The organism is Cellulomonas sp. PSBB021 (genome assembly GCF_002240455.1).
Lineage (GTDB): Bacteria > Actinomycetota > Actinomycetes > Actinomycetales > Cellulomonadaceae > Cellulomonas > Cellulomonas uda.
In genome coordinates this window covers 1033471-1089806 of the sequence record NZ_CP021430.1, presented here as the reverse complement: position 1 = coordinate 1089806, position 56336 = coordinate 1033471, and the positions used below count along the sequence as shown (strand labels likewise).

The 56336-nt window shown below is 74.3% G+C and carries 56 protein-coding genes, 1 tRNA gene, 1 pseudogene and 1 riboswitch (2 of these 59 only partly in view); of the genes and pseudogenes, 36 read left to right on the top strand and 22 right to left on the bottom strand.

Features of this window, described 5'->3' with window-relative positions; translation table 11 throughout:
* From zwf to tkt, 3 genes are all read right to left on the bottom strand, one after another.
* A protein-coding gene (zwf, locus tag CBP52_RS04920) for a glucose-6-phosphate dehydrogenase (protein ID WP_094180057.1) crosses the window boundary here: on the bottom strand, positions 1-366 show its start. Its footprint begins 1176 nt before the window's first position; 366 of the gene's 1542 nt are visible here — the first part of the coding sequence; it begins with the start codon at positions 364-366; the stop codon falls past the left edge of the window.
* Complete coding sequence (gene tal, locus CBP52_RS04915; protein WP_094180056.1) at positions 363-1493, bottom strand: transaldolase; 1131 nt, start codon at positions 1491-1493, stop codon at positions 363-365. The genes zwf and tal overlap by 4 nt, the downstream gene beginning before the upstream one ends.
* A 120-nt stretch (positions 1494-1613) precedes the next feature.
* Complete coding sequence (gene tkt, locus CBP52_RS04910) at positions 1614-3782, bottom strand: transketolase (protein WP_094180055.1); 2169 nt, start codon at positions 3780-3782, stop codon at positions 1614-1616.
* A gap of 660 nt (positions 3783-4442) precedes the next feature.
* Here tkt and CBP52_RS04905 point away from each other — a divergent pair.
* The 14 genes from CBP52_RS04905 (at position 4443) to CBP52_RS04840 (ending at position 16253) form a co-directional block, all read left to right on the top strand.
* Complete coding sequence (locus tag CBP52_RS04905) at positions 4443-5333, top strand: heme o synthase (protein WP_094182168.1); 891 nt, start codon at positions 4443-4445, stop codon at positions 5331-5333.
* A gap of 13 nt (positions 5334-5346) precedes the next feature.
* Entirely contained in the window at positions 5347-6309 is a 963-nt protein-coding gene (locus CBP52_RS04900; RefSeq protein ID WP_094180054.1) for a site-specific tyrosine recombinase XerD, read from the top strand.
* 148 nt (positions 6310-6457) lie between these two features.
* Positions 6458-7324, top strand: coding sequence for a ParA family protein (locus tag CBP52_RS04895; RefSeq protein ID WP_369826336.1), 867 nt, complete (start codon positions 6458-6460; stop codon positions 7322-7324).
* Entirely contained in the window at positions 7308-8279 is a 972-nt protein-coding gene (locus tag CBP52_RS04890) for a ScpA family protein (RefSeq protein WP_369826300.1), read from the top strand. Before CBP52_RS04895 ends, CBP52_RS04890 begins: the two co-directional genes overlap by 17 nt.
* Positions 8276-8929 carry an SMC-Scp complex subunit ScpB gene (gene scpB / locus CBP52_RS04885; protein ID WP_094180053.1) on the top strand — a complete coding sequence of 218 codons (654 nt, stop codon included), beginning with the start codon at positions 8276-8278 and terminating at the stop codon, positions 8927-8929. Before CBP52_RS04890 ends, scpB begins: the two co-directional genes overlap by 4 nt.
* On the top strand, positions 8926-9855 hold the full coding sequence (locus CBP52_RS04880) for a pseudouridine synthase (protein ID WP_094180052.1): 930 nt from the start codon (positions 8926-8928) through the stop codon (positions 9853-9855). Before scpB ends, CBP52_RS04880 begins: the two co-directional genes overlap by 4 nt.
* Positions 9852-10961 carry a prephenate dehydrogenase gene (locus tag CBP52_RS04875; protein ID WP_094180051.1) on the top strand — a complete coding sequence of 370 codons (1110 nt, stop codon included), beginning with the start codon at positions 9852-9854 and terminating at the stop codon, positions 10959-10961. The genes CBP52_RS04880 and CBP52_RS04875 overlap by 4 nt, the downstream gene beginning before the upstream one ends.
* Entirely contained in the window at positions 10943-11665 is a 723-nt protein-coding gene (gene cmk / locus CBP52_RS04870; protein WP_094180050.1) for a (d)CMP kinase, read from the top strand. The genes CBP52_RS04875 and cmk overlap by 19 nt, the downstream gene beginning before the upstream one ends.
* A complete protein-coding gene (locus tag CBP52_RS04865) occupies positions 11662-12348 on the top strand; it encodes a 1-acyl-sn-glycerol-3-phosphate acyltransferase (RefSeq protein ID WP_094180049.1) in 687 nt (228 codons plus the stop codon). Before cmk ends, CBP52_RS04865 begins: the two co-directional genes overlap by 4 nt.
* A gap of 82 nt (positions 12349-12430) precedes the next feature.
* Positions 12431-13915 (top strand): ribosome biogenesis GTPase Der, encoded by a 1485-nt coding sequence (der, locus tag CBP52_RS04860; protein ID WP_369826299.1) that lies wholly within the window; start codon positions 12431-12433, stop codon positions 13913-13915.
* The gene (locus CBP52_RS04855) at positions 13912-15048 is read left to right on the top strand and encodes a hypothetical protein (protein ID WP_198303529.1); all 1137 of its coding nucleotides are present in this window, start codon (positions 13912-13914) and stop codon (positions 15046-15048) included. Before der ends, CBP52_RS04855 begins: the two co-directional genes overlap by 4 nt.
* Before the next feature lie 28 nt (positions 15049-15076).
* Positions 15077-15150 (top strand) — tRNA-Pro (locus CBP52_RS04850).
* Between the two features lie 134 nt (positions 15151-15284).
* Complete coding sequence (locus CBP52_RS04845; RefSeq protein WP_094180048.1) at positions 15285-15797, top strand: metallophosphoesterase; 513 nt, start codon at positions 15285-15287, stop codon at positions 15795-15797.
* 45 nt (positions 15798-15842) lie between these two features.
* Complete coding sequence (locus CBP52_RS04840) at positions 15843-16253, top strand: hypothetical protein (protein WP_094182165.1); 411 nt, start codon at positions 15843-15845, stop codon at positions 16251-16253.
* Positions 16254-16292: 39 nt separating this feature from the next.
* On the opposite strand, the gene CBP52_RS04835 is transcribed toward CBP52_RS04840, so the two are convergent.
* On the bottom strand, positions 16293-17222 hold the full coding sequence (locus CBP52_RS04835; protein WP_094180047.1) for a VOC family protein: 930 nt from the start codon (positions 17220-17222) through the stop codon (positions 16293-16295).
* A gap of 165 nt (positions 17223-17387) precedes the next feature.
* On the opposite strand from CBP52_RS04835, the gene CBP52_RS04830 reads away from it, so the two are divergent.
* The gene (locus tag CBP52_RS04830; RefSeq protein WP_094180046.1) at positions 17388-19655 is read left to right on the top strand and encodes a glycoside hydrolase family 3 C-terminal domain-containing protein; all 2268 of its coding nucleotides are present in this window, start codon (positions 17388-17390) and stop codon (positions 19653-19655) included.
* On the opposite strand, the gene CBP52_RS04825 is transcribed toward CBP52_RS04830, so the two are convergent.
* Positions 19652-20272 (bottom strand): TetR/AcrR family transcriptional regulator, encoded by a 621-nt coding sequence (locus CBP52_RS04825; RefSeq protein ID WP_232514661.1) that lies wholly within the window; start codon positions 20270-20272, stop codon positions 19652-19654. The two genes, CBP52_RS04830 and CBP52_RS04825, sit on opposite strands and share 4 nt — an antisense overlap.
* Before the next feature lie 103 nt (positions 20273-20375).
* On the opposite strand from CBP52_RS04825, the gene CBP52_RS04820 reads away from it, so the two are divergent.
* Entirely contained in the window at positions 20376-20720 is a 345-nt protein-coding gene (locus CBP52_RS04820; RefSeq protein WP_232514660.1) for a hypothetical protein, read from the top strand.
* Between the two features lie 31 nt (positions 20721-20751).
* On the opposite strand, the gene CBP52_RS04815 is transcribed toward CBP52_RS04820, so the two are convergent.
* The 4 genes from CBP52_RS04815 to CBP52_RS04800 form a co-directional block, all read right to left on the bottom strand.
* Entirely contained in the window at positions 20752-21066 is a 315-nt protein-coding gene (locus tag CBP52_RS04815; protein WP_094180045.1) for a multidrug efflux SMR transporter, read from the bottom strand.
* A gap of 10 nt (positions 21067-21076) precedes the next feature.
* Positions 21077-21141: riboswitch (guanidine-III (ykkC-III) riboswitch) on the bottom strand.
* A 54-nt stretch (positions 21142-21195) separates the two neighbouring features.
* Entirely contained in the window at positions 21196-22782 is a 1587-nt protein-coding gene (locus tag CBP52_RS04810; protein WP_094180044.1) for a triacylglycerol lipase, read from the bottom strand.
* 79 nt (positions 22783-22861) lie between these two features.
* Positions 22862-23656, bottom strand: coding sequence for a universal stress protein (locus CBP52_RS04805; protein WP_198303528.1), 795 nt, complete (start codon positions 23654-23656; stop codon positions 22862-22864).
* 104 nt (positions 23657-23760) lie between these two features.
* Entirely contained in the window at positions 23761-24246 is a 486-nt protein-coding gene (locus tag CBP52_RS04800; protein ID WP_094182162.1) for a YbaK/EbsC family protein, read from the bottom strand.
* 129 nt (positions 24247-24375) lie between these two features.
* On the opposite strand from CBP52_RS04800, the gene CBP52_RS04795 reads away from it, so the two are divergent.
* Genes CBP52_RS04795 through CBP52_RS04785 form a run of 3 tightly spaced genes read left to right on the top strand, consistent with a single transcriptional unit; the run spans position 24376 to position 25903 of the window.
* The gene (locus tag CBP52_RS04795) at positions 24376-24894 is read left to right on the top strand and encodes an RNA polymerase sigma factor (RefSeq protein ID WP_094182161.1); all 519 of its coding nucleotides are present in this window, start codon (positions 24376-24378) and stop codon (positions 24892-24894) included.
* Entirely contained in the window at positions 24891-25520 is a 630-nt protein-coding gene (locus tag CBP52_RS04790; RefSeq protein ID WP_094180042.1) for a methylated-DNA--[protein]-cysteine S-methyltransferase, read from the top strand. The genes CBP52_RS04795 and CBP52_RS04790 overlap by 4 nt, the downstream gene beginning before the upstream one ends.
* 32 nt (positions 25521-25552) lie before the next feature.
* Positions 25553-25903 carry a DUF2277 domain-containing protein gene (locus CBP52_RS04785; protein ID WP_094180041.1) on the top strand — a complete coding sequence of 117 codons (351 nt, stop codon included), beginning with the start codon at positions 25553-25555 and terminating at the stop codon, positions 25901-25903.
* Positions 25904-25934: 31 nt separating this feature from the next.
* On the opposite strand, the gene CBP52_RS04780 is transcribed toward CBP52_RS04785, so the two are convergent.
* Together CBP52_RS04780 and mqo are read right to left on the bottom strand one after the other, a co-directional pair.
* Positions 25935-26231, bottom strand: coding sequence for a hypothetical protein (locus CBP52_RS04780; protein WP_369826296.1), 297 nt, complete (start codon positions 26229-26231; stop codon positions 25935-25937).
* Positions 26228-27741: pseudogene (gene mqo, locus CBP52_RS04775) on the bottom strand (malate dehydrogenase (quinone)). Before mqo ends, CBP52_RS04780 begins: the two are co-directional and overlap by 4 nt.
* A 171-nt stretch (positions 27742-27912) precedes the next feature.
* Here mqo and CBP52_RS04770 point away from each other — a divergent pair.
* Positions 27913-28119 carry a hypothetical protein gene (locus CBP52_RS04770; RefSeq protein ID WP_094180038.1) on the top strand — a complete coding sequence of 69 codons (207 nt, stop codon included), beginning with the start codon at positions 27913-27915 and terminating at the stop codon, positions 28117-28119.
* A 73-nt stretch (positions 28120-28192) separates the two neighbouring features.
* Here the strand turns inward: CBP52_RS04770 and CBP52_RS04765 are convergent, their stop codons facing one another.
* The 4 genes from CBP52_RS04765 to ligD (CBP52_RS04750) form a co-directional block, all read right to left on the bottom strand.
* Positions 28193-29374, bottom strand: coding sequence for an App1 family protein (locus CBP52_RS04765; protein ID WP_094180037.1), 1182 nt, complete (start codon positions 29372-29374; stop codon positions 28193-28195).
* Positions 29371-29955, bottom strand: coding sequence for a Dps family protein (locus CBP52_RS04760; RefSeq protein ID WP_094180036.1), 585 nt, complete (start codon positions 29953-29955; stop codon positions 29371-29373). Before CBP52_RS04760 ends, CBP52_RS04765 begins: the two co-directional genes overlap by 4 nt.
* Before the next feature lie 179 nt (positions 29956-30134).
* Entirely contained in the window at positions 30135-31040 is a 906-nt protein-coding gene (gene ligD, locus CBP52_RS04755) for a non-homologous end-joining DNA ligase (protein WP_094180035.1), read from the bottom strand.
* A complete protein-coding gene (gene ligD, locus CBP52_RS04750) occupies positions 31037-31960 on the bottom strand; it encodes a non-homologous end-joining DNA ligase (RefSeq protein WP_094182160.1) in 924 nt (307 codons plus the stop codon). Before ligD (CBP52_RS04750) ends, ligD (CBP52_RS04755) begins: the two co-directional genes overlap by 4 nt.
* Positions 31961-32167: 207 nt before the next feature.
* On the opposite strand from ligD (CBP52_RS04750), the gene CBP52_RS04745 reads away from it, so the two are divergent.
* From CBP52_RS04745 to CBP52_RS04735, 3 genes are all read left to right on the top strand, one after another.
* Entirely contained in the window at positions 32168-33091 is a 924-nt protein-coding gene (locus CBP52_RS04745; protein WP_094180034.1) for a Ku protein, read from the top strand.
* A complete protein-coding gene (locus CBP52_RS04740; RefSeq protein ID WP_304441734.1) occupies positions 33088-34176 on the top strand; it encodes a PHP domain-containing protein in 1089 nt (362 codons plus the stop codon). The genes CBP52_RS04745 and CBP52_RS04740 overlap by 4 nt, the downstream gene beginning before the upstream one ends.
* A 114-nt stretch (positions 34177-34290) precedes the next feature.
* Positions 34291-34572 carry an HU family DNA-binding protein gene (locus CBP52_RS04735; RefSeq protein WP_094180033.1) on the top strand — a complete coding sequence of 94 codons (282 nt, stop codon included), beginning with the start codon at positions 34291-34293 and terminating at the stop codon, positions 34570-34572.
* A 67-nt stretch (positions 34573-34639) separates the two neighbouring features.
* Here CBP52_RS04735 and CBP52_RS04730 read toward each other — a convergent pair whose 3' ends face one another.
* Complete coding sequence (locus CBP52_RS04730; protein WP_094182158.1) at positions 34640-35110, bottom strand: DUF6328 family protein; 471 nt, start codon at positions 35108-35110, stop codon at positions 34640-34642.
* 141 nt (positions 35111-35251) lie between these two features.
* Between CBP52_RS04730 and CBP52_RS04725 the strand changes: the two genes are divergently transcribed.
* Positions 35252-36340: a low specificity L-threonine aldolase gene (locus CBP52_RS04725; RefSeq protein ID WP_094180032.1), complete on the top strand. Its 1089-nt coding sequence runs from the start codon at positions 35252-35254 to the stop codon at positions 36338-36340.
* Between the two features lie 154 nt (positions 36341-36494).
* On the opposite strand, the gene CBP52_RS04720 is transcribed toward CBP52_RS04725, so the two are convergent.
* The 3 genes from CBP52_RS04720 to CBP52_RS04710 all read right to left on the bottom strand — a co-directional run bounded on the left by CBP52_RS04720 (position 36495) and on the right by CBP52_RS04710 (position 41769).
* A complete protein-coding gene (locus tag CBP52_RS04720; protein ID WP_094180031.1) occupies positions 36495-38291 on the bottom strand; it encodes a cellulase family glycosylhydrolase in 1797 nt (598 codons plus the stop codon).
* A 117-nt stretch (positions 38292-38408) separates the two neighbouring features.
* Positions 38409-40526 (bottom strand): glycoside hydrolase family 6 protein, encoded by a 2118-nt coding sequence (locus tag CBP52_RS04715; protein WP_094182157.1) that lies wholly within the window; start codon positions 40524-40526, stop codon positions 38409-38411.
* Between the two features lie 253 nt (positions 40527-40779).
* Entirely contained in the window at positions 40780-41769 is a 990-nt protein-coding gene (locus CBP52_RS04710; protein WP_232514659.1) for a LacI family DNA-binding transcriptional regulator, read from the bottom strand.
* Between the two features lie 201 nt (positions 41770-41970).
* Here CBP52_RS04710 and CBP52_RS04705 point away from each other — a divergent pair, with 201 nt between their 5' ends.
* Positions 41971-44589 (top strand): substrate-binding domain-containing protein, encoded by a 2619-nt coding sequence (locus tag CBP52_RS04705; RefSeq protein WP_232514658.1) that lies wholly within the window; start codon positions 41971-41973, stop codon positions 44587-44589.
* 116 nt (positions 44590-44705) lie between these two features.
* On the opposite strand, the gene CBP52_RS04700 is transcribed toward CBP52_RS04705, so the two are convergent.
* Both CBP52_RS04700 and CBP52_RS04695 read right to left on the bottom strand, forming a co-directional pair.
* Entirely contained in the window at positions 44706-46559 is a 1854-nt protein-coding gene (locus CBP52_RS04700; protein WP_094180029.1) for a DEAD/DEAH box helicase, read from the bottom strand.
* Positions 46560-46829: 270 nt separating this feature from the next.
* Positions 46830-47240 (bottom strand): CoA-binding protein, encoded by a 411-nt coding sequence (locus tag CBP52_RS04695; RefSeq protein ID WP_369826295.1) that lies wholly within the window; start codon positions 47238-47240, stop codon positions 46830-46832.
* A 95-nt stretch (positions 47241-47335) separates the two neighbouring features.
* Between CBP52_RS04695 and CBP52_RS04690 the strand changes: the two genes are divergently transcribed.
* The 8 genes from CBP52_RS04690 (at position 47336) to CBP52_RS04655 (ending at position 53570) form a co-directional block, all read left to right on the top strand.
* Complete coding sequence (locus CBP52_RS04690) at positions 47336-47965, top strand: CDP-alcohol phosphatidyltransferase family protein (protein WP_232514657.1); 630 nt, start codon at positions 47336-47338, stop codon at positions 47963-47965.
* On the top strand, positions 47962-49080 hold the full coding sequence (locus CBP52_RS04685) for a DUF881 domain-containing protein (RefSeq protein WP_232514656.1): 1119 nt from the start codon (positions 47962-47964) through the stop codon (positions 49078-49080). Before CBP52_RS04690 ends, CBP52_RS04685 begins: the two co-directional genes overlap by 4 nt.
* On the top strand, positions 49077-49409 hold the full coding sequence (locus CBP52_RS04680; protein ID WP_094180027.1) for a small basic family protein: 333 nt from the start codon (positions 49077-49079) through the stop codon (positions 49407-49409). The genes CBP52_RS04685 and CBP52_RS04680 overlap by 4 nt, the downstream gene beginning before the upstream one ends.
* Before the next feature lie 2 nt (positions 49410-49411).
* Positions 49412-50812, top strand: a complete 1401-nt coding sequence (locus CBP52_RS04675; RefSeq protein WP_094180026.1) for a DUF881 domain-containing protein — start codon at positions 49412-49414, stop codon at positions 50810-50812.
* Between the two features lie 125 nt (positions 50813-50937).
* Complete coding sequence (locus CBP52_RS04670) at positions 50938-51390, top strand: FHA domain-containing protein (RefSeq protein WP_094180025.1); 453 nt, start codon at positions 50938-50940, stop codon at positions 51388-51390.
* 166 nt (positions 51391-51556) lie between these two features.
* The gene (locus CBP52_RS04665; RefSeq protein WP_232514755.1) at positions 51557-52240 is read left to right on the top strand and encodes a MerR family transcriptional regulator; all 684 of its coding nucleotides are present in this window, start codon (positions 51557-51559) and stop codon (positions 52238-52240) included.
* 90 nt (positions 52241-52330) lie between these two features.
* A complete protein-coding gene (locus tag CBP52_RS04660) occupies positions 52331-52834 on the top strand; it encodes a bifunctional nuclease family protein (RefSeq protein WP_094180024.1) in 504 nt (167 codons plus the stop codon).
* 148 nt (positions 52835-52982) lie between these two features.
* On the top strand, positions 52983-53570 hold the full coding sequence (locus CBP52_RS04655) for a MerR family transcriptional regulator (RefSeq protein WP_094180023.1): 588 nt from the start codon (positions 52983-52985) through the stop codon (positions 53568-53570).
* Between the two features lie 108 nt (positions 53571-53678).
* Here the strand turns inward: CBP52_RS04655 and CBP52_RS04650 are convergent, their stop codons facing one another.
* Positions 53679-54443 (bottom strand): ParA family protein, encoded by a 765-nt coding sequence (locus CBP52_RS04650; RefSeq protein ID WP_094180022.1) that lies wholly within the window; start codon positions 54441-54443, stop codon positions 53679-53681.
* A gap of 125 nt (positions 54444-54568) precedes the next feature.
* On the opposite strand from CBP52_RS04650, the gene CBP52_RS04645 reads away from it, so the two are divergent.
* The 3 genes in view from CBP52_RS04645 to CBP52_RS04635 are tightly spaced (at most 60 nt apart) and all read left to right on the top strand, a layout consistent with a single transcriptional unit that may run on beyond the window.
* Positions 54569-55378, top strand: coding sequence for an MBL fold metallo-hydrolase (locus tag CBP52_RS04645; RefSeq protein ID WP_094180021.1), 810 nt, complete (start codon positions 54569-54571; stop codon positions 55376-55378).
* A gap of 28 nt (positions 55379-55406) precedes the next feature.
* On the top strand, positions 55407-55901 hold the full coding sequence (locus tag CBP52_RS04640) for a GNAT family N-acetyltransferase (RefSeq protein WP_094182152.1): 495 nt from the start codon (positions 55407-55409) through the stop codon (positions 55899-55901).
* A 60-nt stretch (positions 55902-55961) separates the two neighbouring features.
* A protein-coding gene (locus CBP52_RS04635) for a ferric reductase-like transmembrane domain-containing protein (protein ID WP_094180020.1) crosses the window boundary here: on the top strand, positions 55962-56336 show its beginning. Its footprint extends 1008 nt past the window's final position; 375 of the gene's 1383 nt are visible here — the first part of the coding sequence; it begins with the start codon at positions 55962-55964; its stop codon lies off the right edge, out of view.

Sequence of the window (56336 nt, the reverse complement as noted above, 5' to 3'; positions counted from 1 at the left end):
GGTCCGCAGACGGTCGAACGCGGCGGCGTCGTCGAACGTGCCCTGCACGAACCGGATGCCCTCGGAGAGCTGGCGCCACGTCGCCTCACGGAACGGGGTGCGCGCGTGCTCCTTGACCGAGTCGTGCACGATCTGCGCGAAGTCCTGCGTCTCCCAGTCGCGGCGGGCGAAGCCCGTGAGCGCGAACCCCGGGGGGAGCAGGCCACGGTTCGTCAGGTCGTACACCGCCGGCATGAGCTTCTTGCGCGCCAGGTCGCCCGTGACGCCGAAGATCACGAGGCCGCACGGGCCCGCGATGCGCGGCAGGCGGCGGTCGCGCGGGTCGCGCAGGGGGTTCGTCCCCTGCGCGACCTTCGCCAGGCTCACGAGGCGTCCGCCGCGCGGTCGGCAGCCTGGCCGAGACCCTCGGCGACCTTCGCGAGGAGCTGTTCCCAGCTCGCCTCGAACTTGGCGACACCCTCGACCTCGAGCTCGTGCGCGACGTCGTCGATGTCGATGCCGAGCGCGACGAGCCGGTCGAGCAGCGCGGCCGCGTCGGCCTGCGTGCCGGTCACGGTGTCGTGGCCGTCGCCGCCGTGGTCGGCCACGGCGTCCAGCGTCTTCTCCGGCATGGTGTTGACGACGCCCGCGACCACGAGCTCGTCGACGTACAGCGTGTCGGGGTAGGCCGGGTCCTTGACGCCGGTCGACGCCCACAGCGGGCGCTGCGGGTGCGCGCCGGCCGCGGCGAGCGCCTGCCACCGGTCGGACGCGACGACCTCCTCGTAGATGCCGTAGGCGAGCCGCGCGTTCGCGATCGCCGCCTTGCCGCGCAGCTCGGCGGCCTCGGGGGTGCCGAGCGCGTCGAGGCGCGGGTCCACCGCGGCGTCGACGCGCGAGACGAAGAACGACGCGACCGAGGCGACCGGCGCGAGGTCGTGCCCGTTCGCGCGCGCCCGCTCGAGCCCGTCCTGGAACGCGTCGAGGACCGCGGCGTAGCGCTGCAGCGAGAAGATCAGCGTGACGTTGACGCTGATGCCCTCGGCGAGCACGGCGGTGATCGCCGGCAGCCCCTCGAGCGTGGCGGGGATCTTGATGAAGACGTTCGGCCGGTCCACGGCGGCCCACAGCGCCTTCGCGGACGCGACCGTGGCCGCGGTGTCGTGCGCGAGCCGGGGGTCGACCTCGATCGAGACGCGCCCGTCCTGGCCGCCGGTTGCGTCGTGCACCGGGCGCAGCACGTCGGCCGCGGCCCGCACGTCGTCCGTGGTGATCGCGAAGACGGCCTGGTCGACGTCCGCGCCCTGCGCGGCGAGCGCACGCAGCTGCTCGTCGTACGCGTCGCCCTGGCTGATCGCGGCGGCGAAGATCGTGGGGTTCGTCGTCACGCCCACCACGCCGCGCTCGACGAGAGCGGCGAGGTTGCCGGACCGCAGGCGCTCGCGCGACAGGTCGTCGAGCCAGACGGCGACTCCCGCCCCGGTGAGCCGTGCGAGGGGTCCGCTCGGTGCCATGGTCGTTCCTTCCCTCATGCAGCCGGACGGCTGCGCGCGGCTGAGCCGCGAGGCCTCTCGGTCATCCTGACCGGGCGGGCGGCGGGGCGCCTGCTGGAGGGCGCCCCGCCGTCGCTCGGGTCAGCCCTGCTGGTCGCCCGTGCCGGTGGCCGTCGGGGTCGCCGCGGTCGCCGACGGCGCCGCGTCGCCCCGCGCCGCGGCGATGGACTCGTGCGCCGCCGCGACCACGGCCTCGCTCGTGATGCCGAACTCGCGGTACAGCGTCTGGTAGTCCGCCGAGGCACCGAAGTGCTCGAGCGACACCGTGCGGCCCGCGTCGCCGACGATCTTGTGCCACGACAGCGCGATGCCCGCCTCGACCGAGACGCGGGCGCGGACGGCCGACGGCAGCACCGACTCGCGGTACTCGTCGTCCTGCGCCGCGAACCACTCGAGCGACGGTGCCGAGACGACGCGCGTCGGGACGCCGGCGGCCTCGAGGACCTCGCGCGCCTCGACCGCGAGCTGCACCTCGGAGCCCGTGCCGATCAGGATCACCTCGGGGGAGCCGGTGCTCGCCTCGAGCAGGACGTACGCGCCCTTGGCGACGCCTTCGGCGCCGGCGAAGCCCTCCTCGCCGCGCGGGAACGTCGGGACGTTCTGGCGCGTGAGGATGAGGCCGACCGGGCCGTCGCGGTGCTCGAGCACGGCCTTCCATGCCTGCGCTGTCTCGTTCGCGTCCGCCGGGCGGACCACGGCGAGGCCGGGGATCGCGCGCAGCGCGGTGAGGTGCTCGACCGGCTGGTGCGTCGGGCCGTCCTCGCCGAGGCCGATGGAGTCGTGCGTCCACACGTACACCGACGGCACGCCCATGAGCGCCGCGAGGCGCACGGAACCGCGCATGTAGTCCGCGAACTGCAGGAACGTGCCGCCGTACGCGCGCGTCAGGCCGTGCAGCGTGATGCCGGACAGGATCGCGCCCATGCCGTGCTCACGGATGCCGAAGTGCAGCGTGCGGCCGCCCTCGTCGCCCGCGAACTCGTGGGTCGAGCGCTTGGCCGGGATGAAGGACGGCTGGCCCTTCATCGTCGTGTTGTTCGAGCCCGCGAGGTCGGCCGAGCCGCCCCACAGCTCGGGCAGCGCGTCGGCGACGGCCGACAGCACCTCACCCGACGCGGCGCGGGTCGCGACGGCCTTGCCCGCCGGGAACACGGGCAGCGAGGACTCCCAGTCCGCGGGCAGCTCGTGGGCGACCAGGCGGTCCAGGAGCGCCTTGCGCTCGGGGTTGGCGGCGGCCCACGCGTCGAACGACTCCTGCCACGCGGCGCGCGCCTGCGCCGCCCGGTCCGCGAGCGAGCGCGTGTGCGCGAGCACGTCGTCGGCGACCTCGAACGTCTGGTCGGGGTCGAAGCCGAGCAGCTCCTTGAGGCCGCGGATGGAGTCCGAGCCGAGCTTCGAGCCGTGCGACGAGTGGTCGTCGGTCTTGCCCGGCGTCGGCCACGCGATGAGCGTGCGGATGCCGATGAACGATGGCTTGTCGGTGACGGCCTTGGCCGCCTCGATCGCCGCGTGCAGCGCGTCGACGTCCTCGCGGTACTCGCCGCCGGCGGTCCAGTCGACGAACTGGACGTGCCAGCCGTACGCCTCGTAGCGCGCCAGGACGTCCTCGGTGAACGCGATCTGCGTGTCGCCCTCGATCGAGATGTGGTTGTCGTCCCACAGCACGACGAGGTTGCCGAGCTCCTGCGTGCCCGCGATGGACGACGCCTCGCTGGTCACGCCCTCCTGCAGGTCGCCGTCGGACGCGATCACGTACGTGAAGTGGTCGAACGGGCTCGTGCCCGGCGCGGCGTCCGGGTCGAGGAGGTGGCGCTCGCGCCGCTGCGCCATCGCGAAGCCGACCGCCGACGCGAGACCCTGGCCGAGCGGGCCGGTGGTGATCTCGACGCCCGCCGTGTGCTTGTACTCGGGGTGGCCGGGCGTCTTCGAGCCCCAGGTGCGCAGCGCCTGCAGGTCCTCGAGCTCGAGGCCGAACCCGCCGAGGTAGAGCTGGATGTACTGGGTCAGGCACGAGTGGCCCGCCGACAGCACGAACCGGTCCCGGCCCAGCCAGTGGGTGTCCTTCGGGTCGTGCCGCAGCACGTTCTGGTAGAGCAGGTACGCCACGGGGGCGAGGCTGATCGCCGTCCCCGGGTGGCCGTTGCCCACCTTCTCGACGGCGTCAGCGGCCAGGACGCGCACCGTGTCCACGGCCTTCACGTCCAGGTCGGTCCAGCCGACCGTCTGCGCCAGGGGAGCCTTCGCGTTCACCGCACCTCATTCCCACCCGGGGGAGCCGGGTGACGTTTCCGACTTGCGTGCTTGCTCGCCGCGCGCGTCCCGGGCTGGTCCCGGGTCGCGTCCTCGTCCGTGGCTGGCCCGGTGCCGTCCTCGTCGTCGGTCCGTCCGCGGGGGACGGGCCGGGGCGTGACGGAACTCCCGGACGGACTTCGGCTCGCCGCTCGAGCCTATAGCGCACGCGCGCGGGGGTCGCGGTCGTGACCAGTCTCCGGCCACTCTCACAGCCCCGTGGGAGTGCCTGTGCGACGAGCGACCCATCTCACACGACGCGCGGCCCCCGTCCGAGGGGCTTTCGTCCTGCCCCGGGGCGTAGCATGGCGAGGCGACGTCAGATCCCCGACACCCCGACCGGCACGACGCGCGCGCGGACCCGACGACGGGCCGTGCCGCCCGGCCGGCACGACACGAACGGAACCGTCCCGCGTGCGCCTCACGAGCCCCTCGTCCGTCGACGACCGGTCGGTCGACGCCGCGTCCCTGACGGGCGCGCGCGGCGCGCACGGCACGACGACGCCCGGGGCGACGGTTCCCGGCGCGACGGCGCGCGGCGGCCGCCCCGGTCCCCGTGCCGAGGACCGGCCCGAGGGTGGCGCCGATGGTGAGGCGACCGCGGCGCGGCGCCGCGGCCCGCTGGGTCGCGTCGGTGCGGTCGTCGGCCCGTACGTGACGTTGACCAAGCCGCGCGTCGTCGAGCTGCTGCTGGTCACGACGATCCCCACGATGATCCTCGCGCAGGGCGGCTGGCCGAGCCTCGGGCTCGTCGTCGCGACGCTCGTCGGCGGTGCGGCCGCGGCGGGGTCCGCCAACGTCCTCAACTGCTACATCGACCGTGACATCGACCAGGTCATGAACCGGACCCGTCGTCGTCCGACGGCGACGGGCGAGATCAGCCCCGCCGCGGCGCTCACGTTCGGGCTCGTGCTCGGCGTGGTCAGCCTGGTGTGGCTGTGGCTGCTGGTGAACCCGGTGTCGTCGATGCTCACCGCGGGCGCGATCCTCATCTACGTCGTCGGCTACACGATGATCCTCAAGCGCCGCACGCCGCAGAACATCGTGTGGGGTGGCGCGGCCGGGTGCATGCCGGTGCTGATCGGCTGGTCGGCCGTCACCGGTGGCGTGGGCTGGCCGGCGGTGCTGCTGTTCGGTGTGATCTTCTTCTGGACGCCGCCGCACTACTGGCCGCTGTCGATGAAGTTCCGCAAGGACTACGCGGCCGCCGGCGTGCCGATGCTGCCCGTCGTCGCGAAGGACGCGAAGGTCGCGCGCGAGATGATCGGCTACACGCTCGCGATGATCGGGTGCTCGCTGCTGCTGGTCCCCGCCGCGGGCATGACCTGGGTGTACGCGGTCGTCGCGACGGCGCTGGGCGTCTGGTTCCTCGTCTCGTGCATCGGTCTGCTGCGGCGCGCGCAGGACCCGGCGCGCGGCAAGCTGCGCGCGATGAGCGTCTTCCACGCCTCGATCACCTACCTCACCCTCCTGTCGGTCGCGGTGTCGGTCGACGTGTTCCTGCCCCTGTGACGTCGGGCGCGCGGTGGCGGACGACGTCTCGCGCTCGCCGCTCGCGCGCGCGCTCGAGGACTACCTCGCGCACCTGACCGTGGAGCGCGGGCTGTCCCGCAACACCACGTCGGCGTACCGCCGCGACCTCGGCCGGTACGTCGCGTACCTCGAGTCCCGTGGCCGCGCGACGCCCGACGACGTCGTCGAGCAGGACGTCGAGGACTTCCTGGCGGCCCTGCGGACGGGCGCCGACGGGGGCAGCGCGCTGTCCGCCTCGTCGGCCGCGCGTGCCGTGGTCGCGGTGCGCGGCTGGCACCGGTTCTGGGTGCGGGACGGCGTCACGACGAGCGACGCGGCCCGTGCCGTGCGCCCGCCCGCGCAGCCGCGCCGCCTGCCCAAGGCCATCACGGTCGAGGAGGTGGGGCGGCTGATCGACGCCGCAGGGCTCGGCGACGGGCCGACCGCGCTGCGCGACCGCGCGCTGCTCGAGCTGCTGTACGCGACGGGCGCGCGGATCTCCGAGGCGGTGGGGCTGGACGTCGACGACGTGGACGCCACCCCCGGCCGCGCGTCTGTCCGCCTGTTCGGCAAGGGCGCCAAGGAGCGGGTGGTCCCGCTCGGGTCGTTCGCGCTCGAGGCCGTGGAGGCGTACCTCGTGCGCGGTCGGCCCGTGCTCGCCGCGCACGGGCGCGGGACGCCCGCCGTGTTCCTCAACACCCGGGGCGCACGGCTCTCCCGGCAGTCGGCGTGGGCGGCGTTGCGCACGGCCGCCGAGCGCGCGGGGCTCGTCGGCGCGGACGGCACCGCCGCGCACCTGTCGCCGCACACGCTGCGGCACTCGTTCGCGACGCACCTGCTGCAGGGTGGTGCGGACGTGCGCGTGGTGCAGGAGCTGCTGGGGCACGCGTCCGTCACGACGACGCAGATCTACACGCTGGTGACGCCGGACACGCTGCGCGAGGTGTACCAGCTCAGCCACCCTCGGGCGCGCTGAGAGGTGGCACCGGGACGTCGTGCGGGACGCCACCTCGGACGGTGCCTCGGACGGCACGTCGGACGGCATGTCGAACGGCATGTCGAACGGCATGTCGAACGGCGCGGTACCGACGCCGGGGGGCGTCGCCTCCGGTAGGTTGTCCGTCGTGGTGACCAGCGAGACGACGCAGGACCAGGTCGACGCCGTCGGGCGTCCGCTCCCGCACTTCCCGGAGCCGGCGGCGCTCGCCTCGCACGGACCTGCCCGCGTCATCGCGATGTGCAACCAGAAGGGCGGCGTCGGCAAGACGACGACCACCATCAACCTGGCCGCGGCGCTCGCCGAGTACGGCCGACGCGTGCTCATCGTCGACTTCGACCCGCAGGGCGCGGCGTCGGTCGGCCTCGGCGTGAGCCCGCACGAGCTCGACCTCACGGTCTACAACCTGCTCATGGAGCGTGACGCGCAGGTCGCGGACGTCCTGCGGCACACCGCGACCCCCGGGCTCGACCTGCTGCCCGCGAACATCGACCTGTCGGCCGCCGAGGTCCAGCTCGTCGGCGAGGTGGCCCGCGAGTCGGTCCTCTCGCGTGCGCTGCGCCCGGTGCTGGACGACTACGACGTCGTGCTCATCGACTGCCAGCCCTCGCTGGGCCTGCTCACGGTCAACGCCCTGACCGCCGCGCACGGCGTGCTCATCCCGCTCGAGTGCGAGTTCTTCGCGCTGCGCGGCGTGGCCCTGCTCATCGAGACGATCGAGAAGGTGCGCGACCGGCTCAACCCCCGCCTCGAGGTCGACGGCATCCTCGCCACGATGTACGACTCCCGCACGCTGCACGCCCGCGAGGTCGTCGCACGCGTCCACGAGGCGTTCGGCGACACGCTGCTGCAGACGGTCATCGGGCGCACGGTGAAGTTCCCCGACGCGACCGTGGCCGCCGAGCCGATCACGACGTACGCACCCACGCACTCGGGCGCCGCGGCCTACCGGCAGCTCGCGCGCGAGCTCGTCGCCCGTGGCGACGCCGCCTGAGGCCGCGCCCGGCGGCGACGCGGACACCCGCACGACCGAGGAGCGGTTGCCGGGGCCCGGCACCGCGGCGGAGGGCTCTCCCGCCGGCACCGCCGGCTTCGAGGTGCACCTCGACAACTTCAGCGGTCCGTTCGACCTGCTGCTGGGGCTCATCGCGAAGCACAAGCTCGACATCACGGAGGTCGCGCTCGCGCGCGTGACGGACGAGTTCATCGCGTACATCCGGGCGGCGGAGGCGGCGTGGGACCTCAACCGCGCCTCGGAGTTCCTGGTGGTCGCGGCGACCCTGCTCGACCTCAAGGCCGCGCGGCTGCTGCCGTCGGCCGACGTCGAGGACGCGGAGGACCTCGAGCTGCTCGAGGCGCGTGACCTGCTGTTCGCACGGCTGCTGCAGTACCGCGCGTACAAGCAGGTCGCCGCGGACCTGGCGCACCGGTGGGCCACCGAGGGCCGGCGGTTCCCGCGTACGGTCGCGCTCGAGCCGCACCTCGCCGCGCTGCTGCCGGAGCTCGTGTGGCAGGTCGGTCCGGACCAGCTCGCGGCCCTCGCCGCGAAGGCCCTGACACCGCAGCCGCCGCCGCCCGGCGTGGACATCAGCCACCTGCACGCGCCGCCCGTCTCGGTGCGCGAGCAGGCCGCGGTGCTCGTCGACCGCCTGCGGCACAACGGTTCGGCCTCGTTCCGTGCGCTCGTGGCGGACGCGGGGTCGACGATCGTCGTGGTCACCCGCTTCCTCGCGCTGCTGGAGCTGTTCCGTGAGGGTGCCGTGGGCTTCGACCAGGTGAGCCCGCTCGGCGAGCTGACCGTCCGGTGGACCGGGGCGGCCGAGGGCGACGTCACGGTGTCCGACGACTTCGACCAGGAGGACGGTCCGGCACCGACCGCGGGCGACGGCCCGCCCGACGGACCCGATACGCACGACACGGACGACACGCACGACCGGGAGGACGCATGAGCGTGCACGACGACGAGGCGGGCGCCCGGGCTGCGACGCCCGATGCGGCGCAGGTGGACGTCGACGAGCTGCCGGGCGGCGCGACCGCTGCGCTCGAGGCCGTCCTCATGGTGGCCGACGAGCCGATCGCGACGGTCCGGCTCGCGAGCGTGCTCGCGCTGCCCACCACGCGCGTCGAGGAGCTGGCGGCGGAGCTCGCCGCCGAGTACCGCGGCGAGCGCGGCGGGCGCCCCCGAGGGTTCGAGCTGCGGCACGCGGGGGAGGGCTGGCGCATCTACTCCGCACCCGCGTACGCGGACGTCGTCGGCCGGTTCGTCCTGGACGGCCAGTCCGCGCGTCTCACGCAGGCGGCGCTCGAGACGCTCGCGGTCGTGGCGTACCGTCAACCGGTGACCCGCGGGCAGGTCTCGGCCGTGCGCGGGGTGAACGTGGACGGCGTGATGCGCACGCTCACGGCACGCGGGCTCGTCGTCGAGGTGGGCACCGAGCCGACGAGCGGTGCGCTCCTGTACGGGACCACGGGATACTTCTTGGAGCGGATGGGCCTGTCCAGCCTGGACGAGCTGCCCCCGCTCGCGCCTTACCTGCCGGAGATCGACGCCCTCGAGGGCGTCGACGACACCGGCGCCACGATCGGAGGACCTGCATGACCCCCCAGCCTCGCCGCTCGGACGGCGGACGACCCGGACGACCGGGCGCCTCGCGTGGCGGTGCCCCGAGCGGTGGCAAGAAGCCGCACCGCGGGCAGGCCGCGGGCGGTGCGTCGCGCGGGAAGTCCGGTGCCTCCCGCCCGAACCGCCCGCAGGCTGCGCGCCGCGCCCCCGCCCCGGTGACCATCGACGTGCACGACCCGGAGGGCGTGCGCCTGCAGAAGCTGCTCGCCGCCGCCGGCCTCGGCTCGCGACGCGCGTGCGAGACGCTCATCACGTCGGGCCGGGTCGAGGTCGACGGGCAGGTGGTCATGGAGCTCGGGGTGCGCGTCGACCCGAAGAGCGCCGTCGTCCTCGTCGACGGGCTGCGCGTGCAGCTCGACACGTCGCACGTCACGATCGCGCTCAACAAGCCCAAGGGTGTCGTGTCGACGATGCACGACGAGCAGGGTCGCCCCTCGGTCGCGCAGTTCGTGCGGGACCGCTCCGAGCGGCTGTTCCACGTCGGTCGGCTCGATGCCGACACCGAGGGCCTGCTGCTGCTCACGAGCGACGGCGAGCTCGCGAACCACCTGTCGCACCCGTCGCACGGCGTGGCCAAGACGTACCTCGCCGAGGTCCAGGGCCGCGTGACGCCCGCGACCGCCACGCGCCTGCAGCGCGGCGTGGAGCTCGACGACGGCCCCGCGAAGGCCGACAAGGTCACGATCGTCCAGGCGCTGCCGCACCTGTCGCTCGTGGAGATCGTGATCCACGAGGGCCGCAACCGGATCGTGCGTCGCATGCTGGAGGAGGTCGGGCACCCCGTCACCAAGCTCGTCCGCACGCGCATCGGCCCGATCCGGCTGGGCGACCTCAAGCAGGGCCGCACGCGTGTGCTGTCGCAGGTCGAGCTGGGATCTCTGATGTCCCAGGCGGGGATGTGACGGCCGCGACCCGCGGCCCCGTCCTCGTCGTCGGCGCCGGGCTGATCGGCGCGTCCGTGGGGCTGCGACTGCGCGCGGAGGGCGTGGACGTGCGCCTCGAGGACCCGTCGCGCACCGCGGTCGCGCTGGCACGCGACGTGGGTGCCGGTCGCCCCGCGAGCCCGGACGACGACGAGCCGGCGCTGGTCGTCGTCGCGGCGCCCCCTGACGTCACGGCGGGCGTGGTGCGCCGCCAGCTCGAGGCGTACCCTCACGCGGTCGTGACCGACGTCGCGTCGGTCAAGGGGCACGTGCTCGCGGAGCTGCGCGAGCACGGTGTGCCGCTCGACCGGTACGTCGGCTCGCACCCGATGGCGGGCAGGGAACGCTCGGGCCCGTCGGCGGCGGTGCCGGACCTGTTCCTCGGGCGGCCCTGGGTGATCGCGGAGTCCGCCGAGTCGTCGCCCGACGCGGTGCTCGCCGTGCGTGCGCTGGCGGTGGACCTGGGCGCGGTGCCGGTCACGATGGCCGCCGACGCGCACGACGCGGCGGTCGCCGCGGTCTCGCACGTGCCGCAGGTGGTCGCGTCGCTGGTCGCGGCGCGGCTCGTGGAGGTCGACGACGCAGCGCTCGGGCTCGCCGGGCAGGGCCTGCGGGACGTCACGCGCATCGCGGCGTCCGACCCGGAGCTGTGGACGTCGATCCTGGCCGCGAACTCCGCGGCGGTCCGCCCGATCCTCGAGTCGCTGCGCACGGACCTGGACGCGGTCATCACCGCGCTCGCGCAGGCGGACTCGGCCACGGGCCCCGAGACGGTGGGCACGGGCGTGCTCGTGACGCTCGCGCGCGCGATCGCGGCGGGCAACGAGGGAGTCGCCCGGATCCCCGGCAAGCACGGTGGCGCGCAGCGCGCCTACGAGGAGGTCACGGTGCTCGTGCCCGACTCGCCCGGCGAGCTCGCGCGGCTGCTCTCGGAGGTCGGCGAGACCGGGGTCAACCTCGAGGACCTGCGCCTCGAGCACGCGGCCGGCCGGCAGGTCGGCATGGCGGTCATCTCGGTGCTGCCGGGCAGTGCGACCAAGCTCGAGTGGGAGCTGGCGGAACGTGGATGGAGGCTGGTGGTGTGAGCGCGCTCGTCGTCGCCGTGGACGGACCCTCGGGGTCCGGGAAGTCGAGCGTGTCGCGGGAGGTAGCCCGGCGTCTGGGGCTCGCGTACCTCGACACCGGTGCGATGTACCGCGCCGCGACGTGGTGGTGCCTGCACACGGGCGTCGCGCTCGACGACCGGGCCGCCGTGGCGCAGGCCGTGCGTGACCTGCCGCTCGACCAGGGCGTGGACCCGGACGCGCCGCACGTCGTCGTCGACGGGACGCCCGTGGACGACGCGATCCGCGAGACCCGCATCTCGGCCGCGGTGAGCGCGGTCGCGACGAACCTCGACGTGCGCGACGAGCTCCGCCGTTGGCAGCGTGCCGCGATCGCGGAGCAGGCCGACGCGTCGTCCTTCTCGCACGGCCGCGGCATCGTCGCGGAGGGCCGCGACATCACCACGGTGGTCGCGCCCGACGCCGACGTGCGTGTGCTGCTGACGGCGTCCGAGGAGGCCCGGCTCGCGCGGAGAGCACGTGACGTGCACGGCTCCGACGACGCGGCTTCGGTCGACGCGACGCGCGACCAGGTGCTGCGACGCGACGCGGACGACTCGACGGTCGTGCAGTTCCACGTCGCGGCGGACGGGGTCGTGACGGTCGACTCGTCCGACCTGGACTTCGAGCAGACCGTGGCCGCCGTGCTCGCGGTCGTCGAGCAGGTCGGCGGGCAGCGCGCATGAGCGAGCAGCGCGGGCGACCGACGGCGGGCGTGCGGGCCGGTCACGCCCTGGGGCGGGTCGTCGCGCACGGCGTGTGGGCGACCCGGGTGCTCGGCGCGCACCGCGTGCCGACGACGGGTCCGGTGCTGCTCGCCGCGAACCACACGGGCGTGATCGACGGACCCGTGCTCGTGGGCGCTTCGCCACGGCCCGTGCACATGCTCATCAAGCAGGAGATGTTCTCCGGCGCGCTGGGTGCGCTCCTGCGCGCGCTGGACCAGATCCCGGTCGACCGGGACAACGCCCGCACCGCGCTCGGGGCGGGCCTCGAGGTGCTCAAGCGTGGGGGAGTCGTCGGGATCTTCCCCGAGGGCAGCCGCGGCAAGGGTGACGCGGCGGACGCGCGCGCGGGCATCACGTGGCTCGCCCTGAACGGCAACGCACCCGTCGTGCCGGTCGCTGTGCTGGGCACGAGGCGTACCGGGCAGGGCGTCAACCACCTGCCGCGGGTGCGCCGACGCCTCGTCGTCGCGTTCGGGGAGCCGGTCGTGGTCGAGCGGGCGCCCCGCGTGTCGGGCCGGCAGGCGATGATCGAGGCCAACGAGCGGATCCGGGACGCGCTCGCGCTGCACGTGGCCGCGACCGTGGAGGCGACCGGCCTCACGCTGCCGGCCGACGCACCGCTGTCCGCCGAGGCTCCCTGAGGGGCTCGCGACCGGGGGTGTGCGCGAGGACTCCCTGCCCGACGGCGGTCCGGGGTCCGGTCCAGGGCGTTCGTCAGGGACAATGGGCACCATGAGTGAGCCTGAGGTCGAGTTCGTCCTGCCCGACGAGGCCGGGGACGCCGAGCGTGAGCGCGCGCTGCGGGCGGGTCTGGCGGAGTACGAGCTCGAGGACGACGACCTCGCGCTCCTGCAGCACGACGGGGACGACGAGGACGGCGCCGGTGCCGAGGCGCCCCTGCCGGTCCTCGCGATCGTCGGGCGCCCGAACGTGGGCAAGTCGACGCTCGTCAACCGCATCCTCGGCCGCCGCGAGGCCGTCGTCGAGGACAAGCCCGGCGTCACGCGCGACCGGGTGAGCTACCCGGCGGAGTGGTCGGGGCGGCGGTTCACGCTCGTCGACACGGGCGGCTGGGAGGTCGACGTCGCCGGGATCGACAAGCGCGTCGCCGAGCAGGCGGAGGTCGCGATCGCGCTGGCGGACGCGGTGGTGTTCGTCGTCGACGCGACGGTGGGTTCCACGGACACCGACGAGCAGGTCGTGCGGCTCCTGCGCCGCTCGGGCAAGCCCGTGGTCCTGTGCGCCAACAAGGTCGACGGGCCGGCCGCGGAGGCCGACGCCGCCGTCCTGTGGAGCCTCGGGCTCGGTGAGCCGCACCCCGTCTCCGCGCTGCACGGCCGCGGTACGGGCGACCTGCTCGACGCGATCCTCGACGCGCTCCCGGAGACGTCCGCGCACGGTGTGCTCCGCCCCACCGGCCCGCGCCGCGTCGCGCTCGTCGGGCGTCCGAACGTGGGCAAGTCGTCGCTGCTCAACAAGGTCGCCGGCGCCGAGCGCGTCGTCGTGGACGACGTCGCCGGCACCACGCGCGACCCGGTCGACGAGCTGATCGAGCTCAAGGGCGTGCCGTGGGTGTTCGTCGACACCGCCGGCATCCGCCGCCGTGTGCACCAGACGACGGGCGCGGACTTCTACGCGAGCCTGCGCACGCAGGCCGCGATCGAGAAGGCCGAGGTCGCGGTCGTCCTGCTCGACGCGTCGCAGCCGATGACCGAGCAGGACACGCGCGTCGTGCAGCAGGTCATCGACGCGGGCCGCGCGCTGGTGATCGCGTACAACAAGTGGGACCTGATGGACGAGGACCGCCGGCCCTACCTCGAGCGCGAGATCGAGAAGGAGCTCGTGCAGGTCACGTGGGCGCCGCGGGTCAACATCTCGGCGAAGACCGGCTGGCACGCCGAGCGCCTGGTGCCCGCCCTCGAGACGGCCCTCGACTCGTGGGACACGCGCATCCCCACGGGCAGGCTCAACGCGTTCCTCGGTGAGCTCGTCGCGGCGCACCCGCACCCGCTGCGCGGCGGCAAGCAGCCCCGCATCCTGTTCGCGACGCAGGCGTCCACGCGCCCGCCGCGGTTCGTCGTCTTCACCACCGGGTTCCTCGACCCGGGCTACCGCCGGTACATCGAGCGCCGCCTGCGCGAGACGTTCGGGTTCGAGGGCACGCCGATCACGATCTCCGTGCGCGTGCGGGAGAAGCGCAAGCGGTGACCTCGGGCGGCGGGGCGACCGGGGCGACGTCGCAGGGCGCGCCCTGGCAGGCCCGCGGGCCGCGCGGGCTGCTCCTGCGGTGGGGGCTGCCTCGCGACCCGCACGCGTCCCGGCACGTCACCGCGTTCCTCGTCGTGACGGTGCTCACCGTCCTGGTCACGCGCGGCGCCCTCGCCGCCACGGGCTTCCCGCAGGTCGGGGGTCCCGGGCTGCACGTGTCCCACGTGCTGTGGGGCGGGCTGCTGCTGGGTCTCGCCGTCCTGCTGGCGCTGTCGTTCATCGGCCCGGTGGTGCGGCCCCTCGTCGTGCTGGTCGGCGGGATCGGGTTCGGGCTGTTCGTGGACGAGATCGGGAAGTTCGTCACGGAGGACTACGACTACTTCTACGGGCCGACCGCGATGCTCGTGTACGTCTCGGTCGTGGCGCTCGCCCTCGTCGGCGAGGTGCTCACCGGCCGTCGCCGCGCCGTCCCGTCGGAGCGGCTCGCGGCAGCCGTCGACCAGGCCGTGGCCGGCGTCGCGGGCGGGTTCTCACCACGCGTGCGGGAGCACGCGCAGGACCTCCTGGAGGCCGCGCAGGGCGTTCCGGGTCACGACGAGGCCGCCGCGCTCGTCGCGACGGTCCGCCCGGACGGCAGCGAGCTGCCCGACCCGGTCGCCGCCGTGTCGCACGGCGTCGTCCGGCTGTCGCGACGCCTCGTGAGCGCGGCGTGGGTGCCGCGCGTGGCCGTCGTGACCATCGCCGGGACGGCGCTCCTCGGCGTCGCGCGCGGCCTGTGGCTCGCGCGTGACGGCGGGACCGCCGGGTGGGTCGTCGGGGCCTTGCTGGCCGGTGGTGCGGCCACGACGGCGGCGTGCGTCGTCGGGCTCCTGGCCGACGACCGCGAGCGTGCGTTCACCTGGTTCCGTCGCGCCGTGCTCGTGAGCCTGCTGATCACGCAGGTGGCACTCCTGCGCATCGAGGAGTGGGTGGGATACGCCGGGCTCGCGCTCGACGTCGTCCTGCTCGGGCTCGTCGCCGCCGAGCTCGACGTGCTGCGCGAGCGGGAGCACGGGGGCGCGGACGGCGCCGGCGACGGCGGCACGAGTGGGACAGGTGGGACGGGAGACGGGGCACCCGCGCGCGTACGGTAGGCTGTCGCAGGCTTCTTCGGGAGCCGTTCGGGCTGTGGCGCAGCTTGGTAGCGCACTTGACTGGGGGTCAAGGGGTCGCAGGTTCAAATCCTGTCAGCCCGACGAGATCAGGCCTGGTGAGACGACGTCTCACCAGGCCTGACGCATGTCCGGGGGCGCGCGGTGCGTGACCCGCACGAGCTCGCGGGGCGGCGCCGAGACCTGCGCGCTCGGGCCAGGTCGCGCACGATGGACCGATGGTCACGCGTCTCCTGCTGGTGTCCGACACGCACGTCCCGGCGCGCGCGCGGCGGGTGCCCGACGACGTGTGGCGGGCGGTCGACGCCGCTGACGTGGTCGTGCACGCGGGGGACTGGGTGGACGTCGAGACGCTGGACGCGTTCGAGGCACGCGCGCCGCGGCTCGTGGGCGTGTCCGGCAACAACGACGGCGCCGACCTGCGCGCACGCCTGCCCGAGGTCGCGCGGGTCGTGGTCGAGGCCGTGCGCATCGCGGTGGTGCACGAGACCGGGCCGGCGGACGGGCGCGCGCGGCGGGTCGACGCGCGGTTCGCGGACGACCGGCCCGACCTGCTGGTGTTCGGCCACAGCCACATCCCGTGGGACGCCGTGACGTCGGCAGGCACGCGGCTGCTCAACCCGGGATCGCCGACCGACCGGCGCCGCCAGCTGGTGTGCACGCTCATGACGGCTGTGGTGGACGGCACCGGGCTGCGCGACGTCACGCTGGTGCCCGTGCGCCGGGGCTGACGGCCCACCCTGGTGGCCGCATCGGCCGCGTGGCACGCTCGGGACGTGACCCGGTTCGCGATCGACGCGCCCGTCGCCGTCGGCCTGGTGCGGGCCGAGGTGGTCGTGCCCCCGGAGCACTCCCTGGTGGGGCCGGGCGTGCTCCGCTCGGACGCGCTCGCGCTCCTGCGCGAGGAGGTGCTGCGCGGCGAGCGCACACGCCGCGAGGGCTTCGCGGACCTGGACGGGATCGCGATGCTCCGGATCCGGCTGCTCGCGGACCGCGTGACGCGCCGGGTCGCGTGGCAGCTGGCCGACCAGGTGCCGTGGGCGGACGTCCGACGGGCCGAGTACCTCGCGGTCGCGCGGCTCCAGGGCGACGTGCTCGTCTCGGCGGACGACGCGTTGCGGGCGGGCGCATCGGCGGTCGGGATCGCGACGGCGGACGTGGCGGACCTGCGCAGCGCGCTCGGGTGAGGCGCAGCGGGCTCAGCGCGCTCGGGTGACGCAGCGGGCTCAGCGCGCGAGGACGTCCTCGGTGCTCGAGCCGGGCAGCGACACGGTCACCTGCGTGTCCCACGGGTCGCGCGTGGTGATCGCGCGGCCGTCGTCGGCGAACGCGACACCCTGCGCCCGCAGCCGGGCCGCGAGCGCGTCGAGGTCGCCGCGCGTCGGGACGGTGACCGCGACGTCGCCGAGGCCGAGTGTCGAGGCCCGCGGGCCCGCACCCTGGCTGTTCCACACGTTCATCGCGATGTGGTGGTGGTAGCCGCCGGCGGACGCGAAGAGTGCGCCCGGGTACTCACGCATGGTGGCCTCGAACCCGAGGGTGCGGACGTAGAAGTCGTCGGCGCGTGCGATGTCGCCGACCTGCAGGTGCACGTGACCGACTCGCCCGGCGAGGCGCGGTCCCGCGTCGACGGCCTCCTGCGTGAGGTGCTCGCGCAGGAAGGCGTTGGGGTCGAGGAACTCGGTGGTCATCATGATCTGGCCGCGCTGGTGCAGCCACAGGTCGCGGTCGCGGTCGGTGTAGAGCTCGATGCCGTTGCCCTCGGGGTCGGTGAAGTAGAACGCCTCGCTCACGGAGTGGTCGCTGGACCCGACGAACCGGCTGAGCGGGTCCTGCGCGGCGCGGTACACGGTCGCCGCGAGGCTCGAGCGGTCGTCGAACAGGAACGCGGTGTGGAACAGGCCCGACTGGCGGGGGTCGACCGGCGGGAGGTCGGGGGTGTGGACGAGGCGGAGCATCGGGGTGGTGCCGCGCCCGAGCACGCGGTGCACCTCGCGGCCGCGGCTGCGCTCCTCGAGGGGCTCCATCGCGAGCGCGCCGGAGTAGTAGCCGGACATGCGCTCGAGGTCGCCCACGCGCAGGGTCACCGCGTCCATCGTCGTCTCGGGGTTGATGACTTGCTCGTCGGTGACGGCGGCGAGGGGGGACGTGGTCATGGCAGGCGCTCCAGCGGGGGTGGTCGTGGTGGCGGTCGAGCGAGATAGTTGTATGTTCAACTACCAAGGTAGTCCGGGAGGGTGCGACACGCAAGCACGCACGTCACCTACCACTCGGTAGGTAATCGGCTAGCCTCGGCACACGGACCCGCACGAGGAGGTGCCATGTTCGACGTCGACGACGTCCTGCCCAGGCTCACGCTCGAGGAGAAGGCGGCGCTCACCTCGGGTGCCGACTTCTGGCACCTCAAGGCCGTCGAACGCCTCGACGTGCCGTCGGTCATGGTCACCGACGGACCCCACGGCCTGCGCAAGCAGACGAGCGCCTCGGTCGGCCTCGGGCTCGGGGGCGCGGAACCCGCGACCTGCTTCCCGACCGCCGCCGCACTCGGCTCGACGTGGGACGTCGACCTCACGCGTCGCGTGGGGGAGGCTCTCGGCCGCGAGACACGGGCCGCACAGGTCGCCGTGCTGCTCGGACCGGGCGTCAACATGAAGCGCACGCCCCTGTGCGGCCGGAACTTCGAGTACCTCGCCGAGGACCCCGTGCTCTCGGGCGAGCTCGGCGCGGCGCTCGTCACGGGGATCCAGTCGCAGGGCGTGGGCGCGTCGCTGAAGCACTTCGCCGCCAACAACCAGGAGACCGACCGCATGCGCGTGTCGGTGGACGTCGACGAGCGCACCCTGCGCGAGATCTACCTGCCCGCGTTCGAGCGGGTCGTGACCCGCGCACGGCCCTGGACCGTCATGTGCGCCTACAACAAGATCAACGGCACGTACGCGTCCGAGCACGAGTGGCTGCTCACGCAGGTGCTGCGCGACGAGTGGGGCTTCGACGGAGTCGTCGTCTCCGACTGGGGCGCCGTCCAGGACCGCGCGGTGTCGCTCGCCGCCGGGCTGGACCTGCAGATGCCGTCGGCCGGTCCGCGCTCCGACGAGGCGGTCGTCGCGGCCGTACGCGAGGGGCGGCTCGACGAGGCGGTGCTCGACCGCGCCGTTCGCCGCGTCCTGGAGGTCGTCGCCCGCGCCCAGCCCGCGCTCGACGCACCCGGGGACTACGACGCCGACGCCCACCACGCCCTCGCCCGCGAGGCCGCTGCCGCCGGCACGGTCCTGCTGAAGAACGAGCCCGTCGACGGCGCCCCGCTCCTCCCGCTGGCCCGCGGGCGCGTCCTGGTCGTCGGCGAGCTCGCCCGCACGCCGCGCTACCAGGGCGCGGGCTCCTCGCAGGTCAACCCGACGCGCCTCGACGACGCGCTGAGCGCGCTGCGCGCCCAGCGCGACGACGTCGCGTTCCAGCCGGGCTACACCCTGCCGGACGGACGCCCGGGAGACGACGCGTCGCTGCTCGAGTCGGCCGTCGAGGCGGCGCGCGGCGCGGACACGGTCGTCGTGCACCTCGGCCTGCCGGCGCCGGACGAGTCCGAGGGCTACGACCGGCCGCGGCTCGGCCTGCCCGAGAACCAGGTCGCGTTGCTGCACGCACTCGCCGCGGTCACCCGCCGGGTCGTCGTCGTCCTCGCGGGCGGTTCGGTGGTCGAGATGCCGTGGCGCGACGACGCGGCCGCGGTCCTCGTCACGTGGCTCGGCGGGCAGGCGGGCGGGTCCGCCGTCGCGGACGTGCTCACGGGCGCGGTGCCGCCGTCGGGCCGGCTCGCGGAGACCGTCCCGTTGCGGCTCGAGGACACCCCGGCGTTCGGGAGCTTCCCCGGGGAGCACGGGCACGTACGGTACGGCGAGGGGGTGCTCGTCGGGTACCGGTGGTACGACACGCGCCGGCTCGACGTCGCGTTCCCGTTCGGGCACGGCCTGACGTACACGACCTTCGGGTACGACGACGTGCGCGTGCAGGTCCACGGCTCGGGTGCCGACGTCACGCTCGACGTCGACGTGCGGGTCACGAACCTCGGCGCGCGCGCCGGTGCGGAGGTCGTGCAGGTGTACGTGCGGGATCCGCAGGCCGGCGTGGTGCGTCCCACGCGCGAGCTCAAGGCGTTCACCAAGCTCACGCTGGCGCCGGGGGAGTCGGCCACGGCGTCGTTCACGCTCACGGCCCGGGACCTGTCGTACTGGCACCCCGGCCTGCGGCGGTGGGTCGTGGAGGGCGGCGCGTTCGTCGTCGAGGTCGGGGCGTCGTCGCGCGACGTGCGCGGCGCGCTCGAGGTGGACGTCGAGGGCGAGCCCCTGTGGGGCGAGCTCAGCGCGATGTCGACGATCGGCGAGTGGCTCGAGCACCCGCGCGGCGCGCAGGTCCTGGCGCCGCTGCTCGCACCACGCGAGGGCGAGCAGGGCCTCGCGGACCTCGACGAGACGATGCGCGCGATGATCCTGCAGATGCCCGCCCGTGCGCTCGTCGACTCCGGCTTCGCGCCCGTCGACCACGACGACCTCGCGGCGCTGGTCGCGCTCGCGAACGCCGACGAGGAGGGCTAGTCGCGCAGGTACGACACGTACTGCGCGCGCACGTGCTCGACCATGTCGACGCGCGTCGCGGGACAGTCCGCGCCGAGCAGCCACTGCACCTGGAGCCCGTCCATCACGGCGATCATGCGTCGCGCCGCCGCGACCGGCTCGAGACCGTCGCGCAGCCGGCCCTCCGCCCGGTGCTGCTCGAACACGTGGACCAGGTCCGCGAGCGTGCGGGCGTACCTGCGCTCGAAGTACGCGTGCGCGGGGTGCGCCGGAGACGTCGCCTCGCTCGACAGCGTCGCGAACAGCTCGACGATGCCGGGCCGCGCCGCGTTGCGCTCGACGACGCGTACGAGCGCCTCGAGGTAGTCGAAGCCCGACGCGAGGTCCTGCGCCATGGCGGCGTCGTCGACGTCGTCGCGGCGTTGCAGCACCGCCTCCAGCAGCGCAGCCTTGCTCGCGAAGTGGTGCAGCAGGCCCGGGTGGGAGATCCCGACGCGCGCGGCGATCTCCCGCAGGGACGCCGTGTGGTACCCGACCTCGCCGAACAGCACGAGCGCGGCCTCGAGGATCTCCTCGCGCGTCGCCCGCCCCCGGGCGTACCCGCGGCGCACCTCGGGCGCGGTCTCCTGGGCTGTCACGGGGACAGGATCGCACCTGCCGCCGCCTGGACCCGCACGGCGGGCGGGTGAGAGCGGCCGACCGGCGTCGCGGCTCGAACAGGTGTGCGAGTACGATGATCGGGTGGAGCACAGCACGAACCCTCGCGCCGGGGCATGGGCGCCGCGCGGCACCCGGCGCGAGGTCGCGAACCGGGAGGCTCCCGAGCGCATCCCGGTCCGGCCGCAGGGCGACATCCCGGTCATCGTCCGCGTGGTCTGGCTCGACGGGACCGAGGAGTGGCGCCCCGCGCGGGCCGTGCGGTGGACCGCGGAGCACGTCATGGTGGCGTGGCGCGACGACCAGGACGACCCGCGCTCCGAGCGCCACGAGTGGCTGCGGGCAGGCGACGTCGCGCGCTCGGTGAGCTGGTTCGTCGGCCCGCCGCAGACGCCACGGGCGGCGGGCGCGAAGGTCATGCCCGCCTGAGGGGTGCCAGCGGGGGCTGCCGGCGGGGATGTCAGTGGACGAGCTTGAGCCCGACCACGCACGCGACGATGCCCAGCACGAGGAGCAGCCGGACGGCACTGACGGGCTCGGCGCCGCTGAGCATGGCCCAGCCCACCGTCAACGAGGCACCGATGCCGACCCACACGGCGTACGCCGTGTCGACTGGCAGCGTGCGCATCGCGTAGCCGAGCCCCAGCATGCTCGCGGTCAGCGCGACCACGAAGACGACCGTCGGGACGAGACGGTGCAGGCCCTGCGAGCGGCCGAGGGCGGTGGCCCAGACGGCTTCGAGGGCTCCGGACAGGACGAGGACGAACCATGCCATGGCGAGCTCCGACGTGCCGTCTTGTCGCTGTCCGGGTACGGCACCCTCGTCCGGGAGCCCGGCGGCGGGCTCTGCACCCAGGCTCTCACACGGCGTGCCCGCGCGACCGTCGCCCGCCGGTCAGGTCGGTCACACGCGCCCCGCACGGTCGAGCGTGGCACGGCCCTGCACCTGGATCGTCACGGCCGCGCCGGCCCCGAGCAGCGGGCGGGCGGCCTCGGGCACCCCGACGCAGGCACGCCACACACCCGGGGCGTCCTCCTCGTCCGTCAGCGGGAGCGTCGCCCCCGGGTCGGGCTTCCAGTCCCGCAGCGCGCCCTCGACCCGTGACCCCCACTCGGCCCAGGCGCGCGGCTGTGCGTCCTGCGAGATCTCGATGTCGACCACGAGGACGTCGGACCAGTCCTCGGCCTGCTCGAGGTGGTCGAGGAACGACAGCAGCCCCCCGGACTTGCGCAGCGACAGCAGCCGCAGCCGCAGCACGTGCCGCATGGTCGTGGACGGCGCCCCCGTCCGGGGGTCCTGCGGGCGGCTCGCCTTCGACCACAGGTACGTGCGCACGAGCGGGACCGGTCGCGCCACGTCGTCCGTGGTCCTCGGACGCTCGATCTGGATGGGGCACAGGTGCGCGGCGCTCTGCTCGTGCAGCACCACGGGCAGGCCGCGGATCGACATCTGGCTCTCGAGCTGCCAGACGGTGTCGTCGTCCCGCGTCCCGGGCAGCCGCAGCCCGGTGAGGTCGGCCGTGACCTCCAGGTCGCCGAACAGGAACCGGCGCAGGTTCTGGTAGCCCTCCTCGGAGTTGACGATCCCGTAGCGCCCCGAGTGGCTGCGGTGGACGAAGGCACGGGGCGCCTTGTCGATGTAGGCGTTGTCGATCTGCACCAGACCGTCGCTGCGCGGGCCCACCGCGCGCGCCGAGAGCCCGAGCGCGACGTCGTAGTCGGAGGCGTTCGTCCCGACGAGGCAGAAGAACCGCTCGCGCGGGAAGCTCCCGTCGGGCAGGACGGTCGCGTCGAACCCGCCCTCCGGTTCCGTGGCGCTCGCCGGGGTCAGGTACTCGCGCATGCGGCGCGGCCCGAAGATGTCGGCTCCCTGCACGCCGAGCGTGTCCCGCAGCTTCTCGAGGAGCCCGAAGCCGACGTCGAACTCGATCCCGCCGTGCGGCGTCGCGTACGTGAAGACCCGGTCCACCAGGTCCGACGCGACCAGCGGCCGCCCGTCCGGCCCGAGGGCGTCCGGGATCACGCGCTGCAGCATCCCGCGCACGACGAGCCCGCCCATCGAGTGCGCCACCAGGAAGACCCGTGGCGCGCCCGTCCGGCGCCGCACGAGCTGCACCATCTCGAACAGCTTCTGGGACGCGGACTCGATACTGAACGCGGGTGCGTCCGTCACGAGCTCCGTCGAGTAGTCGTCGTAGAAGCGGTGCACCCAGATCGTCGCGGCGGGCACGTCGCCGTCGCCCCTGGTCTGCAGGTAGGTCGCCTGGTTCCCCTCGACGAGCAGCTGGTACTCGTGGTCGATCATGAGCCGCAGCAGGGGGCTCTCGAACTGGTGGAACTGCGGACGCGCCGAGTCGACGACACGGACCTGCACGGATCCCTCGTTGAACCCGTAGAACGGGTCGGCGACCGCGTCGTTGATGCCGCCGCGGCCCCCCGCGAACCCTCGGACGTAGATGACGGGCAGCCGCCCGTCGCCCGTGTACGACATGGCAGGCCTCCTCGCCCTCCGCCCGCGGCGGTCGTCGGGGAGGAACCGGTGACGTGCGCTCAGATACCGCGGCGGGGCGTCACGGCGTCTCGTCGCGCACGACGAGCACGGGGCACGATGCGAGGCGGGCCACGCGCCTGCCGACGAGCCGTCGCCAGCCGCGTACCTGACGGCTGCCGACGACGAGGAGCCCGGCCGTGCGGGACGCCTCGACGAGCGCGCGCACCGGGTCACCGTCGGACAGGAACGAGCGCACCGGCAGGTCCGGGTAGGTCTCCGCGAGGTCCGCGGCGACGTCGAGCGCGGTGCGACGGCCCGCGTCGTCGTCGTGCGGGCGCCGGGCGTGCAGCACGTGCAGCGGCACGCCGCGGTGGCGCGCCTCGCGCGCCGCGAGCCCGGCCGCGAACCACGACCCGGGCGTCTCGTCGACGCCGACGACCACGGGTCCGGACGTCACGAGGTCCTCACGCACGATCGCGACGGGGCAGCGGGCGCGCCAGGACAGCGCCGTGCCGACCGTCAGCGTCGCCGGCGGTGCGCCGCGCCGTCCGGTGACGAGCAGCTGCGCGTCGCGCGTGTACTCGGTGAGCGCGGGGACGGTCGACCCGTGCAGCAGGACGGCCGTGACGTCGAGGTCGGGGTGCGCTCGCGCGACCCTCGTGCACACCTGGCGCAGCTCGCCCACGAGGGCGTCGTCGTCCGCCGGGACGGCCGGGGCGCCGGCCCATGTCCAGGGACCCACCGCGGGCGCGGCGACGTGCGCGACGACGAGCCGTGCCCGACGCTGCACCGCAGCCTCGATGCCCCAGCGCAGCGTCCGCACGCTGCGTTCCGTCCCGTCGACGGCGACGACCACCGGTCCGTCGATCCGCATCCCGATCACCTCGCTGACCCTGGGTGACGACGCTGCCAGCATCGCCCCTCGAGGGCGCCAGGAGGTGGCACGAAGGTCCCGGCGCGCCCGTGACGCGCGTCGCGTCAGCTCGTGACGGGGTGCACCGAGCCGCCCGTGAGCCGCACGAGCTCGTCGAACGTCGTCGGGAAGACCGTGTGGGGCGTGCCACCCGCGGCCCACACGCGCGCGTACTCGGCGAGCGACTCGTCGACGACCGTCTCGAGCGGCGTCGGGTGCCCGACGGGCGCGACGCCGCCGATCGCCTGGCCCGTCGCGAGCCGCACCTGCTCGGGCGTGGCGCGCTCGAGCGTCGTGCGGCCGAGCCGGCGGGCGAGCGCGGTCGTGTCGACGCGGTGCCGGCCGCTGGTCATGACGAGCAACGGCGTGCCGTCCGCCCAGAACACGAGGCTGTTGGCGATCTGCCCGACCTGGCAGCCGAGCGCGGCCGCCGCCTCCGCCGCGGTCCGCGCGGAGTCGGGCAGCTCGACCACCTCCCCCTCGACACCGGCGTCCGCGAGGGCCTGGGCGACGATCAGGGACCGGGCCGGCAACGAGTTCGTCGTGGTCACGGTCACATCCTGCCGCAGGTCAGGGGGTGCCCCGCGCACGCGTGCCCGCGCCTGCGTGCCGCGCCCCGGCGCGCGGTCCACGCACGGACCTCACGCCGCGACGGGCTGCGACGTCTGCACACTGTGACCATGCCCGGACCGTTCGAGGAGGTCGTGCGCGCGCACGGTGCCACCGTGCTGCGCGTGTGCCGGGCGGTCGTCGGACCGCACGACGCGCAGGACGCGTGGGCCGAGACGTTCCTCGCGGCGCTGCGAGCCTGGCCCACGCTCGAGCCCGGGACGAACGTCGAGGCGTGGCTCGTGACGATCGCACGCCGCAGGTCGATCGACGTGTGGCGCGCGACCCGGCGGCGTGCGGTACCCGTCGGTGACCTGCCGGACGCGCCCGCGAGCGACCGGCACCGCGACCTCGACCTGTGGGGCGCGCTCGCGACGCTCCCCGACAAGCAGCGGCACGCGGTCACGCTGCACCACCTCGCCGGTCTGCCGTACGCCGAGGTCGCCGCCGAGCTCGGCGGGAGCGTCGAGGCCGCACGGCGGGCGGCGGCCGACGGCGTCGCGGCCCTGCGTCGCACGGCGCCGCGGTGGTGGCACGACGAGCAGGACGGCGACCGCGCCGCCCTCCCGCAGACAGGAGACCGGTCATGAGCACCGTCGACGACGAGACCGCGCGCCTGCTGGCGGCCGTGCCGGAACCGGGGGAGCGGGCGATCGCCGACCTGCACGCGCGGCTCGTCGCACGCGCGCAGGACGCGGGTTTGCTCGACGTCGCGTACCGGACGCTCGACGCCCCGGTCGGCACCCTGCTGCTCGCGGCCACCCCGGTCGGGCTGGTCCGCGTCGCGTTCGCGGTGCAGGACCACGACGCCGTGCTGGCCGACCTCGCGGCGCGCGTCAGCCCGCGCGTGCTGGCGGCGCCCCGCAGGCTCGACGACGTCGCACGTCAGCTCGACGAGTACTTCTCGGGCGCCCGCCACCGGTTCGATCTGCCGGTCGACCTGCGCCTCGCGACCGGGTTCCGGCGTGCGGTCGTCGAGCACCTCCCGACGATCGGCTACGGGCGCACGGCCAGCTACGCCCAGGTCGCGTCCGCGGCCGGGCGCCCCCGCGCCGTGCGGGCCGTGGGGACCGCGTGCGCGCTCAACCCGGTGCCGCTCGTCGTGCCGTGCCACCGCGTGGTCCGCTCCGACGGGTCCCCGGGCCGGTACGCCGGTGGTGACGCCGCGAAGGCGGCGCTGCTCGAGCTCGAGCGCCCCGGCGGGGACGCGTCCTGACAGGCCCGCGGGCCGCGGCGTAGCGTCGGCACATGTGCCGGAACATCACGACCCTGCGCGGCCTCGAGCCGCCCGCGACCGACGACGAGATCGAGGCCGCCGCCGTGCAGTACGTGCGCAAGGTCACGGGGGTGCGCACACCGTCGGCCGCGACGCGTGAACCGTTCGAGGCGGCCGTGCGGGCGGTGGCGGCGGCGACCGCCGCGATCCTCGCGGAGCTGCCCGAGCGCCGCACCCCGCCACCGACGGTCCCGCCGCTGCGCCGGCCGCAGGTGCAGGCGCGCATCGCGGAGCGGATGGCGGCCCGGGAGGCGCACGAGCGCGCGCACGAGCTCGGGCTGCCGCACGACCACGACGACGGGCTCGTCGTCGTGCGCGACTGACCTGTCGCGCAGGGTCGTCGGGCGCGCGGGGTCAGACCTGCGCGTCGACGCCCGGGACCGGCCACGGCACGAGCCGGGGAATGCCCACGGGCGCGACGGCGGCGAGCGCGAGGAAGCGCGCCTCGGCACGGTGCAGGCGGATGTGCTCGTCGAGCGACCACGTCGGGCCGTTCGTGAGCTCCATGCCGCACGCGCACGCGATCGTCACGCGGCCGTCGGCCTCCGTGCGCACGAGTCCGACCGTCGTGTGGTCCGTGAACGCCTGCGCCTTCGCGCGGCGCATCTGGGCGCTGACGGCCTCGGGGGCTGAGGGTTCGTCCGGGGTCACGCTGAATGATCGGACGAGAACGCCTCGTCGACCAAGCGGTCCAGCTCGAACGACTCGTCCCAGGTGCCGCCGCCGAGGCTCGGCATCATCTCCCGCAGGGCCGGCTGCCACGCCTCGACCCGCTCCGGGAAGCAGCGTTCGAGCAGCGTGACCATCGTCGCGACCGCGGTCGAGGCGCCCGGCGAGGCGCCCAGCAGGCCCGCGATCGAGCCGTCGGCGGACGTGACGAGCTCGGTGCCGAACTCGAGGACGCCGCCGCCCTTGCCCTTCTTGATGACCTGGACGCGCTGGCCCGCGGTGATGAGCTCCCAGTCGGACGCGCGCGCCGTCGGCACGAACCTGCGCAGCGCGGCGAAGCGTGCCTCGCGCGACGCCGTGACCTCGCTGATGAGGTACTTCAGCAGGTCGAGGTTCTGCAGCCCGACGGCGAGCATCGGGACGAGGTTCCCCGGGCGGATGGACCGCACGAGGTCGAGCCACGAGCCGTGCTTGAGGAACTTCATGCTCCAGCCCGCGTACGGGCCGAACATGACCGCGGTCTCGCCCTCGACGACGCGCGTGTCGAGGTGCGGCACGGACATCGGGGGAGCGCCGATCTCGGCCCGGCCGTACACCTTGGCGTGGTGCTGGGCGACGACCGCGGGGTTCGTCGTGCGCAGGAACTGGCCGCTGATCGGGAAGCCCGCGTAGCCCTTGATCTCGGGGATCCCCGACTTCTGCAGCAGGCCGAGCGCACCGCCGCCCGCGCCGATGAACACGAACCGCGCGGTGACGACGCGCGCACGCCGGTGGCCGTTCCAGCGACGGTCGCGCAGCGTCACGCGCCACGTCCCGTCCGCGCGGCGGCGCAGGCGCGTCACCTCGGACTCGAGGTGCAGGGATGCGCCGCGGCGGACCGTGTCGTCGATCATCGAGCGGGTCAGGGCGCCGAAGTCCACGTCCGTGCCGGCGGTGGCACGCGTCGCGGCGACCGGCTCGTCGGGGTCGCGGTCGGCCATCAGGAGGGGAGCCCACCGGCGGATCTGCTCCGGGTCCGTCGAGAACTCGAGGTCGGAGAACAGTGGGTGGCTGCTCAGCGCCGCGTGGCGGCGACGCAGGTAGTCGACGCCCTCTGCGCCGCGGACGAACGTCATGTGCGGCGTGGCGGAGACGAAGCCGGAGCCACCGGGCAGGCGGTCCTTGCCGGCGAGGTAGTGCCACAGCTCGCGCGAGAGCTCGAACTGCTCGTTGATCGTCACGGCCTTCGTGATGTCGACCGAGCCGTCCGGGCGCTGCGGGGTGTAGTTGAGCTCGCACAGCGCCGCGTGGCCGGTGCCCGCGTTGTTCCACGGGTTGGAGCTCTCCTGCGCGACGGCGTCCCGTCGCTCGTGGATCTCGATCCGCCAGGACGGCTCGAGCGTGCTCAGGAGGCTCGCGAGCGTCGCGCTCATGATCCCCCACCGACGAGCAGGACGTCCAGGTCCGTGTCGGTGCGGGGCTCAGTTCCGGGGGCGGTGTTCCGGGAAGGCACGAGCCGATCGTAAGTTGACGTCGAGATTCTTCACCGCGAGGCACCTGTGATCTTCCCGACATGTGACCTTGGTCTCTGGCGGGGCCGTGAGCAGCGCGGATGCCAGGTGCAGGTCGTCTTTCGCGTGGCCGAACGGGTGCGCGATCGCCGCCGACCGGGTAGAACGATGGCATGCCGCGCGATCACGACCTCGTCTCGAACCCGGCCGCCGAGCGCATCGCCGAGCGGACCCCCGACGACGCGGTGCTCGCCGCCGCGGACGCGCGGTCCGGGGGAGACCCGAGCCGGGCGCCCCGGTCGCTGCGGGCCACCGAGCTGGTCCCCGACGACGAGCCCGTGTCGAGCAACGACGAGTGGGACGACCCCGACCGCCTCTGAGCCCGCCCGCGCAGCCGGTCCCAGCGGCGTCCGTCCGGCGGTCGCCGCGTGCGCTACTTCAGTGCCCGGTGCGCTACTCCAGCGTGATCTGGGCCTGCTGCACCGCGCGCAGCAGCTCATAGCCGTCGGCACCCTGCAGCACGGGGATCCCGTCGCGCGACGCCTGGTCCTCCGCACGCACCGAGCCCGACGCGGGGACGGGCAGGCCGTGCGCGAGCACGTGCTCCGCGAACGTCAGCTGGCGCAGCAGGATCGCGCGCACCCGCTCGGGACGCTCCTGCGCGGCGTGCGCGTAGATCTGCGGGTCGTGCTGGCCGTCGTCGCCGATCAGCACCCACGACACCTGCGGCAGCTCCTGGGTGAGCCGCCGCAGCTGCGACAGCTTGTGCTCGCGGCCGCTGCGGAACCAGCCCGTGTTCGTCGGACCCCAGTCGGTCAGCAGCATGGGGCCGGGCGGGAACCCGAACCGGCGCAGGAAGCGGCCGATCGCGGGCGCGGCGTTCCACGCCCCGGTGGACAGGTACACCACGGGCATGTCCCGGCCCGCGAGGAGCCGCGCGTAGAGGCCGGCCATGCCGGGGACGGGCTCGCGGGCGTTCTCGTGCCGGACGAGCGTGTTCCAGGCCGCGACGAAGATGCGGGGGAGACGGGTGACGAGGACCGTGTCGTCGATGTCGCTCACGATGCCCGACCGCACGTCCGGACCGATCACGTGCACCGGCGCGGTCGCACGCGCGCCGTCCGCCGCGCGCAGCTCCACGTCGTGCCAACCGGGCGCGAGGTCGCTCGCCAGCCGCACGTCCAGGTAGCCGCCGCGGTCGGTCTCGACCCGGTGCACGCGGTCACCGACGCGCACCTCGACCCACGCGCCGGCGACCTGCGCTGTCGCGAACGACCGCCAGCCGCGCACCGCCGCCGCGGGACGCGCACCCGCCTGGGCCGCGGCACCCGCACCCGGCAGGTCCTGCTCGTGCACGACGGGCGCGGCCAGCAGCGTGCGGGCGAACACGCGCACCCAGCCCGGCGCGCCGTACCCGGCGTACGGCTCGATCCGCAGCGTCCAGCCGCGGCGCGCCAGCACCGCCGCGACGCGGCGGTCGAACGCGTCCTCGAGCCGTGCCGCGAGGTGCAGCCGCGCGTCGGGGTGCGCAGAGCACGGCCGCGACGTCCCGGGGCGGACCGCGCGCAGGTCGTCGCCGCGCTGGTCGTCGCCCCGGGCGCCGGGCCGGGCTCCGGGGGTCGTGCGTGGGCTCACCTGGCCGCCGACGCCTTGCGTGCCGCACCCGAGGCCGCGCGCGCGGCCTCCTTCTCGGTGCTCGCGCCCGCCGTGCTCAGCGCGCCGCCCGAGGACTCCAGGTGCGCCCGGACGAACCAGTGGAACAGCTCCAGCTCGTGCAGGTGGCCGACCAGCAGGTCGTTGGTCACGGTGTCGAGCTCCTCGGTGTCGGCGGCGGCCTTGCGGTGCGCGGTGATCACCCCGACGTAGACCTCGTCGAGCGCGCCCAGGTGCTCCGTGGTCGACGCGCGGCCGATGCTGTAGTCGTCCCACGTGCGGTTCTTCACGAGCGCACCCGGGGTTCCCACCGGTGCGACGCCGAGCGTAGCGATCCTCTCGGCGACCGCGTCCACCATCGCGCGCACGGCGTCCACCTGGGGGTCGATCATCTCGTGCACCGCGATGAAGTGCGGCCCCACGACGTTCCAGTGGATGTGCTTGAGCGTGAGCGCCAGGTCGTTCAGCGCGTCCAGCCGCTCCTGGAGGATCGCCGCGACCGCCGCGCCGTCCTGCGGGGTCAGCGAGGGGACGGTGTACTTCGGCAGGTCCTTGCGCGCCATGTCAGGCTCCTCGTCTCGTGGTCGCGGGCCGTGCGGTCAGGCCCGGGACTCCACGCTGCCGCACGTCGCGACACCTCGCCATCGCAGACGGCCCCGACCGGCGCGCCGGTCCGGGACGCGCCGGGGCAGGCGCCCGGCGGGGGTGCCCCGGGCGTCTGCCCATGCAGGTCACCCGCGCGTCAGGGCGGCGACGGCCGTCCCGCACCGTCCACGAACGGGTCGCCGCGCTCCGCGAGCCGCTGCGCGACGTCGGTGGGAGCGAGCTGGGTGAGCCCCGGGACCACCTCGTCCCACCAGCGGGGCGCGGCGACGCGCGGCTCGTGCCGGCCGCGCAGCGAGTACGGCGTGATGGTCGTCTTCGCGGGGTGGTTCTGGGACCAGTCGAGCAGGACCTTGCCGCCGCGCAGGTCCTTGCGCATGACGGCCACGACGAGCTGCGGGTGCTCGCGCGCGAGCTCGTGCGCCAGGTCCCGCGCGTACTGGCGCACCTGGACCGCGGGGCGGCGCCGGGGCAACGGCGCGTACAGCTGCATGCCCTTGCTGCCCGAGGTGACGGGCACGGTCGTCGTCAGGTCGTCCTTGGCGAGTCGCTGCGCGACGAGGTGCGCCACCTGCGTGCACTCGTCGAGCCCCGCGCCCTCGCCGGGGTCGAGGTCGACGACGAGCCGGTCCGCACCGCGCACCTTCCCGCCGCGGGTGACCGACCACTGCGGGGTGTGCAGCTCGAGCGCGCCCGCGTTGGTCGCCCACACCAGCCCCGCGAGGTCGTCGAGGAACGGCAGGTCGAGCTCGGTGCCCTCGTCGTCGTTGCCCGGCGCGGCCGGCAGCACGCGGTGGCGCAGCCACGGCGGCGCGCCGCGCGGCACGTTCTTCTCGAAGAACGGCTGCCCGTCGACCCCGTCCGGGAACCGGATGCGCGTGACGGGCCGGTCCTCGAGCTGGCGCAGCAGCGCGGGAGCGACCCGCACGACGTAGTCGATCAGCTCGGCCTTGGTCGTGCCCGTCGACGGGTACAGCACCTTGTCCAGGTGCGAGACGCGCACCTGCGTGCCGCCCACGTCGAACGTCTGGCGCTCGGGGGTCATGCCGCCTCCCAGGGGTCGGGGACCGTGTCGTCGCGCACCCCGAGCACGACCGGCTGGCGCAGCCGGCCCTGCGGGGTGCGGGTCAGGTAGCGCACCTGCACGACGAGCGTCGGGGCGCACCAGTGCGTGCCGCGTGCGTCGACCCGTGGCACCTCGTCGTCGAACGGGCTCGTGGCCGCGGCGAGCGGCACGACCTCGTCGTGCAGACGTCGCGCGAGGGCGCCCGTCAGGCCGCTGCCCGCCCGCCCGAGGTACCGCAGCGCCCCCGTCGCGTCGCGCGCGCCGAGCAGCAGCGCGCCCAGGCGACCGGACCCGCTCGTCTCGTCGCGCCAGCCGCCGACGAGCGCGGCGACGTGGTGCCGGTGGGCGGCCTTGACCCAGTCGGGCGAGCGGGCGCCCGGACGGTACGGCGACGCGCGGCGCTTGGCGACGACGCCCTCCAGACCGTGCGCGGCGGTGACCGACCAGAGCTCGTCGCCGTCGGTGTAGACGGGCGACAGCGCCACGCGCTCGGGCAGCACGAGCGCCTCGAGCGCCGCCCTCCGCTCGTCGTACGGGCGGGTCGCGAGGTCCACGCCCGCGACCCGCAACGCGTCGAACACGAGGTACGTCACGGGCCGGACCCGGGCGAGCTCGGCCGCGCGACGCGGGTCGCGCACGTGCATCCGCTCGGCGATCGCGGGGAACGACGGGATGCCCGCGTCCATCGCGACCACCTCGCCGTCGAGCACCGTGTCCGGCAGCTCCGCGAGCCCCGCGAGCTCCGGGTACGCGGCCGTCACCTCGCGCTCCGCGCGGCTCCACAGCCGCAGCACCGGGCCCGTGGTGTCCGCGATCGCGCGCACGCCGTCCCACTTGACCTCGAACGCCCAACCGGGACCGCGCGGCAGACCGCCCGAGGTCGCGGGGGTGGCCAGCATGGGGAGCACGGGTCCATCCTGCCCAGGACGGGGTCGGCGGGCGCGGGGGAGCGCGCGGCCGCACCCCGACGGGTGCACGTCGCGCGTCGCCACGAGCGCGGACGGCACGCCCCTGGCAGGCTGGAGCCCCAGGTCGGGGCAGGCGTGGGACACGACAGGCGAGCAGCGACGAGCCCCGGCAGCGGGCACGAGTGACGGAGGCGCACGATGCGGGCGATCTGGAAGGGCGCGGTCGCGTTCGGACTCGTCAACGTCCCGGTCCGGCTGTACGCCGCGACCGGTGAGCACGAGGTCACGCTGCACCAGGTGCACGCCGCCGACGGCGGGCGCATCCGCTACCGCAAGGTGTGCAGCGTCGACGGCGAGCCGGTGACGATGGACGAGATCTCCAAGGGCTACGAGACCGCGGACGGCGAGCTCGTCGTGCTGACCGACGAGGACTTCGCGCGTCTGCCGCTCGCCACCGAGCGGGAGATCGAGGTGCTCGAGTTCGTCCCCGCCGAGCAGGTCGACCCGATCCTGCTCGGCAAGACGTACTACCTGGAGCCCGACAAGACCGCCGCGAAGCCGTACGCGCTGCTGCGCGGCGCGCTCGAGGAGGCGGACCGGATGGCCGTCGTCAAGGTCGCGCTGCGGCAGCGCGAGACCATGGCCGTGCTGCGCGTGCGCGGCAAGGTCATCTGCCTGCAGACGCTCCTGTGGCCCGACGAGGTGCGGGCCGCCGACTTCCCCGTGCTCGACGCGGACGTCACGGTCAAGCCCGCCGAGCTCGCCATGGCCCAGTCGCTCGTGGACTCGCTCGCCTCGGACTTCGACCCCTCGCAGTTCGAGGACCGGTACGAGGCGGCGCTCACCCAGCTCATCGAGGCGAAGGTCTCCTCGGGCGACACGCGCTCCCTGCCCCAGCCCGCCGCGCCCGAGGGCGGCGAGGGCGGCGAGGTCGTCGACCTGCTCGCCGCGCTGCAGCGCAGCGTCGAGAAGGCCCGCTCCGCGCGCGGCGAGACGCCCACCGACGACGGCGACGACGCGGCACCCGCCAAGCGCGCCACGAAGCCGCGCACGCGCAAGAAGCCCGCCGACGACGACGCGCCCGAGCCGACGCGCAAGAAGGCCAAGGCCAAGGCCTCGTGACGCCGGCGACACCGGTGACCCCGGACGCCGACGACGCGGCGCGCCGCGACCGCGCCGTCGCCACCCTGCGACGCGTCGCGTTCCTGCTCGAGCGCGCGCAGGCGACGTCCTACCGCAGCGAGGCGTTCCGCTCCGCCGCGAGCGTCGTCGAGCAGCAGGCGCCGGGGCGCCTCGCCACGCTCGTCGCGGCCGGGGGGCTCACCGACCTGCCGTCGGTCGGGGCCCGCACCGCGGGCGTCGTCGAGCTCGCCTGGCGCGGCAAGGAGGTCACCTACCTCACGGAGCTCGAGCGCGAGCTCACGGAGTCGGTCACCGCCGCACTCGACTCCGCCGGCGAGCACGCCGCGGCCGCCCGGACGCTGCGCGACGCGATCCGCGGCGACCTGCACGCGCACTCGGAGGCGAGCGACGGCGGCGCCTCCATCCAGGAGATGGTGCTCGCCGCCCTCGAGCTCGGCCACGAGTACCAGGCGATCACCGACCACTCGCCGCGGCTCACGGTCGCCAACGGGCTGTCCGCCGCGCGCCTGCGTGCCCAGCTCGACCAGGTCGCCGCCCTGAACCGGGCGGTGACGCCGTTCCGCGTGCTGTCCGGCATCGAGGTCGACATCCTCGACGACGGCACGCTCGACCAGGACCCCGACCTGCTCGCCGAGCTCGACGTCGTCGTCGCGTCCGTGCACTCCAAGCTGCGCATGGACCGCGCGGCCATGACGCGCCGCATGATCGCGGCGGTCCGCGACCCCGCGACCGACGTGCTCGGGCACTGCACGGGGCGCCGCCTGCTGGGCCGCGAGCGCCCCCAGAGCGAGTTCGACGCGCGTGCCGTGTTCGACGCGTGCGCCGAGCACGGCGTCGCCGTCGAGATCAACTGCCGCCCCGACCGGCTCGACCCGCCGCACGACCTGCTCGCGCTCGCGGTCGAGGCGGGCTGCGACTTCGCGATCGACACCGACGCGCACGCGCCGGGCCAGCTCGACTGGCAGCTGACCGGCTGTCTGCGTGCCGCGCAGCACGGCATCGACACCTCCCGCGTGGTCACCACCTGGCCCGTCGAGGAGCTGCTCGCCCGCACCCACGCGTGACGAAGATCGCACGCCACGACGTCCGGCGTGCGCGAAGGGACCTGCGCGCCGGGCTAGGGTCGCCTGCGGCCGCCGAGTCCGCCGGCCGTAGGACAAGACAGGAGTCGAACTCACGTGAGCCTCAACCGCACCGAGCTCGTGCAGGCCGTCGCCGGCAAGGCGGGCCTGACCGCGACCGACACCGACAAGGTGCTGCGCGCGTTCCAGGACGTCGTCGTCGAGCAGCTCGCCGCCGGCGAGACCGTCTCGATCCCCGGCTTCCTGGCGATCGGGAGCGCCGAGCGCGCCGCGCGCACGGGCATCAACCCCCAGACCGGCGAGAAGCTCGACATCCCCGCCGGCCACCGCGTGAAGCTGACCGCGGGCAGCACGCTCAAGCGCGCCGTCCAGGGCTGACCGAGCCCCCTCGAAGGCCCGGCACCCCGAGCAGGGGGCCGGGCCTTCGTCCTGCCCGCGGCGGGCGTCAGCTGCGGTCGGGCACCGCGGCCGCGTCCGCGTCCTCCCGGGCGACGTTGCGCCGCCTGAGGACCTGCGGGAGCACCCACCAGCAGAGCGCGAGCACGACGAGCGCCACGGCACCGACGACCACGCCCGCGACGCGGTCGAGCACCACGTCGAACACGAACGACGCGCTGCCGGCGATCGCGAGCGCCAGGACCGCGAGACCGAGCCGGGCGAGCACGTTGCCCGCGTCGACGATCTCCTCCTTCATGCGTTTGCGGAACAGCACCCGGTGCAGGCTCACCGGCGCGACGATGAGCGCGGTCGCGAGGATCGCGAGCACCACGAGGACCAGGTACAGGTCCTGCTGGTAGGCGTCCAGGTCCGCGAAGCGCTGCTGGAACGGGATCGTGAGCAGGAAGCCCGTGAGGATCTGCGCGCCCGTCTGCGTGACTCGCAGCTCCTGCAGGAGCTCGTCCCAGTTGCGGTCCATGCGCTCGGTGAACGTCTCGTCGCGGTCCGTGTGGCGCACCAGCCCTCCTCGTGGTCGGGCTGGATCATCCCGCACGACGCGCCCACGCGCGCGGCGAGGAGGGCCCACCGACCACGGCGTGCGGCGAGGGAGACTGGAGCCGTGACTGCGCACCCCACGACGGACCCGACCTCGAGCACCGACCCCGCGCCGGCGCACGACCCCGCACGCCGCGACTTCGCGTCCGACAACTACGCGGGCGCGCACCCGGAGGTGATGGCCGCGCTCGTCGCCGCGAACGGCGGGCACGAGACCTCCTACGGCGCGGACGCGTGGACCGCGCGGCTCCAGGACGTCGTGCGGGAGCACCTCGGCCCGCAGGCCGAGACGTTCCCGGTGTTCAACGGCACGGGCGCGAACGTCCTGAGCCTGCAGGCGGTCCTGCCGCCGTGGGGCGCGGTGGTGTGCTCCGGTGACGCGCACATCCACACCGACGAGAACGGCGCGCCCGAGCGCGTCGCCGGGATCAAGCTGCTGCCGGTGCCGACACCCGACGGCAAGCTCACGCCCGAGCTCGTCGACCGCGAGGCGTGGGGGTTCGGCGACGAGCACCGCGCGCAGCCCGGCGTCGTGTCCCTGACCCAGTCGACCGAGGTCGGGACCGTCTACACGCCCGACGAGATCCGCGCGGTCGCCGACCACGCGCACGCGCTCGGGCTCGCGGTGCACGTCGACGGCGCGCGCCTCGCGAACGCGGCCGCGGCGCTCGGGGTCCCGTTGCGGGCGCTCACCACCGACGCGGGCGTCGACGTCGTGTCGCTCGGTGGCACCAAGAACGGCACGCTCTTCGCGGAGGCCGTCGTGGTGCTCGACCCGGCCGTCGCGACCGGCCTGCCGTACCTGCGCAAGATGGACATGCAGCTCGCCTCGAAGATGCGCTTCCTGTCCGCCCAGCTCGTCGCGCTCTACGAGGGCGACCTGTGGCTGCGTTCCGCCGCGCACGCCAACGCGATGGCGGCCCGGCTCGCCGCCGGCCTGCAGGACGCAGGGGTGGAGCTGCTGCACCCCGCCCAGGCGAACGGCGTGTTCGCGCGACTCACGCCTGCCGTGGCCGACGACCTGCGCCGACGCTGGCGGTTCTACGACTGGGCGCACGGCACGGTGCGCCTCATGTGCGCGTTCGACACGACCGAGCAGGACGTGGACGACCTGCTCGACGCGACGCGCGCCGCGCTCGCCGCGCACCGCTGAGCCGACCGCGGTCCGACGAACGTGCGCATGCTCGTCGGACCGCGGACGTCGGTCCCGCCCCGCGGTCGTCGGCTCCGCGGGGCGGGACGGTGGACGGCGCCGGTGGCGGGGGAGCCGTCTCCTCCCACCACCGGCGCCCGATCGTGGCCGCCGGTCAGGCGGTCGTGCAGGCCGCGCCGTTGAGCGTGAACGCGCTCGGTGCGGTCGTCGAGCCGGTGTGGGTGCCGTTGAACCCGACCTCGACCGTCCCGCCCGCGGCGAGCGTGCCGTTCCAGGTGGCGTTCGTCACCGTCACGGTCTGGCCGGACTGCGACCAGGTCCCGCTCCAGCCCTGCTCGAGCTTCTGCCCGGCCGGGAGGGTGAACTGCAGCGACCAGCCGGACAGCGCGCTGGTCCCGGTGTTCTTGACCTTGACCCCGACCGACATCCCGGTGCTCCACGCGTTGGCCTGGTAGGTCACCGTGCACGAGCCCGTGGGCACCGTCGTCGGGTCGTCCGTCGGATCCTGCGTCGGGTCGTCCGTGGGGTCCTGCGTCGGGTCGTCCGTCGGGTCCTGCGTGGGGTCGTCCGTCGGGTCCTGAGTCGGGTCGTCGGTGGGGTCGGGCCGGTCGCCGACCTCGCTGAGCGACTTGCCGGTCGTGCTGCTCGGGCCGCCCAGCTTCACCTGGTGGTCGAGTCCGACGAACTTGCCGCCGTCCTGCCACAGGCCGGGCTTGAGGAGCTCGTACTTGGCCGAGTCCCAGGTCTTCCAGTCGTCCAGCAGCAGGCCGCCCGTGTCACCCGAGTTGGGGTTGAGCGACCAGAACGTGTGCGAGATGCGGCGCTCGATCATGAGGTCGCGCAGCGCGGTCATCCAGCGGTCCTGCCGCTCGTCCTGGCCGACCCGGCCGCCCCACTCACCGACGAGCAGCGGCGCGATGTTCTTCTTGTGGATGAACAGCCAGTTGGGGTCCCAGACGTCCGCCTCGAGCGTCGCCTTGGTGAACGGCTTCTGGAACCAGTCCTGCTCGAAGACCAGTGGCCCGTAGTCGTGCGGGGAGTACACGAGCTGGTCCTGGTTGGCGCCCAGGTCGACCGGGTGGTCGGTGACGCCGCGCAGGTTGCCGCCCCACCACGTGCCGTAGAACTCCTTGTTGTTGGTCGACGTCCAGGACACGCCCGGCTTGGGGTACACCTCGATGCCCTCGCACAGGATGAGGACGTTCGGGTTGATCGCGAGGATCTTGCGCCCGGTCACCTGGCACAGGTTCTTGAAGTTGTCCTGGTCGGTGGAGGAGTCCCACTTCGCGCGCGGGGACGAGTTCGCGGTGCCGTGCGGCTCGTTCTTGATGTCCATCGCGACGAGCGTGTCGTTGTTCTTGTAGCGGGCGGTGACCCACTCCCACGCGGAGTAGAAGTCGTCCACGGTCACCGTGCCCTTCCACCACACCGGGTGGAAGTGGCCGGCGTTGTCCGCCTCGGCGCTGTGCACGTCGAGCATGACCTTGAGGCCGTACTTCTCCGAGAGCGCGAGGAAGCGGTCGAACACCTCGAGTGACGTCTTCCCCACGAGCTCGGGGTTCACGTAGGTGTTCACGCCCGAGGAGACCGCTGCCTTGCCGGCCTTCCACTCGAGCAGCAGCTGGGTCGAGATCGGCACACGGACGATGTTGATGCCGTGCTCCGCCATGGAGCGCGTGACGTCCTCGAGGTTGACGGCCCACAGGCCGTGGAAGACGCGCTCGGTGGCGTTGAAGCCGAACCAGTTGGCGCCGGTGAGCCAGACCTCCTTGCCGGACTCGTCGACGATCTTGTTGCCCTGCGTGTGCAGCCAGTCGCTGGTGGGAGCGGCTGCCACCGGGCTCGCGGCGGCGACCGCCAGGGGAGCGGCGAGCGCCGCGACGGCGGCGATGCCGGCGACCACGCGCGCACGCAACGTGCGGCGACGGGTCACGGAAACGGGAGCGGACACGGTTCTCCTCGTCGAGGCGTGAGGTGGGGGCGTTCGGTGGTGTCCCCGCCGTCGGCGGGCGACGGCGGGGACGAGCCGCGGGCGGCCGTGCCGGAGCACGACCGCCCGCGGGTCAGGTCACGAGCAGGTGGCGCCGTTGAGCGTGAAGCCCGTCGGAGCGTTGTTCGTGCCGTTGTGCGCACCGTTGAAGCCGATGTCGGTGGTCTGGCCGGGGGCCAGCGAGCCGTTCCACGCGGCGTTCTTGGCGGTCACGGTCGAGCCGGACTGGCTCCAGTCGGCGCTCCAGCCCTGCTGGAGCGTCTGGCCGTTGGCGTACTGGAACGTCAGCGTCCAGCCGTTCAGCGCGGTCGTGCCGGTGTTGGTGACCCGGATCGACGCGGTGAAGCCGGAGTTCCAGCTCGACGCGTTGTACACGACCTTGCACGAGCCGGTCGTGGTGGTCGACTTCGTGGTGACCGACAGCGCGGAGGACGGCTGCGAGACGTTGCCCGCCGCGTCCTTGGCCCGCACCGTGTACGAGTACGCGGTCGCGGCGGTCAGGCCGGTGTCCGAGTACGTCGTGCCGGTCGAGGAGCCGACCTTGGTGCCACCGCGGTAGACGTCGTAGCCCGTCACGCCGACGTTGTCGGTCGAGGCGGTCCAGGACAGCGCCACCGAGGTCTCCGTGACCGTGCCCGCCGTCACGCCGCTGGGCGCCGTCGGCGCCTGCGTGTCGACCGGGTCCTGCGTCGGGTCGTCGGTCGGGTCGTCCGTGGGGTCGTCCGTCGGGTCGTCGGTCGGGTCGTCCGTGGGCTCGTCGGTCGGGTCGGGGCCCGGGTCGTCGGAGCCGGAGATGGCCGGGTAGGCGTTCTTCACGAGCGTGACGAACTGGTCCTCGAACCACTGGCCGGCCAGCGGCGCGTTGGGCGTGGCGCCCGTGAGCTGGTTCGACAGCTTCGGCGAGACGAAGGTCGGGTCGCACATGCGGTCGAATCGCTTGCCCTGGTCGTTCGGGATGTCCGTCGAGGCACCGTCGGACTCACCCGGGGGCTTGATCCAGACGAACGCGTCGAGGTGCGACGCGGTGTAGCCGGACGGCGACGCCTTCGGGAGCTCGCCGATGCCCGCGCCGAGCGGGTTGCACCACGCGCCGCGGTGCACGCGACGGTCGACGCGCGACTCGTTGACGTAGGTGTCGACGTTGGTGCTGGTCGAGACCTTCGTCGGACGGTTCGGGCCGCCCCAGCCGTTGCGCGACGTGTCGATGAGCATGCCGAGGCTCGTCGGGAAGCCCTCGGCGACGAGCAGCCGGTGCATGTGCGCCGTGAAGTCGACCTCGTCGAAGTCGTTGTTCCACTCGTAGAACTTGCTCGAGCGGATCGGGTTGCCACCGAGCGAGAGCGTCGGGTCGGTGAGGAACGGCTCCTCGAGCGGCGTGGTGTTCGCGACGTCGGAGACGAAGCCGTCGATCGACGCGAAACCGGCGACGGTCGACTTGGCGACCTCGGCGAAGAGCTTCGCCGCGGGGCCGGCGTTCGAGTCCCAGCCGAGCCAGCCCGAGTGGCCGATGTCGATGTAGTTGTAGACGTTGCCCAGCGCGTACAGCTTGTCCAGCGCGTACTTCACGCCCTGGCGGTAGTACGGCGCCGCCTGCTGGCACGCAGACTCGCTGATGTTGGTGACGAGGTTCGGCAGCGAGTCCGGCTCGATCGTCGCGGCGATGCGCAGGTTCGAGTACTCGGGCTTGCCGAGCAGCGCGACGATCGGGTCGATGTACTCGCTCTGGTACCGCGCCAGGCCCGCGTCCGTGGCGGGCAGCTCGCCGTTCGAGGCGAGCGCGTAGCAGTCACGCCCCGGCAGGTTGTAGATGACCAGGTTGAAGACCAGCGGCTTGCCCGCGGCCTTCTGCTGCTGCACCGCGTTGTCGAGGTGGAACTTCAGGCCCTTGCCGTCGGCGTTGCCGGTGATCGCGCTGATGCGGTCCATCCAGACCGCCGTCGGCTGCTTGGCGACGGTCTGCATCTTCGCCGCGAGCGACGCGTCGCTCTGCTTGGCCGCCGACGCGCGCACCGAGCTCGCCCACGTCGGGTTCACGTACTGGACGGCCCCGGCGTAGGGGTTGTCGACCCGGGCCTCGGCAGCCGAGGCCGGCGACAGGAACGACAGGGTGAGGGGAACTGCGACGAGTGCGGCCGTCGTGGCTGCGCCGACGGTACGACGGCGCCGCCTGGCGACGCTGGGTCCGTGTCGGGACACGTGGTCCTCCGTGTGGTCGAACGGCACTCCCGCGCGACAGTGCGCGGGCGAGGGTCGCCGGGGTCGTCGGTGACCAGGACTCAACCCACCACGCGTGCGTTCTCCGGGGGAGGCCCTAATCGATTCGCCGATACGGGACGCCTCCGGAAGCGGTTCCGTGACACGGTTCAGCGGGGTCCGTCACGGTTCGTCCCGCGTCCGTGGACCACCCGAGGAGCGCGCCGAGGACCCCGGCCACCCCGCGGGGCGGCGCTCAGTGTGCGTGGGGAGCCGTGCTCCCACGCACCGCGAGGGCGCCCACCGCGAGCGGGACGCGCGTCGGCTCGCCGTCGCCACCGGCGTCCAGCGTCCCTGTCACCGCCGCCGCGAGCGCGGCACCCAGGTCGTGCGCGAGCGCGGGCAGGCTCGTGAGCGCGGGCGTCGCCAGGCGGCACAGGACGCTGTCCGCACCCGCCACGACCGACACGTCCCACGGCACGACGAGGCCCGTGCGACGTGCCACGTCCAGCCCCGCGAGCGCCATGACGTCGCTCGCCAGCACCACCGCCGTCGGCCGCACCGACTGCGTGAGCAGCCGTCGGGTCGCGCCCGCCGCACCCTCGACGCTGCCGTCCGTCACCACGACGTCCACGGACACGTCACCGTCGCCGAGACCCTCGCGCATGCCCCGCTCGCACGCGGCCGTGCGCAGCCGGTCCGCGGGGTCCGCCACGAGCGCCACCCGGGCGTGCCCGAGGCCCCGCAGGTAGCGGGCGACACGCGCATACGCCTCCTCGTCGTCCACCTCGACGGCCGCGAGACCGGGCGCGACGCCGACGGGTCCGATGGCCACGGGCCGCAGCCCCGCCTCGGTCGCGGCGCGCAGGCGCACGTCGTCGGAGCGCACCTCGGGGACGACGACGACCTCGCACCGCCGCTCCGCACCCCACCGGCGGTACAGCTCCGCCGCCGCGGCCACGTCGGGGACCACCCGCAGGTCCACCCCGAGCCCGCGGTCGTGCAGCGCGCGCTGCAGCACCGCGACGACGTCGAGCACGGGCGCGCCGTGCAACGTCTCGCCGGCGACGACCGCGAGGCCCACGGCCTGGGCGCCCGCACGCATGGAGCGCGCGGCGGGGTTGGGGCGCCAGCCGAGCTCGTCGGCCACGCGCAGCACGCGTTCCCTAGTCGCCACGGAGACGCCGCGTCGGTCGTTGAGGGCGTACGACACGACCGCCGTCGACACGCCCGCGGCGCGAGCCACGTCGGCGATGGTCGGTCGTCGTCCTGATCTGGGGGCTGCCGGAGTTGCCACGATCACCTAGTCTGTCGCCCGATGCGGACGAATGGCATCATCTCGGCTCCGACGATGTGGACGGGGTGACCGGTGACGGCAGCGACACCAGCGCGGCGGGGGACCCTCCCCGGGCCGGCGCGGAGGACGGTCGGCGTACTCGCCCCCGTCGTGGGGGGCTTCTACTTCGGCGCGGTGATCGCCGGGGTCGCCCGCGCGTGCAGGGCAGGTGGGCACCGGGTCGTCGCGGTCCAGACGTACCGGGCCGGACTCGAGCGGGAACCCGTCGTGACCTCGGACGACGTCCCCGTGGCGATCGACGCGGTCGACGGTCTCGTGGTGCTCTCGGGCGCCCTGCCCGCCGACCGGCTCCTCGCCCTCGAGCACTCCGGGATCCCGGTCGTGCTGGTCAGCGAGGACGAGTCCACGGGCACCGCGCCGGTGGTGCTGCCCGACAACGCGCACGGCGTGCGCGCGTCCGTGGAACACCTGGTCGCGCACGGTCACAGGTCCATCGGGTTCATCGGCTGTCTCGACCAGCGGGACATGAGAGAGCGGTTCGAGGCCTACCGCGAGACGCTGCTGGCCAACGACATCGCCCCTGACGACGGCTGGGTGTACCCCGCGAGCGACAACAACGAGGCCGGCGGCCAGGCCGCCGCCCGGCTCATGCTCGCCGACGGCATGCGGACCACCGCGGTCGTCGTCGCGACCGACCGCAACGCCTCGGGGTTCGTCGCCGGGCTGCGCCAGGCCGGCCTGTCGGTCCCGCGCGACCAGGCGGTGGTCGCGTTCGACCACGCCGACTTCGGCGCCCGGCTCACGCCGCGCCTGACCACCGTGGACGCGCACTTCGACCGCGTCGGCGAGGCCGCCGTCCGCCTCCTGCTCGCGCGGCTGCGCGGCGAGGCGGTGCCCGTCGGCGAGCACCGGACGCCGACGTCGCTCGTCGTGCGCGAGTCGTGCGGGTGCACGCCGCTGCGCCGCATCGAGGACTCGGGCACCGACTGGCGCGACGAGCTGCTCGACCTGGTGCGCACCGCGTTCGCGGGCGGACGGGTCACCGTGCCGGCCCCGCACGCCGCGCGCGGGCACCGCGACAGCCACACCGACGGCCGCGGGGTGCGCGGCGGCGAGCGCCACGAGCGGCGGTCGCCGCAGGAGGCGTGGTGGCGCGCGGTCGTCGAGCCGCTCACCGCAGCCCGCGGGGGAGTGCTGCCCGAGGACCTCGCGATGTCCCGCCTCACCGAGCTCACCACCGGCCTGCAGCCCTACCCGGACGCTCTCGAGCTCCTGGTCGCGGTCGTGCGGCGGGCGCACGACGCGCTCCTCGCGGGCGACGAGCTCGACGCGCGCGCCCGCGAGGCCGTCGAGTCCGCGACGACCGAGGTCATCCTCGCCCTGACGCGCGGCTGCACGGCCGCGCTCCTGCAGCGCGCCGGGCGGCTCGAGTCGACCCTCGTGCACCAGTACGAGGTCGCGACCGACCTGCTGCGCAGCGACGGCGCCGACCCGCGCACGCTCGACTGGCTGCCGCGCTCGTTGCGCGGCCGTGCGTGCCTCGCGCTGTGGGCGGACGGCTCGTCCGGCCCGGACCGACCGCTCGAGATCGTCGGGGTCCGGGACGGGTCCGGCGGGCTCGCGCGGCTCGTCGGCAGCCGCACGGTCGCCGCGGAGTTCCCGCCCGCCGCGATGCTGCGTGGCGGCATGACGGCGGAGGCGACATTCGTCGTGCCTGTGACCTGCGGGAACAGCGACTGGGGGCTGCTCGCGCTCGAGGGCGCCGTCGACGCCCGGTCCACCACGGCCCGGGACCGCGCCAACCACTGGGCCGCGCTGCTCGCGGTCGCGCTCGACCAGCAGAGCATGCTCGAGTCGCTGCACGAGCAGCGCGTGCAGCTCGAGCAGGCCGCCGCCCGCGAGCGTGCGCTGGCCGACGCGGTCCGGGCGAGCGAGGAGCACTACGCGCTCGCGTCGATGGCCGCCGACGACGGCACGTGGGACTGGGACGTCTCGGCCGGCACGGTCTACTACTCGCCACGCTGGAAGCGCACGCTCGGTTACGACGACGACGCCGTGGGCTCCTCGCCGACCGAGTGGCTCGAGCGCGTGCACCCGGCGGACCGGGACGAGGTCTCGACCGCGATCGCCGCCGCGCTCGCCGGGGTCGACACGACGCTCGAGCTCGAGCACCGCGTGCGCTCCGCGACCGGCGACTACCGCTGGCTGATGTGCCGCGCGATGACCGTGCTCGACGACGCCGGCTGCCCCGCGCGCGTCGTCGGGACCATCGTCGACGTCACCGAGCGCAAGCAGTCCGAGATCGCGCAGCAGCAGGACGCGCTGCGCGAGTCCGAGACGGGCCTCGCGACCCGGCTGCTGTTCCTCGACCGGCTCGGCGGCGCGGTCGTGCGGGCCCACCGCGTGCACGAGTTCGACTGCGCGCTCGTCGTGGTCCGGCTGCCCGGGCTCGACCAGGTCTCGCGCGGCGAGCCCACGGTCTCGGTCCGACAGCTCGCCGAGCGGCTGCAGGCCGCGGTCCGCGCGGGCGACACCGCGGCGCGCATCGCGGAGGACCAGATCGCGCTGCTGCTGGAGGACACCGCCGGCGCGGGCGTGCCGATGCGCGTGCGCCGCGTGATCGACTCGCTCGAGGCCGAGCTGGGCGAGCGCGTGCGGGTCGGTGTCGTGCCGAGCGTGCGGGGCTGCGCCGACGCGTCGGCCGTGCTGCGCGAGGCCGACATCGCGCTGGCACGCGCGGCGGCGGGGCCGGTGCGCACGCACCTGTGACCGGACGCGGACGGCCTCGCCCGGGAAGGGCGAGGCCGTCCGAGTGTCAGGTGCGGCGCCGGGTCCCGCGCCGCACCCCAGGGGTCAGGAGCGCGGGGTGTCAGGAACGCGGGGTGTCAGGAGCGCGCGCGCGACGGGGCGTGCCCGGCGCGGCTCGCACCGTGACCGCCGCGCGGCCCGGAGTCGCCGTGGCTGCCACGCGGGCCCGAGTCCACCCGGATCCGCAGCGGGCGTCCGGCGACGCGCGTGCGGGACAGCCGGTCGACGGCCTCGGCGGACAGGCCGCCGGGGATGTCCACCAGCGCGAAGCTCGGGAAGATGTCGATCTTGCCCACGTCCGCGCCCGTGAGGCCGCCCTCGCCCGTGAGCGCGCCGACGAGCGCGCCCGGCTGGAGGCCGTCGCGGTGCCCGACGGCGACGCGCCACCGCGGCGGACCGCCGGCGATGTGGGTGCTCGTGCGGCGACGCTCGCGCGGCGGGGCTCCGTCGCGGGACGCGCCGACCCGGTCGTGCGACGGGGCGGCCGCGGCACGCGCGAGCGCGTCGTCGAGGTCGTCGGCAGCGCCGGGGCCCTCGTCGCCGACGGCGAGCGCGAGCACGGTGGCGAGCAGGTCGGCCAGGTCGGCGCCCGGGTCCTCGCGCACGAGGTCCGCGACGGCCGCGCGGTACACGTCCAGGCGACCGGCGGACGTGCGCTGCGGCACGCGCTCCAGCAGCGTGCGCACGCGGTGCGCGCTGACCTCGGCGGGCGACGGGATGGTGACCTGCTCGAGCGACGTGCGCGTGGTGCGCTCGATGGTGCGCAGTCGCGACTGCTCGGCGGGTGTGACGAACGTGAGCGCGGTGCCGTCGCGGCCCGCACGGCCGGTGCGACCGATGCGGTGCACGTACGTCTCCGGCTCGCGCGGCACGTCGAAGTTGACGACGAGGCCGATGCGCTCGACGTCGAGCCCGCGCGCCGCGACGTCCGTGGCGACCAGCACGTCGAGCGCGCCGCTGCGCAACCGCTCGACGATCTTCTCGCGCTCGCCCTGGGCCACGTCGCCCGAGATGTACGCCGCGGACACCCCGCGCTCCACGAGCGCGGAACCCAGCTCCTCGGCGTTGCCCCGCGTGCGGACGAACACGATCGCGGCGTCCGCGTCGGTGACCGCGAGGACGCGCGCGAGCGCGCCGGCCTTGTGCCGGAACGGGACGACCGCGTAGGTCTGGCGCACGCTCGTCACGGTCGAGGACTGGCGGGCGACCGTGACCTCGACCGGGTCGACCATGTGCTGCTCGGCGACACGTCGGATCGGCGTCGGCATCGTCGCGGAGAACAGCGCGACCTGACGCTGCCGCGGTGCTCGCGACAGGACCTTGTCGACGTCCTCCGCGAAGCCCATGCGCAGCATCTCGTCGGCCTCGTCGAGGACCAGGAACCGCACCTGGTCGAGCACGAGCGACCCGCGCTCGAGGTGGTCGATCACACGCCCGGGCGTGCCGACGACGACCTGGGCACCGCGCTGCAGCGCACGCTGCTGCGGCAGGTACGGCGAGCCGCCGTACACGGGGACGACGTCGACGCCGGGCAGGTGCTTCGCGAACGACGAGATCGCGTCGGCGACCTGCATCGCGAGCTCGCGCGTCGGGGCGAGGACGACGGCCTGCACGGCGCGCAGCGCGGGGTCGACCGCGGCGAGCAGGGGCAGGCCGAACGCGGCGGTCTTGCCGGTGCCGGTCTGCGCGACGCCGAGCAGGTCACGCCCGCCGAGCAGGGCCGGGACCGCGCGCTGCTGGATGGCCGACGGGGTGGTGAAGCCGAGGTCCGTCACCGCGCGGTGCAGCGCGGCGGGCAGGCCGAGGTCGTCGAACGTGGGCCCCGACGGGGCGACGGGGGAGTCGGGACCGGCAGGCACGGGGGTGCCCGCGTCGGTCGAGGGGTCGGTGAGGACGTGCGAAGGCGCACGGGTGCCCGAGGGCAGCGACATGGAAGGCCGTTCCGTTCGAGGGAGGACTGAACCGGCGCCCGGATGGCGCACGGCTGTCGCAGCCCCGACACGCACCCGGCAGGTGACTGCAGGTGCCTCACGTATGCGACGCGACTCCGGCTGGCAGCCAGGGCATCGGTCGACTCGAACTTCTGGGGGACGCGACGAACTCCGCGATCGGCGACAGCCTACCCGCCACGGGCGTCCCGGCGCAGGCCACGGCCGGACGGGATCCGGGTGAGTTCGCGCACACCGGTCCGCAGAGTGCGGTCACAGGCCCCGGGCGCGACCCTCGATCGCGGGGCAGGTGTCCATCACGACGTCCAGCCCGGCGTCCCTCGCCCGGGCCGCCGCGGCCTCGTCGACGACGTCGAGCTGCAGCCAGACCGCACGCGCCCCGCGCGCGATCGCCTCGTCGACGACACCGCCCGCGAGGCCCGCGTTGACGAACACGTCGACGACGTCGAGGTCACCCGGCACCTGGTCGAGCGTCGCGTACCCCGGGGCGCCGTGCACGGTCGCCGCGGACGGGTGCACCGGCACGATCTCGTGGCCGAGCTGCTGCAGGTACGCCGCGACGCCGTACGCCGCTCGGGACGTGTTCTGCGACAGCCCGACGACGGCCCACCGGCCGGGGGAGCGCAGCAGGCGGTCGATCACGTCCGGGTCGTTGGTGTGCACGTCGACAGCCTCGCACGCGCGCCGCGCGGGTGCGCGGGGGTCGCGTGCGGGCCGCATAAGATCGGGCCCGCACACGACGAGGGAGCGGCGACCGCGTGACGGAGCAGGCAGAGCAGGGCACCCGGGACGACCACGGCGAAGGTCCGGCCGTGACGACGCGCGTCCTGACGGTGCCCAACGCCATCAGCTTCGCGCGACTGCTGCTCGTCCCCGTGTTCGGCGTGCTCATCGCGTCCGGTCGGGACGGCTGGGCGGTGGTGGTCCTCGCGGTCTCCGGGGCGAGCGACTGGCTCGACGGCGTGCTCGCCCGTCGGCTCGGTCAGGTCAGCCGGCTCGGCCAGCTCCTCGACCCGGCGGCGGACCGGCTGTTCATCGCCGTCACGCTCGTGGGGCTCGTCTGGCGGGACGTGGTGCCGCTGTGGCTGCTCGTCGTGATCCTGGCGCGCGAGGTCGTGCTCGGGGTCATGCTGATCGCGCTCGGGCGCGCGGGCTACCCGCCGCCTCAGGTGCACCTCGCGGGCAAGGCCGGCACGTTCGCCCTCCTGTACGCGTTCCCGCTCCTGCTCCTCGCGTCGTGGGACTCGTGGGTCGGCACGGTCGCGGAGGTCGCCGGATGGGCGTTCGCGCTGTGGGGCGTGGGCCTGTACTGGTTCGCGGGTGCGCTGTACCTGCTCCAGGCCCGCCGGCTGCTGCACGCCCCGCCCACGCGTGAGGCCCCCGCGTGACGACGCGGCACACCACGGCGGAGCGCGGCGGGCGGCGGCCCGACGCGTCGATGACGCTGCTCAACGAGGTCTACAGCTCGTCCCTCGACGAGGGGTACGCGCTCGTGGCGGCGCGCCGCGCGGCCGGGAACGCGACGCGCCCGTACGCCGCGCGCCGGGCCGTGGTCCTCGTCGTCGCCGTCGGGGTGGGCCTCGCCAGCTCCGCCGCGGCGATCGCCCTCCACCAGCCGACCGCGGCCGCGCAGGAGGCGCGTGAGCTGCTCGAGTCGAGCATCGTCGACCGGAGCGAGGAGGCCGCCGCGCTGCAGGAGGAGGTCGCCGCGCTCAGCTCGAACATCACCGCGCTGCAGTCCGCGCTCGTCGGGCCCGAGAGCACCTCGCTGCAGGAGGCGGCCGCGGTCGGCGTCGTCGAGGCCGGTCAGGTGCCGGTGGCCGGCTCCGGGCTGCGCGTCGAGCTCTCGGACGCCCCCGACGCGGACCCGGACGCGGGCGACGACGACGCGCGCGTGCAGGACGTCGACCTCCAGATCCTCGTGAACGGCCTGTGGTCCGCCGGTGCCGAGGCGATCGCGATCAACGACCAGCGTGTGACGGCCACGACCGCGATCCGCAGCGCCGGCAGCGCGGTGCTCGTCGACCTCGTGCCGCTGTCCGGTCCGTACCGCGTCGAGGCGCTCGGCAACCCGGTCGAGCTCCAGACCGGCCTCGCCCGGGACACGGCCGGCCAGCTGCTCACCGCGCTGCGCACCACCTACGGCATCGGCGTGGACATCTCCCGGCAGGACGAGCTCTCGCTGCCCGGTGCCGGGCAGGTCACGCTGCGTCACGCGACCGTGCCCGACGACGCGCTGCCCGACGCGCTGCGTCCGACGCCGCCGGCCGCCGACGACCGCACGACACCCGGCCCGATCACCGACGGCACGCTCGGCCAGGGCGCCGGCACCGCCGACGTGGCGTCGCTCGACGCCACGGCGGACCGCCGGGCGGGCGACGCGCCGAGCCGGTCGGTTTCGTCCCGCGGGGCGCGTGTGGCAGGGTCGGCCACGCACGCGGCCGCGCTGCCCGCCGAGCCGCAGGTGGCAACCGTGCGTGAGCCTGGGGAGGGACAGCCGTGATCGCGGTGATCGGACTCGTGATCGGCGTGGTCGCCGGCCTCGTCCTGCAGCCCACCGTGCCCGCCGAGCTGCAGCCCTACCTGCCGATCGCCGTGGTCGCCGCGCTCGACGCGATCTTCGGCGGTGTCCGCGCGATGCTCGACGGCATCTTCGACGACCGCGTCTTCCTCATCTCGTTCCTGTCGAACGTGATCGTCGCGGCGCTGATCGTGTTCCTCGGCGACCAGCTCGGGGTCGGCAGCCAGCTCTCGACGGCCGTCGTCGTCGTCCTCGGCATCCGCATCTTCTCCAACGCCGCGTCGATCCGTCGCCACCTGTTCAAGGCCTGACCGTGACCGCTCGCGACCCCGCCGCCGACCCCGCGGGGGAGGACCGCGCCCGGCCGGCGGCCCCTGACGCGGTCGTGCCCGCGGTGTTCGACCCGCTCGCCGACACGCCCCCGACGGACGACGACGCGCCCCGGCCGCCCGAGCCCGCCGACGACCAGGCCGCCGTGCCCGCGTCGTACGAGGACGGAGTGTCGGACGACGGGGTCCTCGACGACGTTGTCGTCGACGACGGTGTCATCGACGACGCGCTCGACGACCAGCTCGACGGCACGCCCGCCGACGTGCCCGACGACGTGTCCGGGGAGACGTCCGACGACAGGCCGGGCGACACAGCGGTGGACGACGAAGCGGTGGACGACGAGGCGGTGGACGACGAGGCGGTCGACGCCCGTGTCCCGTCGGACGACGAGCTCGCGCGCCCGTTGTACGACCCGCTGCCGCCGTCCGACGACGAGCTCGACGACCTGCCGGGGGACCCGCGCGGCACGCTCGCCGAGTCCGACGGCGAACCGGACGACGTGGCGCCGGGCGAGCCGGATGCGGACGAGTCGGCGACCGACGACGCAGCGACCGACGACGTAGCGACCGACGAGTGGCTCACCGACGAGCAGACCGACGGGCGGGCCGCTGCGCGGGCCGCGGTGCCCGCGACGAGCGCCGCGCTGGTCGACGTCCCGTCCCGCAGCGGCTGGGCCACGCTCGCGCGTGCGATGGCGCCGCGAGCGACGCGAGCCCAGATCATCGCCGGCGTGCTCTGCGCGCTGCTCGGGTTCGCGGTCGTCGTGCAGGTGCGCCAGAACGACGAGAGCGCCCTGTCGGGGCTGCGCCAGTCGGAGCTCGTCCGCGTGCTGGACGAGACGACCGAACGTGGTGACCAGCTGCGTCGCGAGGTCTCGGAGCTGCGCGGCGAGCGTGACCGGCTCGCGTCGGGCTCGGACGGTCAGGCCGCGGCGATCGACTCGCTGCGTCGCAGCGCGATCACCCAGGGCATCCTCTCGGGCCGGCTCCCGGCGCAGGGTCCGGGCGTCCAGGTGACGCTGCTCGACCCCGGCCGCGACCTGCAGCCCGTGACGATGCTCAACATGCTCGAGGAGCTGCGGAACGCGGGCGCGGAGGCGATCCAGCTCAACGACCGTCGCATCACCGCCAGCTCGGCGTTCACGGGGACGCGCGGTGACGTGCTGTTGGACGGGGAGCGCCTCGAGCCGCCGTACGTGTGGTCGGCGATCGGCGACCCGTCGACGCTGTCGATCGCGCTGCAGATCCCGGGCGGGGCGATGGCGACGGTCCGTGGCACGGGCGCGACCGGGACGGTCGAGGAGCGCGACGAGGTCGTGGTGTCCGCGGTCCGTACGCTGCCCGACCCGGCGTACGCGAGCCCGGTACCGATGGAGGCGGGCTGACGATCGGGGCGCGACGCGGCCGGAGGGCTGCGCTCGGGCCCGCCGATTGCATAGGGTGGACCGATCGGGACGCGACCCGACGGTGGGTTCGACGACACAACCGATGACGGACACGGGAGGCCTTGATGACCGACGACGAGCGGGCGACGCACGCCGCCGGCCCGGAGACGACCGTCAACTTCGGCCAGATCGGCCCGGTCGAGATCGAGCAGGGCGCGCCGGTCGGGCTGACGCCCGACGAGTCGTCCGCGGTGCAGGCACTGCCGCCGACGTCCGCGCTTCTCGTGATGCAGCGGGGTCCGAGCGCCGGCGCCCGGTTCCTGCTGGACGCGGAGCGCACGGTCGCGGGCAGGTCGACGCAGGCGGACATCTTCCTCGACGACGTGACGGTCTCGCGCAAGCACGCGGAGTTCGTCCGTGAGGGCTCGCACTTCGTCGTGCGGGACATCGGCTCGCTGAACGGTACGTACGTGAACCGCCAGCGGATCGACTCGGCGGCGCTGCGCTCGGGTGACGAGGTGCAGATCGGCAAGTACCGCATGACGTTCCACCCGAGCCCGCACCGCGAGGACGCATGACGCGCACGGGGACCCGGCCGTGAGCGGGACCTCGAGCGCTCGTCGCTCCGCCACCGAGCGGGTCGCCGCCTCGACGGCCGAGGTCGGGTCCGTCGACGCCGCGGCGCCCGGCGACGCGACGGGCGAGAGCGCCGCGTCCCGCGAGCAGGAGCCCTGGCCGCGGGGCATCTCGCGCCGGGCGGCCATGCGCATCTCGGACGTGCTGCAGGCGCTGCAGATCGAGTTCCCGGCCGTCACTCCCTCGAAGCTGCGGTTCCTCGAGGAGCAGGGTCTCGTGGAGCCGGTGCGTACCCCGGCGGGCTACCGGCAGTACTCGCCGGCGGACGTCGAGCGCCTGCGCTTCGTGCTGCGCCAGCAGCGCGACCGCTACATGCCACTCAAGGTCATCGGCGAGCGCCTGGCCGCGTTGGACGCGGGCGAGGAGGACGAGCCGACCCCCCGGGCCCGCCTGGCGGCTGCCGACGGCGTCCTGACGCGCCCGGACGCGCGGCTGTCCGCCGACGCGCTCGCGCGTGACGCGGGGGTCGAGGCGACGCTGGTGGCAGAGCTCGTCGAGGCCGGCGTGCTGACGCCCGGCCCCGGCGGCGGGTTCGAGCCGTGGGCGCGCGAGGTCGTGGTGACCGCCGCGGCGCTCGCCGAGCACGGCATCGACGTGCGGCACCTGCGGCAGTTCCGCGCGGCCGCGGAGCGGCAGGCGGACCTCGTCGAGCAGGCGGTGGCGCCGTGGAAGGGCCAGCGCAACGCCTCCGCGCGCGCGCGTGCGGCGACGATCGCGGCGGAGCTCGGGGAGCTGTGCGCGCGGATGCACACGGCGCTCGTGCGCTCGTCGGTGGCCGACCTCCTGCCGTGACGGCGGCCCGCCCGGCCGCGCAGGACGCGGGCTCACGCGTTCGTCGCGCGTCCGGCGCGAAGCGGCGGCGGGCGACGTAGCGTGGACCCTGTGGACCCGGATCTCGTCGTCGTCGAGGTGGTCGGGGTGCGACGGCACCCGACCGTGGACGAGAACGTCGTGCTGCTCCTGGACCCGGACTCCGAGCTCGTCGTGCCGATCCTCGTCGGCCCGCACGAGGCGGGTGCCATCGCGGCCGCCCAGGCGGGTGTCGTGCCGCCGCGTCCGATGACGCACGACCTGCTGCGGGACGTGATCCTCGCGGAGGGTGACCAGGTGCAGCGCGCGGCGATCACCCGGCTCGAGGACGGCGTCTTCTACGCCGAGCTGCTGCTGGGCAACGGTGCGCGGGTCGACTCGCGCGCCTCGGACGCGATCGCGGTGGCGCTGCGGTTCGGCATCCCGGTCCTGTGCTCGGCCGAGGTGGTCGCGGTCGCGGGTGTCGAGGTGCAGCACGAGGACAGCCCGGACGACGACGTCGAGCGGTTCCGGGAGTTCCTGGACCAGGTGACGCCGGAGGACTTCGAGACGGGCGACGAGCCCGGGGAGAGGTGATCCGGAGGTCAACCTTCACGTTGAGGTTGAACTTCAGACACGCCCGCCGCGACACGCCCCGCGTGTCGTTGCGTCCGGGGGTCGGGGTCCCTAGCGTTGCCCTCAGGCGGTCGGGCGATCGCACGACCGTACGACGACTGGAGGAAGCGTGGCCAACGAGAATGCGGAGGACGTGACGATCGTCCCGCAGCGCGCGCAGGGCCTCCTGTTCGACGACGACCTGCCGGACCTGGACGACGCGACCGGCTACCGCGGCCCCACCGCGTGCCGCGCCGCGGGCATCACGTACCGGCAGCTGGACTACTGGGCCCGCACGGGCCTCGTGGAGCCCTCCGTCCGCCCGGCCACCGGCTCGGGCACGCAGCGGCTCTACTCGTTCCGCGACATCCTGGTGCTCAAGGTGGTCAAGCGCCTGCTCGACACGGGCGTCTCGCTGCAGCAGATCCGTACCGCGGTCGGGCATCTGCGTGAGCGCGGTGTCGACGACCTGGCCCAGATCACGCTCATGTCCGACGGCGCCTCGGTCTACGAGTGCACGTCGGCGGACGAGGTCATCGACCTGGTCCAGGGCGGGCAGGGTGTCTTCGGCATCGCGGTCGGCCGCGTGTGGCGTGAGGTGGAGGGCTCGCTCGCCGAGCTCCCGACGGAGCGCGCCGAGGAGGAGACCCCCGCGCCCACCGGCCAGGACGTGCACGACGAGCTGGCGCTGCGCCGGCGCGCACGTACCGCGGGCTGAGCCCCGGCACCACCCGACGTCCACGAAGGCCCGCGGTCCTTGCGACCCGGGCCTTCGTCGTGCCCGGCCGTTCGTCGTGGCCGGGCGCTCGACAGGCGGGGAGCGGTGCTAGCGACGCGGCGCGCGCAGCGCGCGGTCCAGGAGCGCGTCGAAGATGCCCGACAGCTCGGCGGCGGCCTGGCCGGGCCACGCGTGCACGGGCTGCGCGGCACCCTGCGCCTGCTGCAGCGCCGCCCGTTCGGGCACCGAGGGCGCCAGCAGAAGGGGCCCGTACAGCGAGCCGAGCTCCTCGAGGCGGTACGCCTGCTCGAGCGAGCGCGCCCGCACGCGGTTCACGGTGATGCCGAGCGGCTGCAGCTGCGGCGCCGGCCCGCGCCGCAGCTCGTCGATCGTGCGCATCGCGCGGCCGACGGCCATCACGGCGAACAGCCCGGGCTCCGTGACGACCATGGCACGGTCGCACGCGGTCAGGCCCGTGCGCGTGAGCGAGCCGAGCGACGGCGGGCAGTCGACCAGGACCAGGTCGTAGTCCTGGACCCACGACAGCGCGAACCGCAGCCGGTCGAGGTCGTCGTCGCCGAGGCGGTCGTGCTTGGCGTTGCGCTCCGAGCCGACGAGCACGTCGAGACCGTCCTCGGCCCACGAGCTCGCCACGGTCGCGGACCGCACCGTCTCGGCGTTCGGGGCGTCGAGCACGTCGGACACGTCGCCGCCCTCGGCGCGCGCGCCGAGCGACATGGAGCAGTCGCCCTGCGGGTCCATGTCGACGACGAGGGTGCGCAGCCCTCGTTCGAGGGCCGCGGAGGCCAGGCCGAGCGTCACGGACGTCTTGCCGACGCCACCCTTGAGGCTGCACACACCGAGCACGAGCACCTGGCAACCGTATCGGCTGCGGCGCGCCCGGGGAGACCGTGTCCAGCGGGCACGAACCGGGCGGACCGGGAGGAAGTCGGGCGCGGCGGCGTGCGTCCGCGCTGGTGGGCGCGCAGAATCGCCCCATGACACTGCGCCTGACCCGGTGGGGGCACTCCTGCGTGCGGTTCGACGACGAGAGGCGCCACCTCGTCGTCGACCCGGGCGCGTTCTCCCGCCTCGACGACGCCCTCGCGGGCGCCCAGGCGATCCTCGTGACCCACGAGCACGCGGACCACCTCGCGGTCGAGACCGTCGCGGACGCGGTCCGCGGTGGCGTCCCGCTGTGGGGCCCCGCGCCTGTCGTCGCGCTGCTGCGCGATGCAGGTGCCCCGCAGGAGCGGCTGCACGTCGTGAGCGGCGGGGACCATGTGGAGGCCGCGGGCTTCCAGGTGCGGGTCCTGGGGGCGTGGCACGCCGTCATCCACCCGGACATCCCGCGCATCCCGAACGTCGCCTACCTCGTCGCAGGCGTGCTGCACCCCGGCGACGCGCACGTACAGCCCACCGACGCGCCCGACGTGCTCCTCCTGCCGATCTCCGGCCCGTGGTTCAGCCTGACGGACGCCGTCGACCGGGCGCGTGACATCGGGGCCAGGCGCATCGTGCCGATCCACGACGGACTCCTCAACGACCGTGGTCTCGGCCTGCTGCACACCCTCGTCGGCCGTCTGGTGCGCGACAGCGAGCTCGTCGTGCTCACCGCGGGGGAGTCCCTCGAGCTCGCTCACCCCGGAGGTGACGTCATGACCGGCACGCACCCTGACCTGCCGCCCCACGCCGACGAGATCCCGCTCCTCGAGCAGGACGAGACCATCCCGCCCCGCCCGGAGGAGGAGGTCGCGGACGTCGCGCGGGCCGTGCCCGACCCGCTCGGGCACGGCGGTGGCCAGTGAGAGCCGGTTCGTACGGCATCCTGTGAACGTGCAGATCACGCTGGCAACTGAGGACGACTGGGCGCGAGTGCGTGAGATCCGGCTGCGCGCTCTCCGCGAGGACCCGGGCGTCTTCGGCTCGTCGCTCGAGCGCGAGGAGCGGTTCAAGGAGAAGCACTGGCGCATGCGCACCCGCACCGTGCCGACGTGGCTCGCGGTCGATGCCGACGGGCTGACCCGCGGGCTCGTCTCGATGCTCCTGGAACCGGGTTCGCCCACGGACGACCGGCACATCGTGAGCCTGTGGGTCGCGCCGGAGGCGCGCCGGCGCGGCATCGGGTGGGCGCTGCTCGACACGGTCCGGCAGGCCGCGATCGCCGACAAGGCCCGGACACTGTCGCTCTGGCTCGTGGACGGCAACAACGCCGCCGGCGACCTGTACGTGCGCGCGGGGTTCGCTCGCACCGGCGAGCGGATGGCGCTGCCGCGAGACCCGGACGTCACCGAGGAGCGCTACGTCCTCAAGCTCCCTCGCCACCGCTGACCTGCACGGCACCGCCTGCTTCCGAGAACGCTCTGAGAATCGGTCGTCACGATCGTTCCCATGAGCACGGTCCTCGAGGGACGACCCCCCACCGCGTCCGCCCGCCTCCCACGACCCGTCCCGCGTAGCGCCGCACCGGGCGGCGCGGTCGTGCGCGGTGCGCTGGTGGCCGGCTGCCTCCTCGTCGTCGCCTTCTGGTGGAGCGGGACGCCCGCGGCGGCGGGCGCCACGCCCGGGGGCGCGGCCACCGGCGCGGGGGAGCTGGCGGGCCTCCTGGCGGCGTTCCTGGTGTGTGCGCAGCTCCTGCTCATCGGCCGCGTGCCCTGGTTCGAGCGCGCCGTCGGCTTCGACCGTCTCGTCGCGTGGCACCGGTCCCTCGGGACGAGCGTCGTGCTGCTGGTCCTCACGCACGTCGCCCTCATGGTCGTGGGCGGG

Excerpts from the sequence above, each read along its gene's own strand:
- tal (WP_094180056.1), bottom strand. The coding sequence starts at position 1,493 with ATGGCACCGAGCGGACCCCTCGCACGGCTCACCGGGGCGGGAGTCGCC.
- scpB (WP_094180053.1), top strand. The coding sequence starts at position 8,276 with ATGAGCGTGCACGACGACGAGGCGGGCGCCCGGGCTGCGACGCCCGAT.
- CBP52_RS04880 (WP_094180052.1), top strand. The coding sequence starts at position 8,926 with ATGACCCCCCAGCCTCGCCGCTCGGACGGCGGACGACCCGGACGACCG.
- cmk (WP_094180050.1), top strand. The coding sequence starts at position 10,943 with ATGGAGGCTGGTGGTGTGAGCGCGCTCGTCGTCGCCGTGGACGGACCC.
- CBP52_RS04865 (WP_094180049.1), top strand. The coding sequence starts at position 11,662 with ATGAGCGAGCAGCGCGGGCGACCGACGGCGGGCGTGCGGGCCGGTCAC.
- der (WP_369826299.1), top strand. The coding sequence starts at position 12,431 with ATGGGCACCATGAGTGAGCCTGAGGTCGAGTTCGTCCTGCCCGACGAG.
- CBP52_RS04845 (WP_094180048.1), top strand. The coding sequence starts at position 15,285 with ATGGTCACGCGTCTCCTGCTGGTGTCCGACACGCACGTCCCGGCGCGC.
- CBP52_RS04835 (WP_094180047.1), bottom strand. The coding sequence starts at position 17,222 with ATGACCACGTCCCCCCTCGCCGCCGTCACCGACGAGCAAGTCATCAAC.
- CBP52_RS04830 (WP_094180046.1), top strand. The coding sequence starts at position 17,388 with ATGTTCGACGTCGACGACGTCCTGCCCAGGCTCACGCTCGAGGAGAAG.
- CBP52_RS04815 (WP_094180045.1), bottom strand. The coding sequence starts at position 21,066 with ATGGCATGGTTCGTCCTCGTCCTGTCCGGAGCCCTCGAAGCCGTCTGG.
- CBP52_RS04810 (WP_094180044.1), bottom strand. The coding sequence starts at position 22,782 with ATGTCGTACACGGGCGACGGGCGGCTGCCCGTCATCTACGTCCGAGGG.
- CBP52_RS04805 (WP_198303528.1), bottom strand. The coding sequence starts at position 23,656 with ATGCGGATCGACGGACCGGTGGTCGTCGCCGTCGACGGGACGGAACGC.
- CBP52_RS04795 (WP_094182161.1), top strand. The coding sequence starts at position 24,376 with ATGCCCGGACCGTTCGAGGAGGTCGTGCGCGCGCACGGTGCCACCGTG.
- CBP52_RS04790 (WP_094180042.1), top strand. The coding sequence starts at position 24,891 with ATGAGCACCGTCGACGACGAGACCGCGCGCCTGCTGGCGGCCGTGCCG.
- CBP52_RS04785 (WP_094180041.1), top strand. The coding sequence starts at position 25,553 with ATGTGCCGGAACATCACGACCCTGCGCGGCCTCGAGCCGCCCGCGACC.
- CBP52_RS04770 (WP_094180038.1), top strand. The coding sequence starts at position 27,913 with ATGCCGCGCGATCACGACCTCGTCTCGAACCCGGCCGCCGAGCGCATC.
- CBP52_RS04760 (WP_094180036.1), bottom strand. The coding sequence starts at position 29,955 with ATGGCGCGCAAGGACCTGCCGAAGTACACCGTCCCCTCGCTGACCCCG.
- ligD (WP_094180035.1), bottom strand. The coding sequence starts at position 31,040 with ATGACCCCCGAGCGCCAGACGTTCGACGTGGGCGGCACGCAGGTGCGC.
- ligD (WP_094182160.1), bottom strand. The coding sequence starts at position 31,960 with ATGCTGGCCACCCCCGCGACCTCGGGCGGTCTGCCGCGCGGTCCCGGT.
- CBP52_RS04745 (WP_094180034.1), top strand. The coding sequence starts at position 32,168 with ATGCGGGCGATCTGGAAGGGCGCGGTCGCGTTCGGACTCGTCAACGTC.
- CBP52_RS04730 (WP_094182158.1), bottom strand. The coding sequence starts at position 35,110 with ATGGACCGCAACTGGGACGAGCTCCTGCAGGAGCTGCGAGTCACGCAG.
- CBP52_RS04700 (WP_094180029.1), bottom strand. The coding sequence starts at position 46,559 with ATGTCGCTGCCCTCGGGCACCCGTGCGCCTTCGCACGTCCTCACCGAC.
- CBP52_RS04670 (WP_094180025.1), top strand. The coding sequence starts at position 50,938 with ATGACCGACGACGAGCGGGCGACGCACGCCGCCGGCCCGGAGACGACC.
- CBP52_RS04645 (WP_094180021.1), top strand. The coding sequence starts at position 54,569 with ATGACACTGCGCCTGACCCGGTGGGGGCACTCCTGCGTGCGGTTCGAC.